We start from the raw sequence: 48,793 nt of genomic DNA, 5'->3' as shown, positions 1-48,793 counted from the left end.
CCGCTCAACTGCCCGATGATCGAGAACATCGGCAGGAACATGCCGGCCACTATGAAGCCGACGATGATCCCGAGGAACACGATGAGCATGGGCTCGAGGGCGGCCGTGAGGCTGTCGACGGCCTCGTCGACCTCGCGTTCGTAGAACCCGGCCACCTTCTCGAGCATGTGATCCACGGCGCCCGTCTCCTCGCCGATGGAGATCATGGACGAGACCATGGGCGGGAACACCGCCGGGTACTTGATGAGGGTGGTGCTGATCTGCTCGCCGCGCTGGACGTTGTCCTTCGTCTCGTCGAGGATGTCCTCGATGATGGCGTTGCCGGCCGTGCCCTTGGTGATCTCGATCGACTCGATGATGTTGACGCCGGAGCGCAGCAGCAACCCGAACGTGTTGGAGAAGCTGGCGATGGCGCTCTTCTGCACGAGCGTGCCCACGATGGGCATGCGCAGCGTGAAGCCGTCCATCACTCGCCTGCCGTTCTTGGTCCGGTAGAAGAGCCCGAGGCCGACTACGATGGCGACGATCAGGCCGATCATCACGTACCACTGGTAGCGGAGGAAGTCGGAGACGGCGATCAGCGCCTTGGTGATGACGGGCAGGTCGCCGCCGAGTTGGTCGAGGATCTGTGCGAACTGCGGGACGATGCCGGTGAGCAGGAACCACGTCACGGCCAGAGCTATGACGAGGACGACGGTCGGGTAGGTGAGCGCCGTCTTGATCTTGCCCCTGAGCGCGGCCTGCTTCTCCATGTACGCGGCGATGCGGTCGAGGATCCCGTCGAGGTTGCCCGACACCTCGCCGGCGCGCACCAGGTAGATGTAGAGCTTGTTGAATAGGCGCGGGTGCTTGGCGAGGGCGTCGGAGAGCTGCTGGCCCGTCTCGACGTCCTCGCGCACCTGCTTCAGCGCGTCCTTGAGGCCCTGCTTGGGCGCCTGCCGTTGCAGGATGGCGAGGCTCTGCACGACGGGGAGGCCGGCGTTGATGACGGTGGCGAACTGGCGCGAGAAGATGGTGATGTCGCGCACGGTGGGGATGCTGCCGAAGTCGAGCCACTTCGGGAGCTTGATGTCGGCCGACAGGCCCGACTTGGGGGCCTTGATCTCGGTGACGAAGTAGCCCTTCTGTCTGAGCGCCGACGCCACGTCGCGCTCGGAGATCGCCTCCGTGGTGCCAGCGATCACCTTGCCGCTCCGGTCACGGACCTTGTACTCGAAAACCGGCATCCTGCCTCCCAGCTCGCGCGGATCGCGCCCCGTCTGCACTTCAGGACGCTACCCGGGCCGCGCCCAGCCTACCCGAGCGCGGGCGCGTAGAGCTGGTGGATAGGTCACTTAGCCCCGGGCCCAGCGGCACACTGTCGCAAGCGGTAGCATGCGCCACATGGCCGCCTCACGCCGGGAGTCGCTCAGCGCGCGCCGCGCCCGGGCGCAGAGGGTGCTGAGCGAGCTCAAGCGGCGATACCCCGACGCGCGGACGGAGCTCGAGTTCGGCTCGTCGTTCCAGCTCCTCATCGCCACGCTGCTCTCCGCCCAGGCGACCGACGTGAGCGTCAACCTGGCGACGCCGGCCCTGTTCGCCGCCTACCCCGACGCGGCTGCGCTCGCGACCGCCACCCCCGAAGAGGTCGAGCCCTACATCCAGACCATCGGGCTATTCAGGACGAAGGCCAAGAACGCGGTCGCGACGGCCAGGCTGCTCGTGGAGCGGCACGGCGGGGAGGTGCCTGGCACCATGGCGGAGCTGATCGCGCTGCCGGGCGTGGGGCGCAAGACGGCGAACGTGGTGCTGGCCAACGCCTTCGGCGTGCCGACCATCGCCGTCGACACGCACGTCGGCCGCGTGGCGCGTCGCCTCGGCTTCACCACGGAGACGGACCCTGACAAGGTGGAACTCGACCTCACCAAGACGTTCCCGCGCGACGAGTGGATCTTCGTTCACCACGCCCTGATCCTCCACGGTCGGCGCGTGTGCACGGCGCGCCGACCCGACTGCGAGCACTGCCCCCTCTGCGCCGACTGCCCCTCGTGCGGGAAAGTGTGAGGCGCGGCGGGCAGAGCCCGAGCCCGGGGCCCTCGGTGAGCCGCGTCGGCGCCCAGCACGCCTAGGCACGGGTACGGGTAGCGCTCGCCCGGGCGCGGCGCGGCTGGTAGGTTGACCACATGATCGACCTCGCGATCGTCGGCGCGGGCCCCATCGGCATCGAGGCCGCCATCCTCGCCAAGCGAGCAGGCCTGACCTGCCGGCTCTTCGACAAGGGCGCCGTCGTCGACGCCATCAGGCGCTACCCGACCAACATGCTCTTCTTCACCACGTCGGAGCGGCTCGAGGTGGGCGGCCACCCGCTCGTCACCGCCACCGACAAGCCTACGCGCAAGGAGGCCATCGACTACTACCGCAAGGTCGTGGCCAACGAGGAGCTCGACGTGGCCACCTTCACGGAGGTGGTCGGCATCGCCGCGCCGCGCCCAGGCGGTCGCGGCGGTTTCACGCTCCGCAGCCGGCCCGCCGAGGCGTGGCGCCGCCGGGCGGGCGAGCCGCTCGAGGAGACCACCGCCCGCTACGTGGCGGTCGCCACCGGCTACTTCGACACCCCGAAGCTGCTGGGCGTGCCGGGCGAGGACCTCCCACACGTGTCGCACTACTACGACGAGGGCCACGCCCACTTCGGGCGTCGCGTCGTCATCGTCGGTGCTGGCTCGAGCGCCGCGGACGCCGCCCTCGACCTCCACCGCGCCGGGGCTCTCGTGACCATCGTCCACCGCGGCCACGACTTCAGGCGCAGTCTCAAGTACTGGATCCGCCCGAACCTCGAGAACCGCGTGAAGGAGGGCTCCATCGCGGCCCACTTCGGGACCGTCGTCAAGACCATCACGCCCCACGATGTGGTCGTCGACCAGGGCGGGGCGGAGCTGCGCCTCCCGGCCGACCGCGTCTTCCTCCTGACGGGTTACTACGCCCCACCCGAACTCCTGAGGGGCGCCGGCGTGCGGGTAGACGAGGGCACGCTCGCGGCCGCGCTCGACCCCGCCACGTTCGAGAGCAACGTCCCCGGGCTGTTCGTGATCGGCTCGGCCGGCTGCGGCACGCGCACGTCGGACGTGTTCATCGAGAACGGCCTGATCCACGCCCGCATGGCCCTGGCCACCATCAGCGGTCGCCTGGCGGGCCCCCGCAAGGACCGGCCGGCGGCGGCCGGGCGGCGCGACGCCCCGCTCAGGAGCTGAGCCTCCCGCCGCGCCGGCGGGGCGCCGCGGGTCGTCACTCCGCGCGCCCCGCCGGGGCGCTAGACTCGTCACGGGAGGTCGACGTCATGAAGCAGCGCGACCTGTTGATCGGCATCGGACTCATCGTGCTCGGCGTGCTGTTCCTGCTGGGCCCGGCTCTCAACCTGGCGCAGGTCGGATGGCCGTTCTTCATCATCGTCCCCGGCGCCGTCCTCATCTTCCTGGCGTTCACCATGCCCGCCACCAACGCCGCTCTCGCCGTCCCCGGCACCATCCTCGCCACGATCGGCCTCATGCTGCTCGTCTTCACGCTGATCTCCCACTGGCAGGGCTGGGCCTACGCCTGGACCCTCATCCTCGCCGCCACCGGTGTGGGCACGTACCTGCAAGGCGTCCTCACCGACAACCCGCACCAACGCAGCGCGGGCACCCGCACCGCCGTGTGGGGCTTGATCGGTTTCATCGTTCTCGCGCTCTTCTTCGAACTTCTCATCTTCGGGAGCCGCGGCGGCTTCCTGCGGTGGCTCGTCCCGATAGGCCTCATCGTGGCCGGCGCCATCATGCTCTACCTCAACAACTCCCGCCGCCCACCCGACGGCCGCACCGCACCGCAGCCGTCGCCACCGCCGCCGCCCCAGGCCGGCACGGCGGTCACGCCGCCACGAGGGCGGAACCAGGAGCACGGCTGACGCGTGACGGCTGAAGGCAGGCGCCCGCGCCGGGGCCGACCGAACCCCGACTTCGGCGGCGGCCGATGCGGCTGATAGTCACCCACGAGCAGCCCGACTTCGACGCCCTGGCCAGCCTGGCGCTCGCGAAGCTCCTCTACCCCGGCTCCACCGCGACCATCCAGGGCGCGCTCAGCCGGCAGATCGGCGCCTTCCTGCGCCTCTACCGCGACGAGCTCGACCTCACCCCCGCGGATCAGGTGGACCAGGGCGCCGTCGAGGAGCTCATCGTCGTCGACACGAACGACCCCAAGCGCATCCGCCCGTTCGACGCCCTGCTCGGGCGCGTGCCGGTCACGCTCTACGACCACCACCCGCAGGGGCCCGGGAGCATCGCCGCGGCGCGCGGCATCAGCGAGCGCATCGGCGCCACCGCCAGCCTCCTCACCCGCGAGCTGATGGCGACCGCCATCGTCATCCCCCCGCCCGTCGCCACCCTCGCCCTCCTGGCCATCCACGAGGACACCGGCAACCTGACCTTCGACCAGACCCGCGCCGACGACTACCGCGCCGCTGCCCACCTCCTCGCCGCCGGCGCGAACTTGCAGGTGGTGCGCCGCTTCGCACACACCAGCCTTGACGCCGCCCAGAGCGCCTTCCGCGACGCGCTCCTCGCGAACGCGCGGCTCGAGCGGGTGGCGCGGCGCCCCGTGGCGGTGGCAGCCTTCACGCACCCTTACGTCGGTGGCGTGAGCGCGACCGTCAACGACCTCCTCGACCTCTACGGCGCGGACGCCGCCGTGGCCGCGGTGCGCATGGACGCCCGGACGCTCGTGTTCGCGCGCAGCAACGAGCGCTTCGACTGCGCTGCCGCCCTCGAGGAGGCGATAGGCGGGGCGGGCCACCCCGGCGCCGCCTTCGGCAAGACCGACGAACCGCCCGAGGCGGCCCTGCAGCGGGTGACGGCCGCGCTCGCACATCACGCCACCCCCGCCCTCACGGCGCGCGAGCTCATGACGACGCCCGTGCGCACCGTCACGCAGCACACCACCGTGGCGGAGGCGAGCAGCAAGCTGCTGACGTTCGGGCACAACGGGATGCCCGTCCTCGACGACTCGGGCCAGGTACTCGGCGTCGTGTCGCGCCGCGACCTCGACCGCGCCGTCCGCCTCGGCCTGGCCGACTCGCAGGTCAGCGGGTTCATGACCCGCGAGGTCGTCAGCGCGCCGCCCGGCGCCACCCTCCCGGAGCTGGAGGCGCTCGTCCTCGCCCACAACATCGGGCGCATACCCGTCGTCGATGACGGCCGCCTCGTCGGCATCGTCACGCGCACGGACCTGATCGGCGCGCGGCACCGGTCGGACACGACCGACGACCTCGCCGCCCGGCTGCTGCCGCGCCTGCCGAACAGCGTGAAGCGGGTGCTCGACGAGGCGGCGGCCACCGCCGGCGCCATGCCGCTCTACCTGGTGGGCGGCACCGTCCGCGACCTCCTCCTCGGCGCGGGCGTCAAGGACGTCGACCTCGTCGTCGAGGGCGAGAGCGCCGAGAGCTTCGGCATGCGGCTTCAGGCGCGGCTGGGCGGCACGCTGTCTTGCCACGTCGACTTCGGCACCTGCACGCTCGCCCTCGACGGCGGCGTCATGCTCGACCTCGCCACGGCCCGCGAGGAGACCTACGCCAGACCGGGCGTGCTCCCCGCCGTCACCCCGAGTTCGCTGCGCAAGGACCTGGCGCGCCGCGACTTCAGCGTGAACGCCCTGGCGCTGAGGCTCCAGCCCCTCCCCCACCAACTGATCGACCCGTTCGGGGGCGCCGCCGACCTGGAGGCGCGCCAGTTGCGCGTGCTGCACCCGCTCTCGTTCGTCGAGGACCCCACCCGCATCCTGCGCGGCGCCCGGCTCGCCGGCAGGTTGGGCTTCCGCTTCGAGCGCGGCACGCTCGCGCAGGCGAACGCCGCCCTCGACCCGCGCTTCCTCGGCAACGTGAGTCGCTCCCGGCTACGGGCCGAACTGGAGCTGACCCTCGACGAGCCGCGGGTCGCGCCGGCGCTGACCGTCCTGACGGAGCTGCACGCCCTCGAGGCGATGTTCGGGCTGCCGCGCGCCACGGGCCTGCTCGACCCGCTCGCACTGGCCACGGCCCTCGACGCCCTGCGCGAGGCCGGACCGGTTCCGAGCGAGGCGTACCTCCTCGGCCTCATGGTCGGCGTCGACGAGGCGGAGCTGCAGGCGCACGTGGACGAGTTCAACTGGCCCAGGCGCCACCTCGTGAGCGTGGAGCGGGTACTGCGCGTGCTTCGGCCTGCCCTCCGCCCCACGCACCAGGGCAGGCCGGAGGCGCTGCGCGACGAGGAACTCGAGGCCCTCGACCCGGCCGCCCGCTGGCTGCTGCGCGCCATCGACCCGGAGCTGGCTCTGCGCCTCGAACGGCTCGAGACCGCCCCGCCCCGCCGGAAGCTGCGTGGAAGCGATGTGGTAGCCTTGGGCCTGCGGCCGGGACCCCGCATCGGGCACGTGCTGGACGAAGTCGCCCGCGCCCGCGCCGAGCACCGGGTTTCGACCTTCGAAGAGGAACTCGACCTTGCGAGGCGTTTGGTGAGCGCCGAACGCCACGCCGGCGGTCTGGAGTGACGCGATGTTCTTGAGGCTCATCAGCCAACCCAGCATCCTGGTCATCGCAGCCATCGTCATGCTGATGGCGCTGATCTTCCACAACATCGTGCAGGCGCTCGTGGCCGAGCGGTTGGGCGACCGCAGCCCGCGCCTGGCCGGCTTCGCCGCCTTCGAGCCGCAACGCCAGCTCGACCCGTTCGGGGTCCTGTTCCTGCTGCTGCTCGGCTTCGGGTGGCCCAGGTCGGTTCCCGTCAACTCCCGCAACTACCGCGGCCGCGGCAGGGCGGAGGCGTGGGTGTGGCTCGCCGGCATCGGCGCCTACCTTGTCGTCGCCTTCGTGAGCCTCCTCCTCGCCGCCCTCTTCCGCTCGCTCAACAGCCCAGTGCTCGACCTCGCCTTCGAGGTGGCCGCCAGCTACTCGCTCCTGCACGCGGTGGTGAACCTCTTCCCGCTACTGCCGCTCGACATGGGGCGGGCCGCCCTGGCGTGGGGTCACCCCGACGTGCGCCGCGTCATCATGCAGGTGGCGCAGTTCGGCGTGCTCGGCTTCATGGTCTTCTTCTTCGTGCTGAGCGCCACCGGCGTCATCCCGCGACTCATGCGGTTCTTCGAGCTGCTGTTCTCCCGCATCATCGGCCTGATCCCCGGGCTCTGACGCGCCCGGCCGCCGGCGGCGGCGGCCCCCGTGACCGCGTCCTAGTCCGTCAACTCGCCGTGTCGACGAGCGGCGCGCTGCGTTCCCTCACGTCGACCATCATCTGCACGAGCGGGGCGTACGTCTCGAAGGTCTCGAGCAGCCGACCCGCCGGATCGAACTTCCTGATGAGGTGACCGCCGCGGCGCCCCGCGTACAGGTAACCCGAGTCGTCGACGCCCAGGTCGACGAGCGTGTCCGTGACCTCGCCCTGGCGTGCGTCGAGGGCGAACGAGACGCCCACGCGGCCGTCGGCCGTGACCTTGCGGACCTTGCTGGCGCCCGCGTCGGAGATGTACACGTTGCAATCGGCGTCGACCGCCATGCCGTCTAGCAGGCGCAGGCCGGGTTGCTCGGCCGACACCTTGAACGCCCAGCGCGTCTGGTACTCACCGTCTTCGCCCAAGCGCTGCACCTGACGGTTGCCGTAATCCAGCACGTATACGTTCCCCTTCAGGTCGACGGCCAGGTCGCGCGGGTCGTTGAACGTCCCGTGCCCCTTGCCCGGCCCCCCGAAGCTGGCGAGGTAACGCCCGTCGTTGGTGAAGCGCGACACCAGGTGAGTCTCGCTGTCGAGGACGTACACCGTGTCGTCGGGCGCCACCGCCAGCGCCACCGGGTAGAGGAACTCGCCCGGTTGCATGCCGTAGGCGCCGAAGGAAAGCTTCACGCTGCCGTCCGGCGCCAGCTTGTGGATCATCTTGTGGCTCTGCTGGCCCACCCGGTACTCGAAGATCGCCGCGAACAGGTCGCCGCCCGAGTCCACGCCCACCGACAGTGGCGCCGCCGAGAAGTTCCCCTCGCCCACCCCGATGTCGCCCACGGAGCTGTGCAGGTTGCCCTCGGGATCGAGGATCCGCAACACGCCCTGGCGCGCCGAGACCGTCACGACGAGGCGCGTGGGCAGGCTGCCCGACTCGTCGACCTCCAGGTCGACGCTCTGCAGCGTGTCGTACACCTCGTCGAGGGTGGGCCGGTCGTCGGGGTCCTTGGCGATCATCCGCATCACCAGCTGATCGAGGGCCTTGGGCACCCGCAACTCCACCTGCCTCGGCGGCGGCGGGGTCTGGAAGATCTGCTGGTGGACGATGGCCTCGTACCCGCCCTTGAAGGCGGTCTGGCCGGTGAGCATCTCGTAGAACACCAGCCCGAGGGAGTAGATGTCCGAGCGGTGGTCGATCTTGAGTCCGCGCGCCTGCTCCGGCGACATGTAGACGGGGGTGCCGACGCGCGCGCCCGTCATGGTGAGGCGCGACAGCACCTTGCCGCCAGCGATGCCGAAGTCCATGAGCTTGACCGCGTCGGGCCTGAGGCGGCTGCCGTCCTTGCCGTCCGCTGGCCTGATGCCGCCGCGGGTGATCATCACGTTGGCAGGCTTGATGTCGCGGTGGATGATCCCGGCGGAGTGGATGTGCTGCAGCGCGCGCACGACGAGCTGCATGATCTCCACCGACAGCGGGATGTCGAGCTCGTGCGCCTCGATGTACCCCTCGAGCGAGCGCCCGTCGACGAACTCCATGACCATGTAGTGCTGCACGCCCACGGCGCCGTGCTCGAAGGTGCTCACGATGTTCTTGTGGTTCAGGCGCTGCGCCACCTCCGCCTCCCGGTGGAAGCGCCTGATGAACTTGGCGTCGGCGACGTACTGCTCCATGGGGATCTTGAGCGCCACCACCTGACCGTCCGACAGGCGCTTGGCGCGGTACACGCTGGCCATGCCGCCCGAACCGACCTTCTCTAGCAGCGTGTAGCCGGGCACGTCGGCCGCGTCGAACTGCGGCGAGGACCCGCTCGTGGCGGCGCGCGCCTCGCCGACCTGCCGGCGCCTGCGGCTGGCCGGTGCGACCCGGCTGCTCTTGGCGACCTGCACGGTCGCCGGCACGAGGAGGCCGAGCGCCAGCGCTGAGAGGATCAGCGGCGCCATGGCGCGCTCCGCCCCGCCCAGCCACAGCACGGCCACGGTGAGGAGGACGGCGAGCGACAGGAGCGCCCCGAGCAGCCAGGCGGGGGCGCGCAGCAGCAGGGCGAGCAGGAGCGCCCCGACGACCCACAAGACGATCATGGCTCCACCCCGAACACGACTGTCGTGATGTTATCCGGCCCGCCACGCTCGTTGGCAAGGGCGATGAGCATCTCCACGTTCAACTGCCGGTCGGAGTTCGACCTGATCTCGGCGAGTATCTCCTCCGGCTTGACCAGGCCGTGCAGCCCGTCGGTGGAGAGCACGAGCACGTCGCCAGGCTCGATGGCCAGCTCGATCACGTCGGGCGCCACCTGCGGCCGCGTGCCGAGCACGCGCGTGATCAGGTTGCGCCACTCGTGGCTCTCGGCCTCCTCCTCGTTCAGGAGGCCCTTCTCGAGCTGCTCCTCCACCCACGAGTGGTCCTTGGTCAACTGGTAGATCTTGCTGCCGCGCACCAGGAAGGCGCGCGAATCGCCCACGTGACCCAGGTAGGCGCGCCCCTTCAGGATGGCCACGCACGTGAGCGTGCTACCCATTCCGCGCCGGTTCGGTTGCTTGATGGCCGCGGCGTACACGCGCCGGTTGGCGAGCCGCATGGCCTTGTCGATGAGGCTGCCGACCCCCACCACGGGCCGGTGGGCCCGCAGCTCCTCGACGTAGCGGGAGAACGACTCGTCGAGCACCTCGGTGGCGAGCTTGCTCGCGACCTCGCCGGCCGCCGCGCCGCCCATGCCGTCCGCGACCGCCAGCAACGTGAGATCACCGCCGTCGAGCGGGAAGCTCCAGACACGGTGGAAGTCCTCGTTGAATGGCCGCACACGACCCACGTCCGAGCCGTGGCCCACGTTGTGACCGAGCCGCACACCCCGAGTCTACATTGTGGCGGCGCGCCTTGGCCGCGCTAGCCGCTGCTCAGTTGCCCTTGGCGCGTGGCCGCCTCACCGTCTGCAGGTACGGGTAGCGCTCGAGCATGCGCCTGACGTCGGTGAATAGCCCCACCGCCTCCTCCACCCCGCTCGGGACCTGCTGCAGCCGCAGGTAGGCCGTCTGCCCGCCAGGGAACACGAGGGTGGGGGTGCCGAACACGTCCTGCGCGGCCGCTCTCATGTGCTCCACGGCCAGTGCGGTGCGGCCCTCCGGGTTCGCCAGCTCGTGCTCGAAGCGCGCCAGGTCGAGGCCCACCTGGCGCGCGACGCCGGTGACGGTCGCGAAGTCGAACGGTTGGTAACGCAGGTGGTTGGCGCGCTGCAACGCCAGACGGTAGGCGTCGTGCGCCTCGGGCCCCTGCTTGCGGGCCGCCAGTGACGCGAGGAACGGCAGCAGGCCCTTGCAGCCGCTCTTGTCGGCGCGGTCCAGCGGCTCGTTCCAGAGCTGCCAGGCGCCACCGTTCTCCCCCGCGACGCGCGCGTGTTCGCTCTGGAACAGCGAGAAGTGCTCCCAGGCGACCTCCAGCCCAAGTGGCTTCTCTATCAGGGCGATGAGCTCCGCGGCGCGCCACGAGAACGGGCAGACGTAGTCGAAGTAGACGGTGACGCGTTCGCGCATGGCGTCACTACATCATCGGCTCCGGCGCCGCCGGGTAGTGGAAGACACAGGCGCGTCAGTTGGAGTCGGTTCCGCCGTCGTCGCCGGGCGCCCGCGCCGCGGCGTCGTCGCGTTGGGGCGGCTCGGGTATGGGGCCGAACCTCGCCTCGTAGCGGGCCAAGTTGTCCTCGAGGCTCCGCAGCAGCGCCTTGGCGTGACGCGGGCTGGTGACGAGCCGGGACGTCACGACCGGCTGCTGGCCGGGCACCACCAACACGAAGTCGAGCAGGAACTCGTCGGGCGTGTGCGCGATGACGGCACCGTTCGTGGGCCGGCCCCGCGCCGTCTCCTTGTCGATCTCGAACTTGAGTGGGTTCATGCCCCAGGCTACCCGCCGAGCGCGGGGCGACGCCCAGCGGGCGAACGCCGCTCAGGCGCGCGCGGCGCCCGCCGTCAGTTCCTCGAACCGCCGCAGGCGACCCTTGACCGCCAGGCGCGCCCTGCCCAGGTCCGCGTCGTCGCGCACCGCCACGACGACCACCCGGTCGCTGCCACTTAGCGGGACGAAGAGCAGGGGCCCCGTGTCGAGGTTCACCATCACCTGCTTGGGCCGCGGCCCACCGCCGTCGTCCGGCAGGAGTCCGCCCAGCGCCGTGGCGGCGGCCAGCGCGCTCGTCAACAGGGCGGAGGCGCGTTCCAGGGCGTCATCGTCGTGGGCGCGGCTGGCGAGCAGGTCCCCCGCACCGTCGACCAGGGCGGCCACGGTGGCGCCGCGCACGGCCAGGAGCTCGTCGAGCAGCTCCTGCACCGGGTCCGGTTGCGCCGTCACGCGAAGGCGCCCGCCAGGCGGCCGCACACGTCGGCCGCCTCGCGTCTCACGGAGCCGAGGTCGGCGGACGCGCCCACGATCACGAACAGGAAGAGTTCCGGGTCTATGCGCCGCGCGAGGTAACCCCCGCTGGCGCCGAGCGCGACGAGCTCGTCCACGGCCGCCCCGAGCTGCCGGCTCATCTCGCCGCCCACCAGGGTAAGGACCGTGGTGAGGTCGGCCGCGACGTGCTCGAGCGCCGCCTCGTCGGGCGCGGAACCGAGTTCCGCCGCCTGAGCGTCGCTCGGGTGGCGTTCGACCAGGAGGCCGTCCATGCCGGCCACGGCCACCACCTTGCACCCGGGCAGTTGTGCCCACAGGCTCGCGAGGATGTCCTCGAGGTCGGTCATCGGCGGCACTCTAGCACCCGGGCGCGGTGGGCGGCGTGCGGCGGTTCATACGCCCCGCTTGGTATCCTGGCGCCGATGACACAGCTCCACGTGCGCGCGCCAGAGGGCGCCATCGCCCCCATCGTCCTCCTACCCGGCGATCCAGACCGCGCCACGTTGGTGGCCGACACCTTCCTCGAGGGGGCCGAGCGTTACAACTCCTACCGCCACCTCTACGGCTACACGGGCACCTACCGCGGCACCCGCGTGAGCGTGCAGGCCACCGGCATGGGTTGTCCCAGCCTGGCCATCGTCGTGGAGGAACTCGTGCGCCTCGGCGCGAAGACGCTCGTGCGCATCGGCACGAGCGGGGTGGTCGACGCGGCCATCGAGCCGGGCGACCTGATCGTCGCAAGCGGCAGCGTCGCCAACGACGGCACCACGCGTCAGTACCTCGGCGCAGACCCGTACAGCGCCGTGCCCGACTTCGAGGTGACGGCGGCGCTGGCCGCCGCCGCCAGGCGCCTACGCCCCGCCACGCACGTGGGGCTCATCCAGACTGAGGACGCCTTCTACGCCACCTCGCCCGGCTCCGTGCCCGCCCTCGCCGCCAAGGGCGTGCTGGCGCTCGAGATGGAGGCCTCGGCGCTCTTCCTGCTCGGCAAGCTGCGTGGCGTCAGCACCGGCTGCATGCTGGTGGCCAGCAACCGCATCGGGGACGCCACCTTCGTGGCTCCCGAGGTGTTGGACGCCGCCATCTTGGACATGATCAGGGCGTCGCTCGACGCCACCACCGACCTCGCCGCCGCCAAGGCGCGAGGCGAAGGGAGCCGCGCATGAACGTTGCCGTCATCGGGGCCGGCACCATGGGTTCGGGCATCGCGCAGACGTGCGCGCTGGCCGGCCACGACGTCGTGCTCCTCGACACGAGCCACGAGGCGCTCCAGCGCGCCGACGCCGCCATCAGGAGCAGCCTCGCGCGCATGGTCAAGAAGGAGTCGATAGGCGAGGACGCCGCTGTCGAGACGGTCACGCGCGTCGAGTTCCGGCACGGGATCAGCGGGCTCGAGAGCGCCGGGGTGGTCATCGAGGCGGTGTTCGAGTCGCTCGAGGTCAAGCGCGAGGTGTGGGGCCAGCTCGCGGCCGTCACCTCCGACGGCGCCCTCCTCGCCACCAACACCTCGAGCCTCTCCGTCACGGCCATCGCCGAGTTCAGCGGTCGGCCGGAACGTTTCTGCGGCATGCACTTCTTCAACCCGGTTCCCATGATGGCGCTGGTGGAGGTCGTGCGCGGCCTCAGGTCGCGGGAGGAGACGGTGGAGCAGGCCCGCGCCTTCGCCGAGGGCATAGGCAAGACGCCCATCGTGTGCGAGGACAAGCCCGGCTTCATCGTCAACCGGCTGCTCGTCCCCTACATCAACGACGCCGCCCACGCCCTCGCGGAGGGGGTCGCCAGCGCCGAGGACATCGACAAGGCCATGAAGCTGGGCGCCAACATGCCCATCGGACCGCTCGCGCTCGCCGACCTGGTCGGGCTCGACGTCTGCCTCGCCGCCACGGAATCGCTCCTCAGCGAGTTCGGCGACCCCAAGTTCCGCGTCGCGCCCGTCCTGCGGCAGCTCGTGAGGGCCGGCCGCCTCGGCCGCAAGAGCGGCGAAGGTTTCTACAACTACTGAGCGCGCGCCCCGGCCGCGCCCAGCTGACAGGAGTAGGGAACATGAGTGACGACCGCCACGCAACGCCCGAAGACAACGAGGAGTTCGCGTTCGAGCACATCCGCTACGCGCTCGACGGCGAGGTCGCCGTCGTGACGGTTGACCGCCAGGCCGCCCTGAACGCCCTGAATCAAGAGGTGCTCGTCGAGCTAGGAACGGCCTTCGACCTGGCGGGCTCCGACGGCGCCGTGCGCGCCCTCGTCATCACGGGAGCCGGTCGCGCCTTCGTCGCCGGCGCCGACATCGGCGCGCTGCGCGACCTCGGCGACGCCTTCGCCGGCCGCGACACCTCGCTTAGCGGCCAGGACGTCACCGACTCCCTCGCCGCGCTCCCCTTCCCGACCGTCGCCGCCATCAACGGGTTCGCGCTCGGCGGCGGGCTCGAGCTGGCGCTGGCGGCCGACCTACGGGTGGCGGCGCCAGGCGCGCGCTTGGGGCTGCCCGAGGTCGGGCTCGGCCTCATCCCGGGCTTCGGCGGCACGCAGCGCCTCCCTCGCCTCATCGGCCTCGGCAGGGCGCTCGACCTCATCCTCACGGGTCGCCACGTGTCGGCGGAGGAGGCCCTGCAGCTGGGGCTCGTCAACCGCGTGGCGGACGACGCCCTCGCCGCCGCGCTCGAGCTCGCGCGTCAGGCGGCGAGGAACGCCCCCATCGCCCTGGGGCTCGCCAAGGAGGCCGTCGTGCGCGGCCTGGACGTCACCCTCGAACAGGGTCTCGAGATAGAGGCCGACCTGTTCGGACTCGTCGCCACCACTGCCGACATGCGGGAGGGCACGAGCGCCTTCCTCGAGAAGCGCGCCCCGGACTGGTCCGACAGCTGAGCGCGTCGGCGGCAGCGCGCCGGCCCGCCCCGGCCGCGGCACCCGCGTAGAGTGGGTGCCATGCCGTTCCGCATCAAGGTCTCGCTCGCCATCATCCTGCTGCTCGTGGTGAGCGTCGTGGTGGTGCCGCTCGTGGTGCCCATCTCCCCGCCCCCGGACACCGTCCCGCTCCCCGCCGCCGTGGCGCGCGCCGCCCGGCCGAACGGACGGCTCGTGCGGGCCGAGGGCGTCGACCTCTACACCCTCGACACCCCGTACGCCGGGGCCGGCGAGGCGCCCCTCACGTTCGTGCTACTGCACGGCTACGCCTCGAACGCGTTCTCGTTCGACGCCGTCACCGCCGGACTTGCGCAGCTCGGCGCCGTGATGGCCTTCGACCGACCCGGCTTCGGCCTCGCCGGGAGGCCCCTGCCGGCGGACTTCGCGCCGGGGACCAACCCGTACTCGCAGGACGCGCAGGTCGCCCAGACGGTGGCGCTGCTCGAGCGCCTGCCCCCGGGTCGGGTCGTGGTGGTGGGGGTCAACTCGGGCGGCGTGCTGGCGCTGGAACTGGCGTCGAGGCACCCCGAGCTGGTGTCCGGCCTCGTGCTCGTTGGCACCCCCGCCTACCTCCTCGGCCAGGGGCGGGGCGCGCCCGGCTGGCTGCTCGCCACGCCGCAGATGCGCCGGATCGGCCCCGCGCTCATGCGCCAGGTCGCGGGCCCACCTGGCACGCAGATGTACGAGGGCGCCTGGTTCGACCCGACGGCCATCACGCCCGCGCAGCGCGCCGCGCGCGCCGTCGGCACCACGGTGGACGGCTGGGACGAGGCGCTGTGGCAGGTCTCGCGCGTGGGGGCGCCGGCGAGCCTGGCCGGCAGGGTCGCGGACGTCACGACGCCCACGTTGGTCCTCGCCGGCGCCGCGCCCGGCAGCGTCCCGCTCGCGGAATCGGAGCGGCTGGCCGCGGAGCTCCCGCACGCGACGCTGGTGCAGCTTCAGGAGTGCGGCGACCTGCCGCAGGAGGAGTGCCCGCAGCAGTTCGTCGACGTGACCACCGCGTGGCTGCGCTCCGGCGCGCTACCAGCACGGTAGACTCGCCGGCATGGATCTGCTTAGACGACTGTCGGAGGCGCCGGGGGTCCCCGGGCGCGAGGAACAGGTGCGCGCCATCGTCCGCGCCGAGCTGGCCGGGCTGGTCGACGAGCTGTCGGTCGACGCCATGGGGAACCTGACGGCCGTCAAGCGGAGTGGCAGGGAAGGCGCCCGGAAGGTCATGGTCGCGGCGCACATGGACGAGATCGGTTTCCTCGTGCGCCACGTCGACGACAAGGGGTTCGTCAGGGTCCAGCAGCTCGGCGGCTTCGACCCCCGCAACCTCTTCGCGCGCCAGGTGCACGTGCACGCCTCCATCTCCGGCGAGACGCTACTGGGCGTCATGAACCCGGCGGGCAAGCCGATCCACATCAGCACGCCCGAGGAGCGCACCAAGGTCCCCACCCTCGATCAGTTCTACGTCGACCTCGGCCTGAGCGGCGAGCAGGTCAAGGCCAAGGTGCGCGTGGGCGACATGATCACGCTGCGGCAGCAGTTCGAGGACCTGGGCGACGTGGTCACCGGCAAGGCCCTCGACGACCGCACCGGCTGCTGGATCCTGATCGAGACCATCAAGCGCCTGCAAGGCTCCGACATGAACTCGGACCTCTACGCCGTGTTCACCACGCAGGAGGAGGTGGGCCTCCGCGGCGCCCAGACGGGCGCCTACGCGGTGGAACCCGATTTCGGCATCGCCCTCGACACGACCCTTGCGGTCGACACGCCCGAGATCGGCGAGCACCTGCGCGTCACCCAGCTCGGCGCGGGCACGGCGCTCAAGGTCATGGACTCGAGCATCATCAGCACCCGCTGGCTCCTCGACCACTTCATCGACCTGGCCGAGCGCCACGGCGTCCGCTACCAGCTCGAGGTGCTGCCGCTCGGCGGCAACGACGCGGCCGCACTGCAGCGCGGGCGTGCGGGCGCCCCGGCCTTCACGATCTCGACCCCGTCGCGCTACGTCCACACCGTCACCGAGATGGTCTCCAAGTCCGACCTGGACGGCGCCGTCACGCTGCTGACCGCGTTCGTCCGCGAGGGCGGACCGAACCCGAACGGCGGTCACGACCGACCATGACCGCCCCGTCGCGCGGGCGCCTCGGCGAGGTGACGCGGTGAACATCGGACTCATCTCCGACGTCCACGCGAACGTCATCGCCTTGGAGGCCGTCCTGGCGGCGCTCAAGGACCGGGGGGTCGACATGGTCCTCTGCCTCGGTGACCTGGTGGGGTACGGTCCCGCGCCGAACGAGACCATCGCCCTCATCCGCTCGGAGGGCGTCGCCTGCACGTTGGGCGCGTCGGACGAGCGCCTAGCCTACGACTTCGTGGCCACCGGCAAGCGCCGGCGCGGCGTGGCCGACGAGATCCTCAGCTGGACGAAGGGGGTGCTGGAACCCGACCACCTGGCGTTCCTGCAGAGCCTGCCCGTCCAGAGGCGCGTGAACACCCCGGCCGGTTGGCTCCGCTTCTTCCACGGCACCGTCGACAGCTCGGGCGGCCGCCTCAACCTCAACCAGGACCCGCACTCCCTGACGCGCCTGCTGGAGCAGCACCGCTGCTCCATCCTCGCCTCCGGCGCGACGCACGTCCCGTTCTTCAGGCGCGTCGGCCCGAGCGGGCTGGTCGTCAACCCCGGCTCGGTGGGCCTGTCGCTCAACGGCGAGCCGGGCGCCGACTACGCCCTCCTCACGCTCGACGAGGGCAGCATCGAGATCGAGATGGACAAGGTCGAGTACGACTACGCGGCGGTCGCCTTCGACATCGTGGCCTGGGGCATCTCGCCCATGGTGGCCGAGGCCGTCCAGATGGGCCGCATGCCCGACAAGCTCGCCGTGGGCGACGACGACCACGACTGACGGACGGACGTCAGGCCAGCTCGAGCCCCAAGGCCAGCCCCTCGCCGCCGCCTATGCAGATGCTGGCGACGCCCCGCCTCTTCCCCTTGAGCCGCAAGGCGTTGATGAGCGTGACGAGGATGCGCGCGCCCGATGCCCCGATCGGGTGACCGAGCGCGACCGCGCCGCCATGCACGTTGACCACGTCGGCGCCGAGGCCGAACTCGCGCATGACGGCCATGGGGACCACGCTGAACGCCTCGTTCACCTCGTAGAGGTCGACGCTGGCCGGGCTCCAACCCAGCCGGTCGAACAGGCGCGTCGTGGCCTCGACCGGGGCGACCGTGAACCACTCCGGCGCGAGCGCCGCGCCCGCCCAGCCGTGGATGCGGGCCACCACCGGCATGCCGCGCGCCGCCGCCACCTCCTCGGACGTCACCACGAGCGCGGCGGCGCCATCGTTGAGCGTGCTGGCGTTCGCGGCCGTGACCGTCCCGTCGGCCTCGAAGGCGGGCCTGAGCCGCGGCATCTTGTCGAAGTCGACCTGGTCGGGCCCCTCGTCCTTCTCGACGATCACGCTGCCGCGCCTGCCCCGCACCTCGACCGGCACGATCTCGGCCGCGAAGGTGCCGTCCTCGGCCGCCGCTTGCGCCCGCCGGTACGAGCGCTCGGCGTACTCGTCCTGCGCCTCGCGCCCGAAGGCGTACTTGTTCGCGCACAGCTCGGCGCACGACCCCATGTGCTTGTCGCCGTAGGCGTCCCACAGGCCGTCCTTGATCATCGAGTCGATGAGCTTGGCGTCGCCGAGGCGCAGGCCCGACCGCGCGCCGGGCACCAGGTAGGGCGCGTTGGTCATGGACTCCATGCCGCCCGCCACCACGACCTGAGCGTCACCCGCGAGGATGGCGCGGCCCGCCTGGATGACCGCCTCCAGCCCGGAACCGCACATCTTGTTGAGGGTGACGGCCGGGGTGGACTCGGCGAGGCCGGCCTTGATGACCGCCTGCCGCCCCGGGGCCTGGCCCTGGCCCGCCTGCAGCACGTTGCCGATGAGCGCCAGGTCGACGCCGTCGGGCGCCACGCCCGCTCGCCTCACGGCCTCCGCGACGGCGGCGGCCCCCAGCTCGGCGGCAGTCACGCTGCTGAAGGCGCCCTGGAAGGCGCCGATAGGAGTGCGCACGGCACTCGAGATGACCAACCTCATCTAGTGACCTCCGGCGGCGGGTCCGGTGGCCGTGCCACGCCCGCCCAGCTCGACTCCACGTTACAGGGCGCCGCGCCGCCCTCAGCGCCTGAAGGCGACCTCGGCGGACACTCCGGCCCACTCCACCCCCAGTGGGCGGTAGAGGTCGAACGCCGCCGGCAGCAGCACCACCCCGGCCACGGGCGCCGCCGGACCGACCAGCTCGGGATCGCCCTGCTGGAGCAGCAGGCGGTAGGGGTGGCGCACCTCCAGCTCCCGACCCGACTGCACGAACCTGAGCGTAGCGTCCCACGGCTTCTCGTCGAGCGCCACGACCTGCAGGAGCAGCACGTTGTCTGCGCCCGCTCCCGAGCGCCAGGCGGCGGCGAGGGCGGAGTCCACCTGCGCCGTGAGTTCTGGCAGTGCCAGGGGCAGTAGCGTCAGGTCGAGGAGGCTGAGCTCCACCCCCTCGTCGTAGAGGCGCAACACGGTGACGCCGGGCCCGAGTTCCGTCGCCTCCCACGCGGCGACGTCGGGCGCGACCGCCTCCAGGGGACGACCCGGGAACGGCCCGATGGCGAGAGCCGCGACGCTACCGTCGGCCAACCTCAGGGCGGTCGCCCCGTCGAGCGGTTGCGCTCCGAGGTACTCGAGGGCGTCGAGGGGCGCCCACCAATCCCGCCCGTCGACCACGAGCGGCGCCGAGACCGCGGTCTCCGTCGGGCCGGCGTCGCCCGGCAGCTGCTGCAGGAGGGTGCTCGAGCCGGCGAAGAACGTCACGACGCCATTCGGGCCGCGGTACGTGAGCGTGGTGCCCGCGTCGGTGGCGACGACGCCGGCGGCGCGCGCCAGGTCGAGCAGCTCCACCCAGACGCCGCCCAGGTCGCGAGCGCCACGCACCGTCTTGTGGTTCTGCGCCGCCGCGACCCCAACGGACAGCGCGGCCGCGAGGAGGGCCGGCCAGAGCAGCGCTGCGCGTAGTCGCCGCATCGCGCAGAGCCTAGCATGCCCCCGGCGGTGGCTAGAATGCGGCCAGCGCCCGCCGCCGGCAGAGGGCGGCGCGTCACCGGAGGGAGTCGTCACATCGAGAAGGTGCACGGCCGCACTGGCGGTCTCAAGAGCAACCAGCTGAAGCGCCTGAGCAACCTCTACCGGCGGCGCGTGCCGCCCCAGGCGGCCGCGACCACCGAGCTGGCGCGCGCCATGGCGGACCTGACCACCGAGTTCGGGCGCGGCGTGTGCCTACTTCTCGACCGCCGCGGCCGCGTCGTCACGGTGGCCGTCGGCGACGCCGCCGACACGCCCCTCCCTCCCACCACCGGCGAGGCGCGCTCGCGCCTCAGCGGGCTGCGGCTGGTGCACACCCACCTGAGGCCGACCGGCCTGTCGGGCACCGACCTCACGACCCTGTTCATGAACCGGCTCGACGCCATGGTCGCCATCGAGGTGAGCGCCCCGCACGGCGGCAACCAGGGCGCCGCCGTGGGGCCGGCGCACCTCGCCTTCGTGGCGCCCGGCGCCAGCGACGCCGAGGACTGGTTGGTCGAGGGGCCGATGAGCGTGCGCGAGCTCGAGGACATGGATCTCCTAGAGCGGCTGCGCGCCCTCGAGGAGGAACTCGCCCGCGACGCGAGCGGCCGCGAGGTGCGCCTTAGCAGCACGGAGCGCGCCGTCCTCGTCGGCCTGGTCGGCCGCGAGGGCGCGGTCGAGTCCGACTCGCGCATGGCGGAACTCGCCGAGCTCGTCAGGAGCGCGGGCGCCTACACGGCGGCCTCGACCGTGCAGCACCGCGACCGCCCCGACCCCCGTACGCTCGTGGGCGAGGGGAAGCTGCAGGAGGTGGTCGCGCTGGCGTTCCACGAGGACGCCGACCTCCTCGTGTTCGACCGCGAGCTCTCCCCCGCCCAGGCGCGGGAGATCGAGGCGTTCACGAAGCTGAAGGTGCTCGACCGCACGCAGGTGATCCTCGACATCTTCGCGCAGAACGCGCGCGGACTAGAGGCGCAGGTGCAGGTGGAGTTGGCGCAGCTCCATTACCAGTTGCCCCGCCTCGCCGGCCGCGGGCTGGCGATGAGCCGCCTGGGCGGCGGCATCGGCACGCGCGGACCGGGCGAGACCAAGCTCGAGGTCGACCGCCGCAAGATCCGTGACCGCATCGCGAACCTGGAAGACGCCGTCGACGCCATCAGCCGGCGCCGCAGCGAGACGCGCAAGCAGCGCCGGCGCGGCACGACCCCGACCGTGGCGCTCGTCGGTTACACCAACGCCGGCAAGTCGACCCTGTTCAACGCGCTAGCCAAGGCCGACGTCGTGGCCCGCGACGAGCTCTTCGCGACGCTGCGGCCGACCACGCGCGAAGGGTGGCTGCCCGAGCTTGGCGAGTACGGCGGCAAGGTCGTCTACACGGACACGGTGGGCTTCATCCGCGACCTGCCCGACGAGCTCGTCAACGCGTTCCGCGCCACGCTCGAGGAGCTGCACGACGCGGACCTGCTGCTTCACGTCGTCGACGCCGCCACGCCGGGCGCGCCCGATCGGGTCGCCGCGGTGCAGCGCGTGCTCGCCGACCTCGAGCTGGAGGTGCCGGGGCAGGTGGTGCTCAACAAGCTCGACGCCGCCGACCCGCAGGTGGCCGCCGAGCTCGCGCTGCGCTACGGCGCGCTGGCCGTGTCGGCCGTCACGGGCGAGGGCCTGCCGGCGCTCAAGGCGGACCTCGCCGCCAAGCTGGGCGGCCGGCCGGCGAGCGCCGCCACGGACCTGACGCCGGCGACCTCAACCCGACGGCCCGCGCCGGCGCTGCCCGAATAGCGCCGCCGGTACGAAGAGCGCCGCCTGCGTGAGCACGATGGTGGCGCCGCTCGGCACGTCGAGGTAGAAGGAGAGCGCCAGGCCGACGAGGGTGCTCGCCACCCCGAGCAGCACGCTCAAGCCGGTCATCTGCGCGAGGGTCCGGGCCAGCAGCCGGGCGGCGGCCGCGGGTATGACCAGGTATGCCGCCATGAGGACGATGCCCACCACGCTCGCACTGACCGCGATCACGATCGACGCCAGCAGGAAGAGCCCGAGCTCCAGCGCGTCCGTCGGCACGCCGTCGCTGCGCGCCAGCTCCTCGTCGAAGGTCGCGTAACCCAGCCTGCCCCACGCCGCGAACGAAGCCACGACGCTGATGACGGCCACGACCGCGATGACGACGAGGTCCCCCTGCCGCACTCCCAGGATGGAACCGAACAGCAGGTCCATGACCGACACGCCGAGGTTCACGTCGGGCGGTATGAGCGAGAAGAACGTGACCCCCAGGGCGACGCTCACGGCGAACGCGACCCCGATGGCCGTGTCGGAGCTGAGGCGCGTCCGCTTGCGCAGCGCGGCTATCACTAGCGCCGCCAGGAGGGTGAACGGCAGCGCCACCCACAGCGGGTGCCTCAGTAGCGCGCTGCCGCCCCCGATCAACCCGCTCGTGACGATGACGTACGCGCCGATGCCCATGCCGCCGAAGGCGGCGTGCGCCAGGCCGTCGCCCAGGAACGCCAGGCGCCTCTGCACCACGAACACGCCGAGCAGGCCCGCCATGACGGAGATGGCGAGGCCCGCCAGCACGGCCCGCTGGAAGAACGGCAGGGAGAGCGCATCCAGGATGGTCACGGCGACGCGGCGATCATAGGGCGGCCGCGTGACGGTGACGCTTGTGCCCGAACGCGGCCTGCAGGGTCTCGTCCGTCATGACGGCGGCCGGCGCGCCGAAGCCGCACACCCGCCGGTTCAGGACGAGCACGTGATCGGCGTGGTAGCGCGCGGCCGCGAGGTCGTGCGTGATCATCACCACCGTCGCGCCGCTGCCGGCCTGGTACTCCTCCATGAGGTCGTTGATGTCGCGCTCGGCCAGGAAATCGACGCCGGTGGCGGGCTCGTCCAGCACGACCAGCGCCGGCTCCCTCACGAAGGCGCGCGCCAGGTAGGCGCGCTGGAGCTCGCCGCCGGAGAGGCGCGCCAACGGCCGGTCGGCCAGCTGCGCGGCGCCCACCCGCCTCAGCGCCGCCAGCGCGCGTTCCCGCTCGGCCGGCACGATCCTGCCGGGCCAAGAGCGGCGCAGCCCCGTGGTCACGAGTTCCAGCGCCGTGGCGGGGAACGTGCGGTCGAACGTCTTGAGCTGCGGCACGTAACCGATGCGCGCGGGCGTGGCGCCGGGCCTCTGCCCGAGCACCTCCACGCGGCCGGCAAGGGGCACCGTGAGGCCGAGCATCACCCTCACCAGCGTCGACTTGCCCGCCCCGTTCGGTCCGACGACGGAAAGGGACGCCCCGGCGGGTACCTCGAACGACACGTCGTCGAGGGCAACGAAGTCGTTGAACCGCACCGTGACGCCCTCGAGGCGCAACGAAGCGGCGCCGCCCACGGGGAGCGGCGCCGAGCCCGTCACGACCTTCGGCCTTCTCAGGCCGGCTTGTTCGGGTTGACGAACATGGTGGGGTCGAGCTGGCGGATGGCCTTGGCGCTCAACCAGACGCGCATGGGCCGCCCGTCGACCCACACCGTGCGCTTCTGCAGGTTGGGCTTCAGGGTGCGCTTGTGAACGCCGACCTGCTTGAGGCCGACCCCGCCCTTGCGCTTGGCGGAACCCTTGCGGATGCTGGTGGTGGTGCTACGGGTGCGCTTCCCGGTCACGGCACAGACGCGCGGCATTCTCTCCTCCGTTGCTACGGGGCCGCGTGCTCGTGCCCCGGCTGAATGACTCGTCTTCGGCGGGCGGTGACGCCTCGCCACTGAAGCGCTTGATGTTAGCACAAGGGACCGGAAGGCTGCCACGCCCGTCCCGGTGGCCGCTTGGGGTTACCATCGACGCCATGACCCGCGACGACCTCGCCCGCGCGATCGTCTCCCGCTCGCTCCTCAGCGGCGAGTTCCTGCTGCGTTCGGGCGCCACCAGCAAGGAGTACTTCGACAAGTACATGTTCGAGTCCGACCCGCGCCTGCTGCGCGGGATCGCCGAGGCCATGGCGCCGCTGGTGCCCGCGGGCGTCGACGCCCTGGCGGGCCTCGAGCTGGGCGGCGTGCCGCTGGCGGTGACGTTGTCGCAGGTGACGGGCCTGCCGACCCTGTTCGTCAGGAAGAGGGCGAAGGAGTACGGCACGCGGCGCTTCGCGGAGGGTGGCGAGTTGGCGGGGCGGCGGCTGCTCGTGGTGGAGGACGTGGTCACGTCCGGCGGGCAGGTGGTGCTGTCGACGCGCGACCTGCGGGGCGCCGGCGCCACCGTGACGGACGCGGTGTGCGTGATAGACCGGGAGGCCGGCGGGCCCGGGGCCCTGGCCGCCGAGGGGGTGGCCTTGCGGGCGCTCTTCACGATGTCGGAGCTGAAGGCGGCGTGAGCGTGGCCCGGCCGGGCGCCGACCCCGAGGCGCCTTAGACTGTGGCATGAGCCAAGAGACAGAGAAGCCGGCCGGGGCGCCGCACGACACGCTCTTCGCCAAGATCGTCCGCCGGGAGATCCCGGCCGACATCGTCTACCAGGACGAGCTGGTGACGGCGTTCCGCGACATCCACCCGCAGGCGCCCGTGCACGTCCTCATAGTGACGAACGAGATCATCCCGACGGCCGACGACGTCGAGCCGCGCCACGAGGCCGCGTTGGGCCGCCTGTTCACGGTCGCCCGCCGGGTGGCGGCGCAGGAGGGCCTCGGGAGCGGCTACCGCCTCATCGTGAACTGCAAGGAGCACGCGCACCAGGAGGTGTTCCACCTCCACATGCACCTGCTGGGCGGCCGCCCCCTCGGCCCGCTCCTCGTCCGCCCGGCCTGACGGCGCCTAGCCGCGGTACTCGCCCCACGCCTCCCTGAGCACGCCGCACACCTCGCCGAGCGTGGCGCGGCGCGCGAGGGCGGCCTGCACGACCGGGAACAGCGGCGCGGCACCGTCCGTGCCGCCGCTCTCCGCCGCGCGGCGCAGGTCCCGGAGCGCGCTAGACAGCGCGGCGCCGTCGCGGCCCTCGCGGAAGGCGGCGAGGTCGGCGGCGCGGCTCCTCTCCAGCTCGGGGTCGATGGCCTGGATGGGCACCTCGGCGGCGCTCTCCTCCGCGAAGCGGTTGACGCCGACGACCACGCGCTCGCCCGACTCGATCTCCCGTTGGAAGCGGTAGGCGGACTCCTCGATCTCGCGCTGCACGAAGCCCGCTTCGATGGCTTGCACCGCGCCGCCCAGGTCTTCGACCTGCGCCATGATCCGTAGCGCGTCCGCCTCGAGCTCGTCGCAGAGGTTCTCGAGGTAGTAGCTGCCGGCCAGCGGGTCGATGGCGGCGGGCACTCCCGTCTCGTAGGCGAGGATCTGCTGGGTCCGCAGCGCGAGCTTGGCGCTCGCCGGCGTCGGGAGGCCGAGCGCCTCGTCGAGGGCGTTGGTGTGCAGGCTCTGGGTGCCGCCCAGCACCGCGGCCAGCGCCTGGTAGGCGGTTCGGACCACGTTGTTGTCCGGCTGCTGCGCCGTGAGGGTGCTGCCGCCGGTCTGCGTGTGGAAGCGCAACATCCACGACCTGGGGTCGGCGGCCGCGAACTCGTCGCGCATCATGCGGGCCCACAGGCGCCGCGCCACGCGGAACTTGGCCACCTCCTCGAGGAGGTGGCTATGGCAGGCGAAGAAGAACGAGAGGCGCGGCGCGAAGTCGTCGATCGCGAGCCCGGCGCCCAACGCGGCCGTCACGTAGGCGCGCGCGTTCGCCAGCGTGAACGCCAGCTCCTGCGCGGCGGTCGCGCCGGCCTCGCGGATGTGGTAGCCGGAGATGCTGATGGTGTTGAAGTTCGGGAGCTCGCGCGCGCAGTGGGCGAACAGGTCGGTCACCAGTCGCATGCTGGGGCCGGTCGGGAAGATGTAGGTGCCGCGCGCCACGTACTCCTTGAGGATGTCGTTCTGGACGGTGCCGCCGAGCCGAGCCGCCGGCACGCCCTGCTCCTCGCCGACGAGGACGTAGAGCGCCAGCAGCATCATGGCGGGCGCGTTTATCGTCATGGAGGTGGTTACGCTGCCCAGGGGTATGTCCTGGAACAGCCGACGCATGTCGTCAAGGGTGGCGATGCTGACCCCCACCCGCCCCACCTCGCCCTGCGCCAGCGGGTCGTCGGGGTCGAGGCCCAGCTGGGTGGGGAGGTCGAACGCCACCGACAGGCCGGAGACCCCCTGCCCGAGCAGGTAGCGGTAGCGGGCGTTCGATTCGGCCGCCGACCCGAAGCCGGCGTACTGGCGCATGGTCCAGAGGCGGCCCTCCGAGTACATCTTGGGGTAGACGCCGCGCGTGTAGGGGTACTCGCCCGGCCGCCCCAGGCGTTCAGCCAGGCCGTCCGGCGGCCCGTCGTAGATGGGCTCCATGCGCCAATCATACGGGCGGGTCGCGCCGCCGCGAGCCCACGCCCGGCTGGGGTAGCCTGAGGCATGGCTACCACGAAGATGACGTACCGGCGGGTGGGCAACAGCGGCCTCAAGGTCAGCAGCGTCGCGCTGGGCGGCTGGACCACCTTCGGACAGACGGTCGAGGAGCAGGAGACGGTGCGCCGCATCATCGAGCGCGCGGTGGAGTTGGGCATCAACTACTTCGACGCGGCCGACGTCTACGCCAAGGGCAAGTGCGAGGAGATGATGGGCTCCGCCCTCGCCGAGCTCGGGCCGCGCCACCATCACGTGGTGAGCAGCAAGCTCTACTGGCCGATGTCGGAGAACGTGAACGACCGGGGCCTGAGTCGCAAGCACGTGCTGGAGTCGATCGACCGGTCGCTCGACCGACTCGGCTTCGACTACCTCGACATCTACTTCGCCCACCGCTACGACCTCGACACGCCGCTCGAGGAGACGGTGGAGGCGTTCTCCGACGTGGTGCGCTCCGGCCGCGCCCACTACTGGGGCACGAGCATGTGGAGCGGAGCGCAGATCGCCGAGGCGGTCACCTTCGCCAAGTCGAACGGCCTCGTCGCGCCCATCGCGGAGCAGCCCGAGTACTCGATGTTGCGGAGCACCCGCGTGGAGGGCGAGATCCTGCCCGTCGCCGCGGCCAAGGGGGTCGGCCTTGTCGCTTTCAGCCCGCTGGCGCAAGGGATGCTCACCGGCAAGTACGACGCTGGCGTGCCGGCGGACTCCCGCTTCGCTAACTTCGAGACATTCAAGGAGCGCTTCCTGACCGACGAGAACGCGGCGCGCGTGAGGCGCCTCGCGGAGGTGGCCGACGACCTGGGCGTCACGCGCAGCCAGCTGGCGCTCGCGTGGGTGTTGCGTCAGAGGGAGGTTGCGTCCGTCATCACGGGCGCCACGCGGGTGGCGCAACTCGAGGAGAACGTCGGCGCCGCCGGGCTCGCGCTCGACGACGACGCGCTGGCGCGGATCGAGCGGGCGCTGGCGTAGGGTCGGCCGGCGCCGGAAGGGTCGGTGGGGCTTGAGGCTTTACCGCGCCGAGGAGATGCGCAGGGCGGACGCCCTCGCCGCCGCGCGCGGCGAGGGGTCGTGGCCCCTCATGGCGGCCGCCGGTGCGGCCGTGGCGCGCGAGGTGCTGAGGCGTTACCCGGGGAGCGCGGCGGCGACCGTGCTGTGCGGCAAGGGCAACAACGGCGGCGACGGTTACGTGTGCGCCGCCCGCCTCTTCGAGCGGGGCGTCGCGGTCACCGTCCTGGAGGTGGCTCCCGTGCCCGGCACGGCCGACGCGCGGCGCGCCCGCGCCGAGCTGGTCGCGGCGGGCGTCGCCCCGGGGCCGTTGGAGGGAGCGCGCCCCGCCTCGCTCGGCGCGGCGGACGTGATCGTCGACGCCCTCCTCGGTAGCGGCCTCACGCGGCCCGTCGCCGGACCGCTCGGCGAGCTGCTCGCCGGGTTGCACCTGCACGGCGCGCCCGTGGTGGCCGTCGACGTCCCGAGCGGGGTGGGCACCGACGCCCCGCGCTTCGTCGGACCGCACGTGACGGCGAGCGTGACGGTCGAGCTCGCCGGCAGGAAGCCGGCCGGCGCCTTCCACCCCACCAGGGGCGCGTACGGCGAGCGGGTGTTGGCCGACATCGGGATGCCGGCGGACGTGCTGGCCGCGTGCGGCGAGATCGTCCTGCTGGGCGCCGCCGACGCCGCCGCGTGGCTACCGCGCCGCGCGCCCGACGCCAACAAGTACTCGGTCGGCACGGTGACGGTCGTGGGTGGGTCGGCGGCCTACGCGGGCGCCGCCGAGCTCGCCTGTCGCGGAGGGTGGCGCGCCGGCGCCGGCCTCGTCACCCTGGTGGGTCCGGCGCGCCACCCGGCCGCCTGGCCCGAGACGATCTTCGTGGAACTTGCCCCGCTCGGCGGGACGGCGGCCCTGACGCCGGGCCAGACGGCGACCATGGTCACGGATCTCGCGGCCGCCTGGGTGGCCAAGCGCGCGGCGGCCACCGTGATCGGCCCCGGGCTCGACGAGCGGCTGCTCCCCCTCCTGCCCGAGCTGTTGCGCTTGGCGCCCGGCCCCGTCGTGCTCGACGCCTCCGCCTTGCGTCCGGCCGCCTGGCCCGAGCCGGCGCGCGCGGCGCTGCGTGAGCGCGGCCGGGCCGTGATGACCCCTCACGCGGGCGAGGCGGCCGCGCTGCTCGATCGGCCCGTGAGCGAGGTGGTTGGCGACCCGCTCGCCGCGGCCGGACGCCTGGCGGAGGCGTTCGGGGCGACGGTCGTGCTGAAGGGCCCGACGACCGTGGTGCGCGCTCCCGGCGGCGCGGTGGCGGTCTCGGAGCGGGGCCACCCGGCCATGGCCACCGGCGGCACGGGCGACGTCCTGGCCGGCGTGGTGGGCGCCCTCGTGGCGGCGCCCGGCGGCGACGACGACCCGTTCTCGCGTACGTGCGCGGCCGTGTGGCTGCACGGCGTGGCGGGCGAGCTGGCCGCCGCCACGAGCGGCGCGGGCCTGACCGCCGGCGACCTGGCTGAGGCCCTGCCGCGCGCCGCCGCCCTCGCTGGGGTGGCGGAGACGAACTGATGCGCCGGCGCCCGACCCGGTGGTACGGTGCCGCTCATGTTCCGCGCGCGCGTCCCGGCCAGTAGCGCCAACCTCGGGCCGGGTTTCGACACCCTGGGCCTCGCGCTCGACCTGCACCTGCAGGTCACGGCAGTCCCCGCCGCCGAGGACGCGTTCACCTACGGCGGTCGCGGCCACGTCGCGCCCACGCCCCACAACCTCGTGCACCGCGGCTTCAAGGCCGCCTACGCCCACCTTGGCCTGAAGGCGCCGGGCGTCAGCCTCGACGTCGTCAACCCCATACCCTTGGCGCGCGGCCTCGGCTCGTCGTCGGCCGCACTGGTGGCCGGCGCGGCCCTCGCCGACGCCATGCTCGACGGGCGGTTGGGGCGGCGCGGCGTGTTCGCCGTCACTGCGGCCCTGGAGGGGCACCCCGACAACGTCGGCCCCTGCGTGTACGGCGGCTTCACGGTCGCTGCGCGCGACGCGGCGGGCGAGTTCCAGGGCGCCGCCCTGCCGGTGCCGCCGTCGTGGCGCTTCCTGTTCGGGGTGCCGGCCTTCGAGCTCGCCACGGACGGCGCCCGCGCCGCGCTGCCTGCAACCTATCCGCGTCAGGACGTCGTCCTCACGGCGTCGCGCGCCGCTTTGTGGGTGGCGGCTGTGGCGCTCGACCGCCCGGAGCTCCTCGCCGCGGCCGCGCTCGACGTGATGCACCAGCCGTACAGGGAGCACCTCGTGCCGGGCTTCGGCGCCGCCATGAGCGCCCTGGCCGCGGCGGGGGCGCACGCTGCCTTCCTGTCCGGCGCCGGGCCGACGGTGGGGGCCGTGGCCTCCGCCGCGACCGCGGCGGCTTGCCGCGCCGCCCTCGAGCGCTTCGTCGGGCCGGCCGGCGAGGTGCTCGAGCTCAGGCCGGCGACGGGTTACGCCGTCGAGCGGTGCTAACGTCCGGCGTGATGCCGCGACGGACCCCGCCCGGACCCGCCGACGCCGCCCCCCTGGTGCTGGGCATCGACACGTCGTGCGACGACACGGGCGTCGGCCTGGCGAGGGGCGGGCGGGTGCTGGCCAACGTCGTCAGGTCGCAGACGGCGCTTCACGCCCGCTACGGCGGGGTGATGCCGGAGCTCGCCAGCCGTGAGCACCTAGAGGTCATCGACGAGGTGCTCGAGCAGGCGCTGGGGCAGGCCGGCGTGGCTCTCGCCGAGGTGGACGCGGTGGCGGCCACCCGCGGTCCTGGCCTCGTCGGGGCGCTCCTCGTCGGTCTCAACTACGGCAAGGCCCTAGCCTGGGGCATGGGAGTGCCGTTCGTGCCCGTCCACCATCTCGAGGGCCACCTGGCGGCGGCGGGCGCGGTCGAGCCGCCGTTCGTGGCGCTCCTCGCCTCCGGCGGCCACACGGCCCTGTTCGCGGTCCGCGCCCCCGGCGAGGTCGAGGAGCTGGGCCGCAGCCGCGACGACGCGGCCGGCGAGGCGTTCGACAAGGTCGCGCGGCTCCTGGGCCTGGGCTACCCGGGTGGCGCGCTCCTGGCCGACCTCGCGGCGAGCGGCGACGACCGCGCCGTCACGCTCCCCGTGCCGATGCAGGCCGACACGAGCCTCGACTTCTCCTTCAGCGGCATCAAGACGGCGGTCGCGCTCCTCCTGGAGCGCCACCCCGACGTGGACCGCGCCGACGTCGCGGCGTCGTTCGAGCGGGTGGTCGTCGACTCGCTCGTGCGCGTCACCACGCGCGCCCTCCACCGCACGGGCCTGCGCCGCCTCGTCGTGGCGGGCGGCGTGGCGGCCAACGCGCGCCTGCGGCGCGAGCTCTCGGCCGCGGGCATCGACGCGAGCTTCCCGCCCCCGGCACTGGCCACCGACAACGGGGCGATGATCGCGCTCGCGGCCGCGGCGCGCCTCGCCACCGGCCGCGTGTCGCCGAACCCCCTGGCGGCAGACGCCGAGCCCTACCTGCCCCTGGTGGGCGCCTGAACCCGCCTCAGCGCACGCTGCCCCACAGGCCGGCCAGGTACATCTCCTGCGTGACTATCCCTCTCACCTCGGCGCCCTCGAGCACCACCACCAGCTGCTCGTGCGCCAGCAGTCGCCTCAGGTCGGTGACGGCCATGTCGGCCTCGACCTTGACGAGCTCCTCCCACGAGGTGATGCGGTCGTGGTGCAGGCCCGTGACGCCGACGGGCACGCCGGCGTCCTGCACGATCACGATCCGGTTCGCCATCATCGTCTGCGCCACCTGCGCGGCGTCGACCACGGGCACCTTCGCCGCCGACCGCCCCGTGGTGGGCGGGGCGAGCAGCCCGAAGCTCAAGAGGGTGGGGCTCGGCAGGCGCAGCGCGCTGCGGACGTAGATCAAGGCTCCCGAGTACGCCAGCACGAACAGGGCGCCCTCGAGGATGCCAGGGGCGTTGAAGCCTGCGAAGCCGAGGCGCCCGGCGCGCCCGAGGGCGAGGAACGCCAGGAGGGCGATCAGCAGCGCGAACGCCACGGCGGCCGAGGCTCCGAGCAGCGCGGCGACGCGCAGTTGGTTGGGTCGTCTCACGGGTCCCTCCTGAGGGTCGGGCCGGCGGGGGCCGCCGGCGGGTCGCGCCAATCGGCGGGGGTGGCCGGCGGGCCGCCCCTGCCTGCGAGGGTAGCCGGCGGGGCGTGCTTGTCTGCGAGGTGGCGCGGGTCGTCGACGTCGGCGGCGAGGCAGGCGTCGCGCGTCGGGAGGGCGCGCGCCGCCGCCCCGAGCAGGGCGCTCACGCGCGCCTCGAGCTGCGCGACGCGCGCCCGCCCGAGGAGGAAGCGCGCCAAGGTGCCCGGGCCGACGATGCCGGCGAGCGCGAGCGGGTTCTTGCGGTTCGAGAAGACGCGGTCGATGAGGGGTAGGAGGGCCGGCACCACGCCGCGCGTCACGAGCACGAGGTTGCCGCCCGTGAAGTGACCGTCCTCGAGGCCGGCGTACGTGCGGCGCTGCCCCGGGAACTGCGCCTCCGCGTCCGCGCGCTCGACCACCGGGTAGACGAGCTGCGCCCGTCCACCGTCGGCGCCCTCCATGGCTCGCGCGGCCACCACGAAGCGCTTCACGGCCTCCGGGGTCAACCACGGCACGTCGGCCGTCACGAGCAGCACGTCGTCGGCGGCGGGGACCTGCGCGAGCGCGGCGCCGAGGCCCAACGCGAGCGAGTCGACCAGGCGCGCGCCCGAGGGGACGTTCACGTCGTACAGGCCAGCGAACCGGCCGTGCGTCTCCCCAACCAGCACCGTGCGGTCGACCACGCCCGAACCGCGCAGGGCGGCGAGGACGTACTCGCCGAGGGGCCTCGCGCCGTACGGCACGAGCGCCTTGCTGGGCGCCCCGACGGCGCGCGCCAGGCGGTCGCCGGGGCCGCCGCCGGCGAGCACGACAGCGACGAGTGGGCCCCTGCCTTCCAGCATGGGCGGATTGTAACGCGGCCACTCGCGGAGCCCGTCCGGCGGCCCCGACGCGAGCAGCCCAGCGCGCTGGGCGCCGGGCTGCTCGCGTCGGTTCAGCGGCCTCGGTGGCCCCAAGTGGTCGGGTTCAGAAGCGCGACTGCCGGACGTTCAGCTCGACGTCGCGACCGGCGCCGACGTCGAACGTGGTGACGTAGGTGGCGTAACCGGGGGCCATCACCACGAGCTCGTGCCGGCCGGGCGCGACGTCGCTGATGCGCAGCCGCCCGCTGCCGTTGGGAAGCGTGCCGACCTGGCGGCCGTCGAGGAAGACCATGGCGCCGCCAATGTTCCCCTGCACCGTCACGGTGGCGCTCTGAGCCCTCAGCTGCGCGTTGACGGTGCGGTCCTGGTTGTTGCGGACGTCGAAGCTCACGGTGGTGGTGTCGTAGCCGGCCAGTTCGAAGCGGGCGGTGTAGTTGCCGACCTCGAAGCGCACCTGCCCCGTTGGGGTGGTCCCCACGTAGCGGCCGTCGACGTACACGTCGGCGCCGCTCGGGGAGCTCGTGAACGAGGCCGTGCCGGCTCGGCGCTGCTGGTTGAGGCGCGCGTCGACCGACGCGGTGCGCCCCGCCCGCACGTCGACGGTGGTGGCGTAGGTATCGTAACCGTCGCTCTCGACGGTGACGTCGTGGCGGCCGACGGTGGCGCCGTAGGTGAGCGGCGTGTAGCCGATGAAGGTGCCGTCGAGGTAGACGGAAGCGCGCGCCGGGGTGGAGCGGACGTCGATGGTCCCGTACTGCGGCTCGGGCTGCGAGGAACCCTGCCCACCCACGCGGTAGAGCACAGTGTCGGAGACCCACTCCGCTTGCGGCACCGGGCGGACGACGATGGCGAAGCTCTGGATGAAGCCCTGCTCGCCGATGCTGGACTGCGCGAACAGGTCGCTCTCGCGCTGGAAACGCGCCAACGTCGAGGTGTCGAGGCGGGTCTTACTGGCGATGGCGATGACCTTCGAGAGGCCCGTTGGCGGCGCGATGTTGAAGACGTAGCGCGCGCCGGAGGGCGGGAAGGTGCGCGTCTCGCCGCCGTTGACGTAGTTGGAGCTGTCGTAGCGGTTCGGGAAGATCTGGGTGACGTCGCCGTTCGGGCGGACGTCGAAGACGTAGACCCAGGACGACTCGTCGGGGCGGACGCTGATCCTGACTTCCTCGCCCAACTGGTAGGTGGGCGTCCCGTTGCCCGACGTGTCGCGGTCCAACCAGACCTGCACGCCGAAGCTGGGTGCGGGGTTGACGACGATGGCCTGTGGGCTGACCACGAATCCTTGAGCGAGCACGGTCGAAGCTACTGCGAGCAGCAGGATGGTCGAGAGCGTTCTCTTCATGACCTGCCCCCTTTCTGGTGGAAGCCTAGCACCGCGTTCCTGACCGGCATGATGGGGGCCTTAAAGCCTTCTTCATGGTCCGCGGGGCCCGGCCGGATAACATCGCTGCATGCATCACGCTCCCGAAGCCCCCGCCCGCCGCCGCGGCCAGCGTCGGCGCGCCCACCTGGCCGCCCTCGCCCTCGCGCTCGCGCTGCCCCTCGCGACGGCTCAGGAACTCGACGTGACCACGGTCCTCGACAACGTGACGGCCGCGGCACGCGCGCTGGACGATGCCTCGTTCCTGCTGACGGGCAAGCTCGTCGACACCGACGGAACCACCATCACCCTGGAGATCGAGATCGAGGTCGTGCCCCCCGAGAGCCTGGCGCGCGCCTACATCGTGCAACCCGACGCGCTGGCCGACAACGAGATCGTGCTGGACGGCGCGGCCGTCTACAACTACACCTTCCTGACCAACCAGGTCATGATCTTCGACGCCGACGACCCCGACGCCCTGGGCGGACTCCTACCCAAGGGCGAGGACGGCGCCAGCGCCGAGATCTCCTTCGACCTGGGCGCCATCTTCGCCGGGTACGACGCCAAGCTGGTCGACGTCGAGGCGGGCGAAGCCGGCGACGTCTACGTCGTCAACTTCACGAACAAGGACCAGACCGCCCAGATCCTCGACGTCAGGGCGCGCATCGCGGCCTCTGACTGGCTGCCGCGGCAACTGGTGTTCATCCAGAAGGACGGTCACGTCCTGGCGGAACTGAACGCCGAGAACCTCATGCTCGACCAGGGCCTCGACCCCGCCGAGGTCCGGCACCTGCCCGACGACGCCGAGGTGATCGACAACCGGCACTGAGGCGAGCGGCGCGCCCTTCGCGGTGGCCAGGGCCCCTGGGAAGGGCGCGCCCTCAGCCGACCATCTCCTCGGGCACGACGGCCGCGTCGAACTCGTCGGCGCTGAGGTAGCCGAGGGCGAGCGCGGCGGCCTTCAACGTCGTGCCCTCGCGGTGCGCCTTCTGCGCGATCTCGGCCGCCTTGTAGTAGCCGATCTTGGTGTTCAGGGCCGTGACGAGCATGAGCGAATCGTCCAGGTGCTGCCTGATGCGGCGCTCGTCGGCCTCGATGCCGTCAACGCAGTGCACGCGGAAGCTGTTGGCGGCGTCGGCCAGCAGGTTGGCGGACTGCAGCAGGTTGTAGATCATGACGGGCTTGAAGACGTTCAGCTGGAACTGCCCCTGGGTGCCCGCCAGGCTGACGGCGGCGTCGTTGCCGATGACCTGGGCGCACACCATGGTCAGCGCCTCCGCCTGGGTCGGGTTCACCTTGCCCGGCATGATGCTCGAGCCGGGCTCGTTCTCCGGCAGGCGCAACTCCCCGATGCCGCAGCGCGGCCCTGAGCCGAGCAGCCGGATGTTGTTGGCCACGGCGAACAACGCCACGGCAGCGCGCTTGAGGGCGCCGGAAGCCTCGACCACGGCGTCGTGGGCCGAGAGCGCCTCGAACTTGTCGTCGGCCGTGCGGAACGGCAGCCCGGTCAGGTCGGCGATGACCTCGGCGACCCGCCCCGCGAAGCCCGGCGGGGTGTTCAGGCCCGTGCCCACGGCGGTGCCGCCCAGCGCCAGCTCGGCGAGGTGGGCGAGCGTGGCCTCGATGGCCTCGACGCTCTTGCGGACCTGGGTGGCGTACCCACCGAACTCCTGACCCAACGTGAGCGGTGTGGCGTCCATCAGGTGGGTCCGGCCGATCTTGACGATGCGGCCGAACTCGTCGGCCTTGGCGGCCAACGCGGCCTGCAGGGCGCGCAGCTCGGGCAGCGTCCGCTCCGCCAACACGCGGTAGGCGGCGATGTGCATGGCGGTGGGGAACGTGTCGTTCGACGACTGGCTCTTGTTCACGTCGTCGTTGGGGTTGAGGGGCCGCTTGCTGCCGCGCGGCTCGCCCATGAGCTCGCTGGCGCGGTTCGCGACGACCTCGTTGACGTTCATGTTCGACTGCGTCCCCGACCCCGTCTGCCACACGACGAGCGGGAACTCGTCGTCGAGCTCGCCGGCGGCGATCTCGTCGCACACCCTGGCGATGAGGTCGACCTTGGCGCGCGGGAAGTCCGTCAGTTCGGCGTTGGTGATGGCCGCCGCCTTCTTGAGGACGGCGAACGCCCTGATCACCTCGATCGGCATCCGCTGCCCACCGATCTTGAAGTTCTCGAGCGAGCGTTGCGTCTGCGCGCCCCAGTAGCGTTCCTCGGGCACCTGCACCTCGCCCAGGGTGTCCTTCTCTACGCGGTAAGCCATCTGGTCCTGCCTCCGTTGGGTCGCCCCTGCCGGTCGCGGCGGGGCGCGCTCCCCATGCTACCCAGCCGCGTGCCGTTGGGCGGCCCGCGCCGCGGCGGGGCGGCCGCTCACGGCTCGAGCGCGAACCGCAGCGCCGCCGCCATGCCGTTGCGCCAGTTGGTCCAGTTGTGGCCGGCGTGGCGCTCCACGTAGCCCGTCGCGACGCCGCGTGACCGTAGTGCCGACGCCGCGCGCCGGTTCACGTCGGTGAGCCACTCGATGGTGCCTACCTCGAGGTACCAGCGGGGCGGCAGGCGCGTGGCCGGGTCGGCCAGCCTCGCCAGCAGCCACGAGTCTCGGGTCGCGTAGAACTCCCTGTGGACGGGCTCGCCCAGGAAGGCTCCCGACAGGGTGACGACGGCCGCGGTCATCTCGGGGCGCCGCAACGCGGCACCGGCCGACACGAGCCCGCCGAGGCTGGCGCCCAGCCAGACGTGGCGGCCGGTGCTGGGCCCAACCCGCTCGAGCGCCGGCGGGAGCTCCTCCAGCAGGAAGTCGAGGTAGGCGTCGGAGAAGCCGTACTCGGCGCGCCTGTCCACCGGCTCGACGAACGCGAACCGCGCCGCGCGCGCCTCCCCCGTCCGCGCCAACGCCTCGCCCACCACGTGCAGCCCGGCCAGGCGCTGGAAGGCGACGCCGTCCTGCACGACCACCAACGGCAGCTCCGCGCCGTCATGGCCGTGGGGGGTGTAGACGGCCACGCGCCTGAGCTGCCCCTCGAGGGCGTCGCTGGTGAGCCGCAGGCGGCTGAGCCGGCCGCGTTCGAAGCTCCTGTCGGGCGTGGCGAGCGGGTCGGGTGCGTAGGCGGGCCCGGTGAGTGCGCTGGCGTCCGGGTACCACGGGTTGTCGGCGCGGACCGGGTTGGCGGGGTCGGCGCGGATCTTCCCCTGGGCGTCGATGAAGCCGTACTCGAAGTAGGCGTCCTCCGGGAACTCGAACTCGACCCGGCGAGGCGCCCGCTGCGGCAGGCTCGTGGGGGCGCGCCACATGTCGGTCGCGTCCGACGCCAGCTGCTCGGCCCAGTCGGGCACCATCACCGTGCGCTTCACGCGCACCCCAGCCCGCTCGTCCCGGAGTGTGCACCCATGCCGAGGTCTCCCTCCCGCTTCGTCACGCCGAGAGTGTAGCCCGTGGCGCCCGGTGGGCCGGGGTTAGACTCTGCTCCATGACGCACCACCCTTACGACGACGTCTCGTTGGCCGCCCTGCGGGAGCGGCCAGGAGCGAAGTGGACGCTGTTCCCCGCCGACGTGCTGCCCCTGTGGGTCGCCGAGATGGACTACCCGTTGGCGGGCGCCGTCAAGGACGCGATCCGCGCGAACCTCGACGCCAACGACCTGGGTTACCCGGCGTTCAGCGGCGCGCCCGGGCTTCGCGAGGCGGTCGCCGAGCGCCTCAGCCGCAGGCACGGCCTGAGCGTCCTTCCCGAGGAGGTCGAACCTCTGCCGACCACCGGCGCCGGGCTGGGCCTGGCCGCACGGGCGTTCGCGGGACCGGGAGACGAGGTCCTGCTCCTCACGCCGCTCTACCCGCCGTTCAAGAAGGCGGTGGAGGGGGCCGGGCGCGTGCCCGTCGAGGTGGAGTTGCGGCGCGAGGCCGAAGGCTACGCCATCGACTTCGCTGCCTTGGAGGCGGCCGTGACGCCGGCCACGCGCCTCCTGATGCTGTGTAGCCCTCACAACCCCATCGGCAAGGTGTTCAGCCGCGCCGAGGTTGAGGCGTTGGCGGCTTTCGCGCTCCGCCACAACCTGTGGGTCGTGAGCGACGACCTGCACGCCGACCTCCTGCTCGACGGCAAGCACCTGCCGCTCGCCGCCGTCTCGCCGGAGATCGCCGCGCGCACCCTCACGCTTTACGGACCCACCAAGGCGTTCAACATCCCGGGCCTCAAGATCTCGTTCGCGGTCTCCAAGAACCCGGCCATGCTCGCGCGCCTCACGGCCGCCGGCGGCGGGTTGGTGCCCGCGCCCAACGTGCTGGCGCAGGTGGCCACCATCGCGGCCTACCGGCACGGGAACGACTGGTTGGAGAGCACTCTCGGCTACCTGCGCGGCAACCGCGACCGCGTGGTGAGTTTCGTGCGGGAGCGCCTGCCGTCGGTGGGGGTGCATTCGCCGGCCGCCACCTACCTCGCGTGGCTCGACCTCCGGGCCACCGGGCTGGGCGACGCGCCCGCCAAGGCGCTGGCCGAGCGCGCGAAGGTGGGCCTCAACGAGGGCTCGGATTTCGGGAAGGGCGGCGCCGGTTTCGTCCGCCTCAACTTCGCCACGTCCCGCACGATCCTCGACACCGCGCTGGAGCGACTGGCGTCGGTGCTCTAGCGGCGAGGCCGGCGGGCGGCACCGGGTCCGGCCCGGGGCGGACGGGGCGGGTGGAAAGTGGCTCACGGTAGCGGGGTGCCCACGTTGCGCCTGGCGCCCGGCCTGGAGGCGGCGCTCAGGTCGGGCCATCCCTGGGTCTACCGCAACCACCTGCCGGAGCACCGGTTGCGGGGCGGCGACTGGGTGCGCGTCGAGGCGGGGCGCGCCGCCGCCTACGGTCTGTTCGACGCCAACGGCGCCATCGGCGTGCGCCTGTTCGGCGGCGAGCGACCCACCGCGAGCGCGCTCGCGGCTCGCGTCGCCGACGCCCTCGAGTTGCGCTCGGGGCTTGCCGTGGACGGGACCGACGCCTACCGGCTCCTGAACGGCGAGGGCGACTACCTGCCTGGGGTCGTCTGCGACCGCTACGGCCGCTACGCGGTCATGAAGCGCTACGCCGCCTCCGTCGATCAGCTGCTGCCTGGCCTTGCCAAGGAGGTGGGTTCCCGCCTCAAGTTGAAGGGCGTGGCCCTGCGCGGCGAGCTCGACGACGACCCGGAGGCGGCGGGAGTCGGCAGGCAGGCGGGCCTCAGCGCCCTGTGGGGCGAGCTGCCGCCACCCAAGCTGACGGCCAGCGAGAACGGGTTGCGGTTCGTCGCCGACCCGTGGCTGGGCCAGAAGACGGGGATGTTCCTCGACCAGCGGGACAACCGGCAACTGGTGCGGCGCCTGGCGGCGGGACGACGCGTCCTCAACCTGTTCGCGTACCACGGCGGCTTCAGCGTGTACGCCTTGGCGGGAGGCGCGCGCTCCGTCGTAAGCGTCGACGTGTCGCGCGGCGCCCTCGAGGCGGCGGAGGAGAACGTGCGCCTCAACGGGCCGTTCCAGGGCGAACACAGCGCACTGGCGGCCGACATCTTCGCGTCGCTGCCCGTGTGGGCCGAGGCTGGGTCGCGTTACGACCTGGTCATCCTCGACCCGCCGGCGCTGGCGAACGCGGCCTCGCAGCGGCGCCGCGCTCACCGCGCCTACCTGAAGCTCAACCGCGACGCCTTCCGCCTCGTCACCCCGGGGGGGCTGCTTGCCACCGCGTCGTGCACGGCGCAGGTGTCGCCCGAGGCGTTCAGGGAGGTGGTTGCCGAGGCGGCGCTCGCGGCCGGCGTGCGCGCCCAGGTCGTGGCCGAGCACGGCCACGCCGTCGACCATCCCGTGCCGCTGTCGTTCCCGGAGGGGCGTTACCTCAAGTTCGTGGTGTTGCGCGTGTTGGCCTGAAGCCACTCGACCATCAGGCGCTTGAAGCGCTGCGGCGTGCCGGTGCCCGGGTCGTCGTGGTGCAGCTCGTGGTAGCCGCCCGGCAGCTCCTCGAGCCGCACGAGGGGGTTGGCGGCCGCCAGGCGCCGGGCGCCTTCCGGGTCGGCGATGCCGTCGGCGGTGCCGACCACCACCAGGGTCGGGACCGTGAGGGCGTCGGCGTGCGCCAGCAGGTCCCTGCCCTCCTCGAGCATGGTGTGACCCGCGTTGGCGCGCACGCCGCCGTGGTAGACGAGCGGGTCGTTGCGGTAGCGCGCCACCTCATCGGGGTCGCGCGATATGAGGCGCGCGTCCAGGGCGGCGACGGGGAGGTTGGGCAGGAGGCGCGCGATGACGCCGGCGAGCGCGCCCAGGAGGGCCGGGCGCTTGACGGCGTCCTGCAGGAACGGCGAGGAGAGCGCCAAGGCGGTGACCTCGGCTGGGTGGCGCGTGGCGAAGCGCAGGGCGATGGCGCCTCCCATCGAGTGCCCGAAGAGGAGCACGGGCAGCTGGGGGTCGGTGGCGCGCACGAGCCGGAACAGCTCCTCCAGGTCGGCGAGGGTGCGTCCGAAACCGGGCACGCCGCCGGGCACGCCGGGGCTCTCGCCGTGGCCGCGCTGATCGAACGCGACCGCGTCCCAGCCCGCCTCCTGGGCGCTGCGGGCGAGGTCGGCGTGGCGGGTGGCGTGCTCCCCGTAGCCGTGCACGATCACGAGCGCCCCGACGGGCCGCTCGGGCCGCCAGCGGTACAGTGCCAGCTTGGCGCCGTCCGGCCCCGTCAGGGTCGACCGCGCGGGCATGAGCGGCGCTTTCAGCGCTCCTCCCCTCCGGGCTCAGCGCCGGCGAGGGAGACGCTCACGTCCTCCATCACCGGGTTCGCCAGCAGGTCGGTGGCCAGCTCCTCGACCTGCTCGAGCACGGCGCCATACTCGCCGGTGGCGTCGAGCAGTATGCGCTTGCCCACCCGCACGTTGGCGACGTTGTCGTGGCCCAACCGCCGCAGCGTGGCCTCCACGGCCCGCCCTTGCGGGTCGAGGATGGAGCGTCGCAGCATCACGTCGACCTCGGCGCGCCACGAGGCCCCATGCGCCGGCGCGTGCGCGTGGGCGTGCCCGCCGTCCGCCTCGTCGTCGAGGCCGCCGCGGCGGAGGATGGCGTCGTCCTCGGCCGTCCCCTCCGCCACGCGGCGCGCCACCTCCTGGTACGCCTCCTCGACGCCGCCGAGGTCGCGCCGGAACCTGTCCTTGTCTAGCTTCTCACCCGTCGCGAGGTCCCAGAGCCGGCAGGTGTCGGGGCTGATCTCGTCGGCCAGGAGCACCTCGCCGTCGGCGCTCGTCCCGAACTCGAGCTTGAAGTCGACGAGGTCGAGGCCGCGGGCGGCGAAGTACGGCACGAGGAGGTCGTTCACCTGCGTGGTCAGCTCGAACATCTCCTCGAGCACCTCGGGCGTGACCACGCCGAGCGCGACGGCGGCGGCGTCGTTGATGGGCGGGTCGCCGAGGGCGTCGTCCTTCAGGCACCACTCGACCACCACCGGCTCGAGCACTCCCCCCTCCGGCACGCCGTAGCGCTGCGCGAACGACCCGGCCGCGCGGTTGCGGACCACCACCTCGAGCGGCACGATGGTGACCGCCTCGACGAGCTGCTCGCGGGGCGAGAGCAACGCCTCGAAGTGCGTGGGCACGCCGGCGCGCTCGAGGAACTCGAAGATGCGCGCCGACACGCCGGCGTTCACGACGCCCTTGCCCTCGACCGTCCCGCGCTTGCGGGCGTTGAAGGCGGTGGCGTCGTCCTTGAACTCGACGACGTACCGGCCCGGGTCGGTGGTGGCGTAGACCTTCTTGGCCTTACCCTCGTAGCGCAGTTCCGTGCGTTGCGGCTTCACTCCAGGATGATAGCAGGCGCTCAGAGACCGTTGCGGGCGAACACGTCGTCGACGAAGCGCAGGTACCAGTCGGGGCTGAAGGCCGCCTCCAGCTGCTCCGAGGCGAGCGGCACCTCGGGTTCGGCGGCGAGGATGTCCTTGAGGCGTTCGCCCGTCTCCCAGCAGCGCAGGCTCGCGCGCTGCACGAGGGCGTAGGCGGCCTCGCGGCTCATGCCGGCCTCGATGAGCAGGTGCAGCGCGCGCTGCGAGTAGACGAGGCCGCCCAAGGCGTCGAGGTTCTCGGCCATGCGCGCCTCGTCGACGACGAGGCCGTCGAGCACGCTCGCCAGGCGCCTGAGGGCGTAGACGGCCAACGACGTCGTGTCGGGCAGGATGACGCGCTCCGCGGCGGAGTGGCTGATGTCGCGCTCGTGCCAGAGCGCGACGTTCTCGAGGGCCGCTTGCAGGTTGGCGCGCATGAGGCGCGCCACGCCGGTCAGGTTCTCGCTGGCGATCGGGTTCTTCTTATGCGGCATGGAGGAGGAGCCGGTCTGCCCCTTCGCGAAGCCCTCCTGCGCCTCCCGCACCTCCGTGCGTTGCAGGTGCCGTATCTCCAGGGCCACGCGCTCGATGCTCGTGCCCACGATGGCGAGAGAGGCCATCACCTCGGCGTGACGGTCGCGCGCCACCGTCTGGTTGGTGATGGGGTCGGGCGTCAGCCCCAGGCTTGCCGCCACCGCCGCCTCGATCCCCGGCGGGACGTGCGCGTAGGTGCCCACCGAGCCCGACAGCATGGCCACGGAGATGGCCTCGCGCGCCCGCTCGAGGCGCGCCTCGTCGCGGCCGAAGGCGGCGGCGAAGTTCAGGAACTTGAGCCCGAAGGTCATCGGCTCGGCGTGGATTCCGTGGGTGCGGCCGACGCAGGGCGTGTGGCGGTGGCGTTGCGCCAGCGCGAGGAGCCGCTCGCGCACGGCGCGAACCTCGGCCAGGACGAGAGCGAGCGCGCGACGCAGGATGAGGTTCTGGGCGGTGTCGACCACGTCCGTGCTCGTCAGGCCGTAGTGGACGTAGCGCGCGCCCGGGCCGAGGCGCTCGCTGAGCGCCCGCGTGAACGCCACGATGTCGTGGCGGGTCTCGGCCTCGAGCGCGGCCACGCGCTCCGCGAAGGCGTCGTCGAGGGGGGCGTGGGCGGCGGCGGCGCGCAGGCCCGCGGTCGTGCCCGCCGGCACCTCGCCCACGGCCTCCCACGCCTCGGTGGCGGCGAGTTCCACCTCGAGCCAGGTGCGGTAGCGCTCCGCCTCGCTCCACAGGCGCCGCATGTCGTGCGTGGTGTAGCGGTCTATCATCTGGCGGCAAGCTACCACGGGCCCGGTCCGGCTCCGCGCCACCCCGTCGTCCCCGCGGGGCCCGGGGCGGGCTCGCCGGCGGCCTGGCCGTCGCGGGGTCGGGCCCGCGAGCAGCGGGGCAAGTGGTAGAATCGCGTGTCAGGCCGCCTACTGCGCGCGCGGCACCCGGCAACCACTCACCGCACCCCTGCTGGCCCCGTTAGGCCCGGGCCGGTTCCGGCGTGGTGCCTCGCCGAGCGGCCGGTAGGCTTCGGAGGTCACGTTGAACGAAGGACAGGTCGTCCCGGTCCAGATCACGGACGAGATCAAGACGAGCTTCATCAACTACGCCATGTCGGTGATCGTGGAACGCGCGCTTCCCGACGTGCGTGACGGGCTCAAGCCCGTGCAGCGGCGCATCCTGTTCGCCATGCACCAGATGGGGCTCGCGTCGAACCGCAAGCACTCCAAGAGCGCCGGCGTGGTGGGCGAGGTCATCGGCAAGTACCACCCGCACGGCGACGCGGCCATCTACGAGGCCATGGTGCGCCTGGCGCAGGATTGGAACCTGCGTTACCGGCTCGTGGACGGTCAGGGGAACTTCGGCTCCATCGACGGCGACCCGGCGGCGGCCTACCGCTACACCGAGGCGCGCCTCACCACCGTGGCCGAGGCGATGTTGCAGGACATCGACAAGGAGACCATCGATTTCCGCGACAACTTCGACGGCACCCTGCAGGAGCCGACGGTGCTACCCGCCTCCGTCCCGAACCTGCTGGTGAACGGCGCCGCCGGCATCGCGGTGGGCATGGCCACCAACATGGCGCCCCACAACCTCGGCGAGGTCGTCGACGGCCTGCTGGCGATGATCGAGGACCCGGCAATAGAGACCACCGAGCTCATGCGCCACGTGCACGGCCCCGACTTCCCCACCGGCGGCATCATCGGGCGCGAGGGCATCAGGCAGGCGTTCGAGACCGGGCGCGGCTCCATCCGCGTGCGCGGCCGCGCCCGCATCGAGGACCACAACCAGAAGACGGCCATCGTGGTCACCGAGATCCCCTACCAGGTGAACAAGACGTCGCTCATCCAGAACGTGGCACAACTGGTGCGCGGCAAGAAGATCGAGGACATCAGCAACATCCGCGACGAATCGGACCGGCACGGCATGCGCATCGTGTTCGAGCTCAAGCGCGGCAGCATCCCCGAGTTGGTATTGAACCAGCTCTACAAGTTCACGCAGTTGCAGACCACGTTCGCCGTCAACAACGTGGTGATCGTCGACAACGCCCCCCGCGTCCTCTCCCTCAAGGAGATGCTCAGGCATTACCTCGATCACCGCGTGGTGATCGTGAGGCGCCGCTCGGATTTCGAGCTGCGCAAGGCGCGTGAGCGGGCCCACATCCTCGAGGGCTACCTCATCGCCCTCGACAACCTCGACGCCGTCATCGCCCTCATCCGCGCCTCGAAGGACGGGCCCGAGGCCAAGGCGGCGCTCATGCGCGAGTTCGGGCTCTCCGACCCGCAGGCGCAGGCCGTCCTCGACATGCGCCTCCAGCGCCTCACGGGCCTCGAGCGCGAGAAGATCGACGAGGAGTACCGCGGCCTCCTGGAGGAGATCGCGCGCCTCACGCTCATCCTCGAGGACGCCGCCGAGCTGTGGCGCGTGATCCGGCGCGAGCTGCTCGACGTCAAGAAGCAGTTCGCCGACCCGCGCCGCACGCTGATCACCGACCTCACCGACGACATCGACAAGGAGGACCTGATCGCCGAGGAGACGGTGGCGGTCACCCTCACGCGCGGCGGCTACATCAAGCGCACGGCCATCAGCGCCTACCGCCAGCAGGCGCGCGGCGGGCGGGGCGCCACCGCCGCCAAGGCGAAGGAGGACGACGTCAACTCGATCCTCCTAGTGGGCAGCACGCACGACTTCCTCCTCTTCTTCACCGACCGCGGGCGGGTGTACCGCGAGAAGATCTACGATGTGCCCGAGTTCGAGCGCGCCGCCCGCGGTGGCCACATCCGCAACCTGCTCCCGCTGACGGACGGCGAGAACGTGCAGACCGTGTTGTCGCTCAAGGACCTCGACCAGGACGGCTACTTCGTGTTCGCCACGCGTGGCGGCCTTGTGAAGCGCACGCTGATCCGCGAGTACGGCAACATCAACGCGGCGGGCCTCGTCGCCATCAACCTGCTGGACGGCGACCAGTTGGTGGCGGTGCGCATCACGGACGGCAACGCGGACGTGATCCTCGGCACGCAGGACGGCCAGGCCATCCGCTTCGCCGAGGAGGGCGCCCGCGAGACGGGTCGCGCCACGCAGGGCGTCATCGGCATCCGCCTCCGCAAGGGCGACGCGGTGGTCAGCCTCGCCGCCATCCCCGCCGCGCAGAGCGAGGGGGCCGAGCTCCTGAGCGTCACGGAGCAGGGCCTCGGCAAGCGCACCCCGCTCGCCGAGTTCCCCGTGCAGGGCCGCGGTGGGCAGGGGGTCATCGGGCACCGCCTGTCGGATCGCACCGGCGCCATGGTCACGCTGGAGCCGGTCACGGGCACCGAGGAGCTGTTCGTCCTGTCGGAGAACGGCATCCTCATCCGCACCGCCGTCAAGGAGGTCAGCTCCTACGGGCGCGCCACGCAGGGCGTGAACATCATGCGCCTCGGCGAGGGCGACCGCGTGGTGGCCGCCGGCGTCATGCCGAGCGAGGAGGAGCTGGCGCCGCTCGGTTGAGCCACCCGGGGAGGACGCCTTGGTACTATGCCGGCGTGCTCCCCATCTGGCTCGATTGCGACCCCGGGCACGACGACGCCATCGCCATCTTCCTCGCGGCGCAGCGCTCCGAACTCGTCGGCATAAGCGTGGTCAGCGGCAACGCGCCGCTGACCCTCACCCAACGCAACGGGCTCGTCGCCTGCCAGGTGGCAGACGTCCGCGCGCCGCTCCACGTCGGCGCCGCCAAGCCGCTCGTCCGCGCCGCAGAACACGCCGAGTACATCCACGGCAAGTCGGGCCTCGACGGCCCGGAGCTCCCGGCGCTCACGCGTGGCGCCGCCGAGCTGCCGGCCGTGACGGCCATACTCCAAGCCGCGGAGGCGCGCGACGACCTGTGGCTGGTGGCGGTCGGACCGCTCACCAACGTCGCCCTCGCCCTCCTGCTGGAGCCCGGACTGGCGCAGCGCCTGGCGGGCATCAGCGTCATGGGTGGAGCCTACGGTCCCGGCAACGTGACCGCCGCCGCCGAGTTCAACATCTGGGCCGACCCCGAGGCGGCCCAACTCGTGTTCGAGTCCGGCGCCAACATCGTCCTCGCCGGCCTGGACCTCACCCACCAGTTCATGATGGAGCGCAAGCGCATCGCCCAGATCCGCGCGCTCGGCACTCGCACCGCCACCTTCACCGCCGACCTGCTCGAGCACTTCGTCGCGGCCTACGCCGCGTCCTACGGCGCCCCGCTCGGGCCGCTCCACGACCCCTGCTCCGTGCTGGCGGTCACCGACCCGCACCTGTTCGAGTCGGAACGCCGCCATGTGGTCGTGGAGTGCGAGGGCACCGTCACGCGCGGCATGACCGTCGTGGACCGCCGCACCGGCAAGCGCACCGCGGCGCCGAACGCCACGGTGCTCACCAAGCTGGACGACGCCGGCGCGTTCCAGGTCCTGATGGACGCGTTGGGGGCGTCCAGGTGAGAGCGGCGCCGCGCGGCGCTCGCGGCGCAGAGCCGCATAGCACCGCCATGGTCGAGTTCCGTCACGTCACCAAGACGTACCCGCGCACGCACACCCACGCCCTCAAGGACGTCGACTTCCAGATCGCCAAGGGCGAGTTCGTGTACGTGACGGGCCACTCGGGGGCGGGCAAGTCGACGCTCCTGTCGCTCATGCTCAGGCGCGTGGTGGCCAGCGAGGGCACCGTCAGCGTCGGCGGGCAGGACGTGGCCCGCCTGGCCGAGTCGAGGCTACCGCTGCTGCGGCGCAGCATCGGCATGATCTTCCAGGACCACCGCCTCCTCGGGCACCTGTCCGCGCTCGACAACCTCATGTTCGCGCTGCGCGCCACGCAGGCGCGCGGGAACCACGAGCAACGCGCCATGACGGTGTTGCGGCAGGTGGGCCTCGTCCACAAGCGCAAGGCCTACCCCATCGAGCTCAGCCTCGGCGAGCAGCAACGGGTGGCCATCGCGCGCGCGATGGTCACGGACGCGCCGCTCCTCCTGGCAGACGAGCCGACCGGCAACCTTGACCCCGACACGGCCCTGGAGATCATGGAACTCCTCGACGACATCAACCTGCGCGGCACCACCATCCTGGTGGCCACGCACGCCCGCGACCTCGTCGACAGCTACAAGCGGCGCACCCTGGTCCTGCGCAACGGCGAACTCGTGCGCGACGACGCGCGCGGCGGCTACTCGCTCTGACCCGTCAGAGTTGCATCACGCTGAGCTCGAGCCGCTCGTCGTCGAGGAGGAGCTCGAGGAACTGCAGCTTGCCGAGGGCGTCGATCATCGCGAAGCCGTTGTCGCGGTCGACGTAGACGCCGTCCTTCATCACGGTGTGGCCGTACACGCCGAAGCGGTGGCCCGCCTGCTTGACGAGTTCGGGCTTGTTGTACCACCAGGTCTTCGTGTCGGGGTCGTGGTAGAAGAAGTCGTCGAAGACCTGCATGCCGGGCAGCGGTCCGGCGTGCGCGAACTGCACCCCGTGGTGGACGACCTCGCGCGGCATGCTGCCGAACCAGTCGTTCAGGTCCGCGGGCAGCTCCACCCCGCCCTTGGCGGGGTCGAACTCCACGTGACGCATCCCGCCCCTCGTCGACAGCTCGTAGCGATGGTCGCGCGCCGCCTCGTCGTGGTTACCCAGGATGACGGTCACGTTCCCGGCTGCCTGGTCGACGTAACGCTTGAAGCGGTATAGCTCCCTGATCTGCGCCTTGGCGGCGCGCCGCAGGTGATCCGCGTCGTCCGGGTCGTACGGCTCCACCCCGACCGCGTTGGCGTAGTCGCGGGCCTCCTTGTAATGCACCAGGTCGCCCACACACACCACCCGGTAGCGGCCCTCGATCACCGCCTGGGTGGGCTCGAGCGTGGCGGTTGCGGCCGCCGACGCCTTGAGGACGCGCCACAACTCGGGCCACTGGCCGTGCACGTCACCGATGGCGATAACCTTTATCACGCGGCCGCCCAGCGGTCGGTCATGGGGCCCCGACCCCCGGCAACATCGCCCTCAACCGCCCGTAGAGTTCGCGCGACTCCTCGGGCGTGCGGCCGTAACCCTGGTACCTGATCACGAGCCGCGCCGCCTCCTTGCCGAGCCCGAGCTCCTTGAGCCGCTCGACCAGCCTCTCGATCACCTGATGCCCCGCACCCGCACCGGCGTTGCCGTTGCGCGCCTCGAGCCGCTGCTCGAACGCCAGGGTGCCACCGTCGCCGGCGGCCGGCTCCAGCGCCGGACCTCCGGCTCGGCCCTCGACCGCGCCGACACCCTCGCCTGCCCGTGGACCGGAGGGCACGACTCCCCTCCCCGCAACGACGGGCTCGGGCAGGTAGAGGGGCTCGTTCGACTCCGGGTCGAAGTCGACCCAGTAGCTCTCGTGCTCGGTGACGAACGGCAGGCCCAGCCCGAACGAGCGGGCGCAGGCCGCGAGGGCCAGGTCGCCGCTGCTCGCCACGCCGACGGCCAAGGCCGGCACGACGACGGCCCGGGTCACCCCCTGCAGGGTGAGGTTGGCGACGAGCGCGGAGGCGCCGAGCGGCGCCAGCGTGAACGACCAGCCGAGGGGGCCGCACTCGGCGTCGAGGCGAGCCGTCACGGCCTCGCGAGCGGCGTACAGCAAGAGTCGGGCGCGCGCGCCCCCCGGCGCGCCCTCCGGCGCGCCCTCCGGCGCCACCTCCGCCACTCCCCACGTCGCGGCGTCGGGCGGCAGCGGGAGCGCGAGTCTGGCAGCGACTTCGGCCTGCACGAAGGCACTATAGCAGCGTCCCAGTCGGACGCGACGCGAAGGAAGCCACGTGGGATGACCGCCCGCGAGGCGGGTCATGGCGTGCGGTAATGTGAGCGCATGTCCACTTCCCGCGCCGCCCCGAAGCCGGCGAGCGTGCTCCCGAAGCTGATGGGGCCGCCCGCAGCCGCCCTGCTGAGGTCGAGGCTCGTCGCCGCCATCCTGCTGGCGCTGCTCGGCGGTCGGGCGTTGGCGCAGGCCGCCCCGACGGTCGGCCTGGACGCCTACCAGTACGAGGTGGGCCAGGTCCTGCACCTGAGCGGCGCCGCGCTGGCGCCCGACGCCGCCTACCGCGTCACCGTCACGCCGGCGGGCGAACCGTCTCGCGCCACCGAGGTGCGCACCGACAGGTCCGGCGTGCTGCGCTTCAGCACGCCCCTCGAGAAGCCCGGCGACCACACCGTCAGCGTGCGGGGCCCCGGCCTGAACGCCAGCTTCACCGTGACGGTCACCGCACCCCCGGGAACCGCCGGTGG

General features: G+C 72.2%; 48 protein-coding genes. 25 read left to right on the top strand and 23 right to left on the bottom strand.

Features of this window, described 5'->3' with window-relative positions; translation table 11 throughout:
* A partial coding sequence (locus H3C53_03495) for a type II secretion system F family protein (protein MBW7915740.1) occupies positions 1 to 1,226 on the bottom strand: 1,226 nt, incomplete at its 3' end.
* A gap of 157 nt (positions 1,227 to 1,383) precedes the next feature.
* On the opposite strand from H3C53_03495, the gene nth reads away from it, so the two are divergent.
* From nth to H3C53_03470, 5 genes are all read left to right on the top strand, one after another.
* On the top strand, positions 1,384 to 2,043 hold the full coding sequence (nth, locus tag H3C53_03490; GenBank protein MBW7915739.1) for an endonuclease III: 660 nt from the start codon (positions 1,384 to 1,386) through the stop codon (positions 2,041 to 2,043).
* 119 nt (positions 2,044 to 2,162) lie between these two features.
* A complete protein-coding gene (ypdA, locus tag H3C53_03485) occupies positions 2,163 to 3,227 on the top strand; it encodes a YpdA family putative bacillithiol disulfide reductase (GenBank protein MBW7915738.1) in 1,065 nt (354 codons plus the stop codon).
* A gap of 86 nt (positions 3,228 to 3,313) precedes the next feature.
* A complete protein-coding gene (locus tag H3C53_03480) occupies positions 3,314 to 3,916 on the top strand; it encodes a hypothetical protein (protein MBW7915737.1) in 603 nt (200 codons plus the stop codon).
* Positions 3,917 to 3,981: 65 nt separating this feature from the next.
* Positions 3,982 to 6,528: a CBS domain-containing protein gene (locus H3C53_03475; protein MBW7915736.1), complete on the top strand. Its 2,547-nt coding sequence runs from the start codon at positions 3,982 to 3,984 to the stop codon at positions 6,526 to 6,528.
* Positions 6,529 to 6,532: 4 nt separating this feature from the next.
* Positions 6,533 to 7,165: a site-2 protease family protein gene (locus H3C53_03470; protein MBW7915735.1), complete on the top strand. Its 633-nt coding sequence runs from the start codon at positions 6,533 to 6,535 to the stop codon at positions 7,163 to 7,165.
* Between the two features lie 49 nt (positions 7,166 to 7,214).
* On the opposite strand, the gene H3C53_03465 is transcribed toward H3C53_03470, so the two are convergent.
* Genes H3C53_03465 through H3C53_03440 form a run of 6 tightly spaced genes read right to left on the bottom strand, consistent with a single transcriptional unit; the run spans position 7,215 to position 11,909 of the window.
* Positions 7,215 to 9,266 carry a protein kinase gene (locus H3C53_03465; GenBank protein ID MBW7915734.1) on the bottom strand — a complete coding sequence of 684 codons (2,052 nt, stop codon included), beginning with the start codon at positions 9,264 to 9,266 and terminating at the stop codon, positions 7,215 to 7,217.
* Entirely contained in the window at positions 9,263 to 10,030 is a 768-nt protein-coding gene (locus H3C53_03460; GenBank protein MBW7915733.1) for a serine/threonine-protein phosphatase, read from the bottom strand. The genes H3C53_03465 and H3C53_03460 overlap by 4 nt, the downstream gene beginning before the upstream one ends.
* Before the next feature lie 49 nt (positions 10,031 to 10,079).
* Positions 10,080 to 10,712 (bottom strand): DsbA family protein, encoded by a 633-nt coding sequence (locus tag H3C53_03455; protein ID MBW7915732.1) that lies wholly within the window; start codon positions 10,710 to 10,712, stop codon positions 10,080 to 10,082.
* 55 nt (positions 10,713 to 10,767) lie between these two features.
* Positions 10,768 to 11,070 carry a DUF3467 domain-containing protein gene (locus H3C53_03450; protein ID MBW7915731.1) on the bottom strand — a complete coding sequence of 101 codons (303 nt, stop codon included), beginning with the start codon at positions 11,068 to 11,070 and terminating at the stop codon, positions 10,768 to 10,770.
* Positions 11,071 to 11,121: 51 nt separating this feature from the next.
* Entirely contained in the window at positions 11,122 to 11,520 is a 399-nt protein-coding gene (locus tag H3C53_03445; GenBank protein MBW7915730.1) for a roadblock/LC7 domain-containing protein, read from the bottom strand.
* The gene (locus H3C53_03440) at positions 11,517 to 11,909 is read right to left on the bottom strand and encodes a hypothetical protein (protein MBW7915729.1); all 393 of its coding nucleotides are present in this window, start codon (positions 11,907 to 11,909) and stop codon (positions 11,517 to 11,519) included. Before H3C53_03440 ends, H3C53_03445 begins: the two co-directional genes overlap by 4 nt.
* Positions 11,910 to 11,984: 75 nt before the next feature.
* Between H3C53_03440 and H3C53_03435 the strand changes: the two genes are divergently transcribed.
* The 6 genes from H3C53_03435 to H3C53_03410 are packed head-to-tail and all read left to right on the top strand — an operon-like array spanning position 11,985 to position 17,357.
* Entirely contained in the window at positions 11,985 to 12,728 is a 744-nt protein-coding gene (locus H3C53_03435; GenBank protein ID MBW7915728.1) for a purine-nucleoside phosphorylase, read from the top strand.
* Positions 12,725 to 13,564 (top strand): 3-hydroxybutyryl-CoA dehydrogenase, encoded by an 840-nt coding sequence (locus H3C53_03430; protein ID MBW7915727.1) that lies wholly within the window; start codon positions 12,725 to 12,727, stop codon positions 13,562 to 13,564. The genes H3C53_03435 and H3C53_03430 overlap by 4 nt, the downstream gene beginning before the upstream one ends.
* A 41-nt stretch (positions 13,565 to 13,605) precedes the next feature.
* Positions 13,606 to 14,424: an enoyl-CoA hydratase/isomerase family protein gene (locus H3C53_03425; GenBank protein MBW7915726.1), complete on the top strand. Its 819-nt coding sequence runs from the start codon at positions 13,606 to 13,608 to the stop codon at positions 14,422 to 14,424.
* A gap of 60 nt (positions 14,425 to 14,484) precedes the next feature.
* Positions 14,485 to 15,498 carry an alpha/beta hydrolase gene (locus H3C53_03420; protein ID MBW7915725.1) on the top strand — a complete coding sequence of 338 codons (1,014 nt, stop codon included), beginning with the start codon at positions 14,485 to 14,487 and terminating at the stop codon, positions 15,496 to 15,498.
* Positions 15,499 to 15,508: 10 nt separating this feature from the next.
* Positions 15,509 to 16,576: a M42 family metallopeptidase gene (locus tag H3C53_03415; protein ID MBW7915724.1), complete on the top strand. Its 1,068-nt coding sequence runs from the start codon at positions 15,509 to 15,511 to the stop codon at positions 16,574 to 16,576.
* Positions 16,577 to 16,613: 37 nt separating this feature from the next.
* Entirely contained in the window at positions 16,614 to 17,357 is a 744-nt protein-coding gene (locus H3C53_03410) for a metallophosphoesterase family protein (GenBank protein MBW7915723.1), read from the top strand.
* Between the two features lie 10 nt (positions 17,358 to 17,367).
* Here the strand turns inward: H3C53_03410 and H3C53_03405 are convergent, their stop codons facing one another.
* Positions 17,368 to 18,540 (bottom strand): thiolase family protein, encoded by a 1,173-nt coding sequence (locus H3C53_03405; protein ID MBW7915722.1) that lies wholly within the window; start codon positions 18,538 to 18,540, stop codon positions 17,368 to 17,370.
* 81 nt (positions 18,541 to 18,621) lie between these two features.
* Entirely contained in the window at positions 18,622 to 19,509 is an 888-nt protein-coding gene (locus H3C53_03400) for a hypothetical protein (GenBank protein MBW7915721.1), read from the bottom strand.
* Positions 19,510 to 19,602: 93 nt separating this feature from the next.
* On the opposite strand from H3C53_03400, the gene hflX reads away from it, so the two are divergent.
* Positions 19,603 to 21,327 carry a GTPase HflX gene (hflX, locus tag H3C53_03395; GenBank protein ID MBW7915720.1) on the top strand — a complete coding sequence of 575 codons (1,725 nt, stop codon included), beginning with the start codon at positions 19,603 to 19,605 and terminating at the stop codon, positions 21,325 to 21,327.
* On the opposite strand, the gene H3C53_03390 is transcribed toward hflX, so the two are convergent.
* The 3 genes from H3C53_03390 to H3C53_03380 are packed head-to-tail and all read right to left on the bottom strand — an operon-like array spanning position 21,292 to position 23,199.
* Entirely contained in the window at positions 21,292 to 22,155 is an 864-nt protein-coding gene (locus tag H3C53_03390) for a metal ABC transporter permease (protein ID MBW7915719.1), read from the bottom strand. The genes hflX and H3C53_03390 overlap by 36 nt on opposite strands.
* Positions 22,156 to 22,174: 19 nt before the next feature.
* On the bottom strand, positions 22,175 to 22,912 hold the full coding sequence (locus H3C53_03385) for a metal ABC transporter ATP-binding protein (protein MBW7915718.1): 738 nt from the start codon (positions 22,910 to 22,912) through the stop codon (positions 22,175 to 22,177).
* A 38-nt stretch (positions 22,913 to 22,950) separates the two neighbouring features.
* Positions 22,951 to 23,199 (bottom strand): 50S ribosomal protein L28, encoded by a 249-nt coding sequence (locus H3C53_03380; protein ID MBW7915717.1) that lies wholly within the window; start codon positions 23,197 to 23,199, stop codon positions 22,951 to 22,953.
* Positions 23,200 to 23,360: 161 nt separating this feature from the next.
* Here H3C53_03380 and pyrE point away from each other — a divergent pair, with 161 nt between their 5' ends.
* Complete coding sequence (gene pyrE, locus H3C53_03375) at positions 23,361 to 23,882, top strand: orotate phosphoribosyltransferase (GenBank protein ID MBW7915716.1); 522 nt, start codon at positions 23,361 to 23,363, stop codon at positions 23,880 to 23,882.
* A 46-nt stretch (positions 23,883 to 23,928) separates the two neighbouring features.
* Positions 23,929 to 24,312 carry an HIT domain-containing protein gene (locus tag H3C53_03370; protein ID MBW7915715.1) on the top strand — a complete coding sequence of 128 codons (384 nt, stop codon included), beginning with the start codon at positions 23,929 to 23,931 and terminating at the stop codon, positions 24,310 to 24,312.
* Positions 24,313 to 24,318: 6 nt separating this feature from the next.
* On the opposite strand, the gene H3C53_03365 is transcribed toward H3C53_03370, so the two are convergent.
* The gene (locus H3C53_03365; protein ID MBW7915714.1) at positions 24,319 to 25,866 is read right to left on the bottom strand and encodes a methylmalonyl-CoA mutase; all 1,548 of its coding nucleotides are present in this window, start codon (positions 25,864 to 25,866) and stop codon (positions 24,319 to 24,321) included.
* 78 nt (positions 25,867 to 25,944) lie between these two features.
* Here H3C53_03365 and H3C53_03360 point away from each other — a divergent pair, with 78 nt between their 5' ends.
* Genes H3C53_03360 through tsaD form a run of 4 tightly spaced genes read left to right on the top strand, consistent with a single transcriptional unit; the run spans position 25,945 to position 30,417 of the window.
* Positions 25,945 to 26,889, top strand: coding sequence for an aldo/keto reductase family protein (locus tag H3C53_03360; GenBank protein MBW7915713.1), 945 nt, complete (start codon positions 25,945 to 25,947; stop codon positions 26,887 to 26,889).
* A gap of 55 nt (positions 26,890 to 26,944) precedes the next feature.
* Positions 26,945 to 28,468: an NAD(P)H-hydrate dehydratase gene (locus H3C53_03355; protein MBW7915712.1), complete on the top strand. Its 1,524-nt coding sequence runs from the start codon at positions 26,945 to 26,947 to the stop codon at positions 28,466 to 28,468.
* 36 nt (positions 28,469 to 28,504) lie between these two features.
* Complete coding sequence (gene thrB / locus H3C53_03350; GenBank protein MBW7915711.1) at positions 28,505 to 29,389, top strand: homoserine kinase; 885 nt, start codon at positions 28,505 to 28,507, stop codon at positions 29,387 to 29,389.
* An 11-nt stretch (positions 29,390 to 29,400) separates the two neighbouring features.
* Complete coding sequence (gene tsaD / locus H3C53_03345; GenBank protein ID MBW7915710.1) at positions 29,401 to 30,417, top strand: tRNA (adenosine(37)-N6)-threonylcarbamoyltransferase complex transferase subunit TsaD; 1,017 nt, start codon at positions 29,401 to 29,403, stop codon at positions 30,415 to 30,417.
* Between the two features lie 7 nt (positions 30,418 to 30,424).
* Here the strand turns inward: tsaD and H3C53_03340 are convergent, their stop codons facing one another.
* The 3 genes from H3C53_03340 to H3C53_03330 all read right to left on the bottom strand — a co-directional run bounded on the left by H3C53_03340 (position 30,425) and on the right by H3C53_03330 (position 33,226).
* Positions 30,425 to 30,985, bottom strand: coding sequence for a hypothetical protein (locus H3C53_03340; GenBank protein ID MBW7915709.1), 561 nt, complete (start codon positions 30,983 to 30,985; stop codon positions 30,425 to 30,427).
* Entirely contained in the window at positions 30,982 to 31,863 is an 882-nt protein-coding gene (locus H3C53_03335) for an NTP transferase domain-containing protein (GenBank protein ID MBW7915708.1), read from the bottom strand. The genes H3C53_03340 and H3C53_03335 overlap by 4 nt, the downstream gene beginning before the upstream one ends.
* Positions 31,864 to 31,987: 124 nt before the next feature.
* On the bottom strand, positions 31,988 to 33,226 hold the full coding sequence (locus tag H3C53_03330) for a PEGA domain-containing protein (GenBank protein MBW7915707.1): 1,239 nt from the start codon (positions 33,224 to 33,226) through the stop codon (positions 31,988 to 31,990).
* A gap of 109 nt (positions 33,227 to 33,335) precedes the next feature.
* Between H3C53_03330 and H3C53_03325 the strand changes: the two genes are divergently transcribed.
* Positions 33,336 to 34,073 (top strand): outer membrane lipoprotein carrier protein LolA, encoded by a 738-nt coding sequence (locus H3C53_03325; GenBank protein MBW7915706.1) that lies wholly within the window; start codon positions 33,336 to 33,338, stop codon positions 34,071 to 34,073.
* Between the two features lie 52 nt (positions 34,074 to 34,125).
* Here H3C53_03325 and fumC read toward each other — a convergent pair whose 3' ends face one another.
* Both fumC and H3C53_03315 read right to left on the bottom strand, forming a co-directional pair.
* On the bottom strand, positions 34,126 to 35,508 hold the full coding sequence (gene fumC, locus H3C53_03320; GenBank protein ID MBW7915705.1) for a class II fumarate hydratase: 1,383 nt from the start codon (positions 35,506 to 35,508) through the stop codon (positions 34,126 to 34,128).
* A 107-nt stretch (positions 35,509 to 35,615) separates the two neighbouring features.
* On the bottom strand, positions 35,616 to 36,602 hold the full coding sequence (locus tag H3C53_03315) for an esterase family protein (protein MBW7915704.1): 987 nt from the start codon (positions 36,600 to 36,602) through the stop codon (positions 35,616 to 35,618).
* Between the two features lie 110 nt (positions 36,603 to 36,712).
* Here H3C53_03315 and H3C53_03310 point away from each other — a divergent pair, with 110 nt between their 5' ends.
* Together H3C53_03310 and H3C53_03305 are read left to right on the top strand one after the other, a co-directional pair.
* Positions 36,713 to 37,867 (top strand): putative C-S lyase, encoded by a 1,155-nt coding sequence (locus H3C53_03310; GenBank protein MBW7915703.1) that lies wholly within the window; start codon positions 36,713 to 36,715, stop codon positions 37,865 to 37,867.
* 75 nt (positions 37,868 to 37,942) lie between these two features.
* Positions 37,943 to 39,118 (top strand): class I SAM-dependent rRNA methyltransferase, encoded by a 1,176-nt coding sequence (locus H3C53_03305; protein ID MBW7915702.1) that lies wholly within the window; start codon positions 37,943 to 37,945, stop codon positions 39,116 to 39,118.
* Here H3C53_03305 and H3C53_03300 read toward each other — a convergent pair.
* From H3C53_03300 to H3C53_03290, 3 genes are read right to left on the bottom strand one after another with little or no spacing between them, the layout of a single operon-like run.
* Positions 39,082 to 39,936, bottom strand: coding sequence for a lysophospholipase (locus tag H3C53_03300; protein ID MBW7915701.1), 855 nt, complete (start codon positions 39,934 to 39,936; stop codon positions 39,082 to 39,084). The two genes, H3C53_03305 and H3C53_03300, sit on opposite strands and share 37 nt — an antisense overlap.
* A gap of 11 nt (positions 39,937 to 39,947) precedes the next feature.
* Positions 39,948 to 41,021, bottom strand: a complete 1,074-nt coding sequence (locus tag H3C53_03295) for a phosphoribosylaminoimidazolesuccinocarboxamide synthase (protein ID MBW7915700.1) — start codon at positions 41,019 to 41,021, stop codon at positions 39,948 to 39,950.
* Positions 41,022 to 41,041: 20 nt separating this feature from the next.
* The gene (locus tag H3C53_03290) at positions 41,042 to 42,346 is read right to left on the bottom strand and encodes an adenylosuccinate lyase (protein ID MBW7915699.1); all 1,305 of its coding nucleotides are present in this window, start codon (positions 42,344 to 42,346) and stop codon (positions 41,042 to 41,044) included.
* Positions 42,347 to 42,608: 262 nt separating this feature from the next.
* On the opposite strand from H3C53_03290, the gene gyrA reads away from it, so the two are divergent.
* Genes gyrA through H3C53_03275 form a run of 3 tightly spaced genes read left to right on the top strand, consistent with a single transcriptional unit; the run spans position 42,609 to position 46,737 of the window.
* Entirely contained in the window at positions 42,609 to 45,053 is a 2,445-nt protein-coding gene (gene gyrA, locus H3C53_03285; protein MBW7915698.1) for a DNA gyrase subunit A, read from the top strand.
* Between the two features lie 35 nt (positions 45,054 to 45,088).
* Positions 45,089 to 46,009 (top strand): nucleoside hydrolase, encoded by a 921-nt coding sequence (locus tag H3C53_03280; protein MBW7915697.1) that lies wholly within the window; start codon positions 45,089 to 45,091, stop codon positions 46,007 to 46,009.
* 47 nt (positions 46,010 to 46,056) lie between these two features.
* Positions 46,057 to 46,737, top strand: coding sequence for an ATP-binding cassette domain-containing protein (locus H3C53_03275; protein MBW7915696.1), 681 nt, complete (start codon positions 46,057 to 46,059; stop codon positions 46,735 to 46,737).
* 4 nt (positions 46,738 to 46,741) lie between these two features.
* On the opposite strand, the gene H3C53_03270 is transcribed toward H3C53_03275, so the two are convergent.
* A complete protein-coding gene (locus H3C53_03270) occupies positions 46,742 to 47,488 on the bottom strand; it encodes a metallophosphoesterase (protein MBW7915695.1) in 747 nt (248 codons plus the stop codon).
* Between the two features lie 22 nt (positions 47,489 to 47,510).
* On the bottom strand, positions 47,511 to 48,278 hold the full coding sequence (locus H3C53_03265) for a hypothetical protein (protein ID MBW7915694.1): 768 nt from the start codon (positions 48,276 to 48,278) through the stop codon (positions 47,511 to 47,513).
* Positions 48,279 to 48,377: 99 nt separating this feature from the next.
* Between H3C53_03265 and H3C53_03260 the strand changes: the two genes are divergently transcribed.
* Positions 48,378 to 48,793 (top strand): hypothetical protein (locus H3C53_03260; protein MBW7915693.1); only part of this gene is annotated, 416 nt, incomplete at its 3' end.

It is taken from the genome of Trueperaceae bacterium, from assembly GCA_019454765.1.
Classification (GTDB): Bacteria; Deinococcota; Deinococci; order Deinococcales; family Trueperaceae; genus JAAYYF01.
This window is presented reverse-complemented; position numbering and strand designations above follow the sequence as displayed.

What these genes read in the sequence shown, in the direction of transcription:
- nth (MBW7915739.1), top strand. Translation starts at nt 1,384, where the DNA reads ATGGCCGCCTCACGCCGGGAGTCGCTCAGCGCGCGCCGCGCCCGGGCG.
- ypdA (MBW7915738.1), top strand. Translation starts at nt 2,163, where the DNA reads ATGATCGACCTCGCGATCGTCGGCGCGGGCCCCATCGGCATCGAGGCC.
- H3C53_03480 (MBW7915737.1), top strand. Translation starts at nt 3,314, where the DNA reads ATGAAGCAGCGCGACCTGTTGATCGGCATCGGACTCATCGTGCTCGGC.
- H3C53_03475 (MBW7915736.1), top strand. Translation starts at nt 3,982, where the DNA reads ATGCGGCTGATAGTCACCCACGAGCAGCCCGACTTCGACGCCCTGGCC.
- H3C53_03470 (MBW7915735.1), top strand. Translation starts at nt 6,533, where the DNA reads ATGTTCTTGAGGCTCATCAGCCAACCCAGCATCCTGGTCATCGCAGCC.
- H3C53_03465 (MBW7915734.1), bottom strand. Translation starts at nt 9,266, where the DNA reads ATGATCGTCTTGTGGGTCGTCGGGGCGCTCCTGCTCGCCCTGCTGCTG.
- H3C53_03455 (MBW7915732.1), bottom strand. Translation starts at nt 10,712, where the DNA reads ATGCGCGAACGCGTCACCGTCTACTTCGACTACGTCTGCCCGTTCTCG.
- H3C53_03450 (MBW7915731.1), bottom strand. Translation starts at nt 11,070, where the DNA reads ATGAACCCACTCAAGTTCGAGATCGACAAGGAGACGGCGCGGGGCCGG.
- H3C53_03440 (MBW7915729.1), bottom strand. Translation starts at nt 11,909, where the DNA reads ATGACCGACCTCGAGGACATCCTCGCGAGCCTGTGGGCACAACTGCCC.
- H3C53_03435 (MBW7915728.1), top strand. Translation starts at nt 11,985, where the DNA reads ATGACACAGCTCCACGTGCGCGCGCCAGAGGGCGCCATCGCCCCCATC.
- H3C53_03430 (MBW7915727.1), top strand. Translation starts at nt 12,725, where the DNA reads ATGAACGTTGCCGTCATCGGGGCCGGCACCATGGGTTCGGGCATCGCG.
- H3C53_03425 (MBW7915726.1), top strand. Translation starts at nt 13,606, where the DNA reads ATGAGTGACGACCGCCACGCAACGCCCGAAGACAACGAGGAGTTCGCG.
- H3C53_03420 (MBW7915725.1), top strand. Translation starts at nt 14,485, where the DNA reads ATGCCGTTCCGCATCAAGGTCTCGCTCGCCATCATCCTGCTGCTCGTG.
- H3C53_03415 (MBW7915724.1), top strand. Translation starts at nt 15,509, where the DNA reads ATGGATCTGCTTAGACGACTGTCGGAGGCGCCGGGGGTCCCCGGGCGC.
- H3C53_03405 (MBW7915722.1), bottom strand. Translation starts at nt 18,540, where the DNA reads ATGAGGTTGGTCATCTCGAGTGCCGTGCGCACTCCTATCGGCGCCTTC.
- H3C53_03400 (MBW7915721.1), bottom strand. Translation starts at nt 19,509, where the DNA reads ATGCGGCGACTACGCGCAGCGCTGCTCTGGCCGGCCCTCCTCGCGGCC.
- H3C53_03380 (MBW7915717.1), bottom strand. Translation starts at nt 23,199, where the DNA reads ATGCCGCGCGTCTGTGCCGTGACCGGGAAGCGCACCCGTAGCACCACC.
- pyrE (MBW7915716.1), top strand. Translation starts at nt 23,361, where the DNA reads ATGACCCGCGACGACCTCGCCCGCGCGATCGTCTCCCGCTCGCTCCTC.
- H3C53_03370 (MBW7915715.1), top strand. Translation starts at nt 23,929, where the DNA reads ATGAGCCAAGAGACAGAGAAGCCGGCCGGGGCGCCGCACGACACGCTC.
- H3C53_03365 (MBW7915714.1), bottom strand. Translation starts at nt 25,866, where the DNA reads ATGGAGCCCATCTACGACGGGCCGCCGGACGGCCTGGCTGAACGCCTG.
- H3C53_03360 (MBW7915713.1), top strand. Translation starts at nt 25,945, where the DNA reads ATGACGTACCGGCGGGTGGGCAACAGCGGCCTCAAGGTCAGCAGCGTC.
- H3C53_03355 (MBW7915712.1), top strand. Translation starts at nt 26,945, where the DNA reads ATGCGCAGGGCGGACGCCCTCGCCGCCGCGCGCGGCGAGGGGTCGTGG.
- thrB (MBW7915711.1), top strand. Translation starts at nt 28,505, where the DNA reads ATGTTCCGCGCGCGCGTCCCGGCCAGTAGCGCCAACCTCGGGCCGGGT.
- tsaD (MBW7915710.1), top strand. Translation starts at nt 29,401, where the DNA reads ATGCCGCGACGGACCCCGCCCGGACCCGCCGACGCCGCCCCCCTGGTG.
- H3C53_03335 (MBW7915708.1), bottom strand. Translation starts at nt 31,863, where the DNA reads ATGCTGGAAGGCAGGGGCCCACTCGTCGCTGTCGTGCTCGCCGGCGGC.
- H3C53_03330 (MBW7915707.1), bottom strand. Translation starts at nt 33,226, where the DNA reads ATGAAGAGAACGCTCTCGACCATCCTGCTGCTCGCAGTAGCTTCGACC.
- H3C53_03325 (MBW7915706.1), top strand. Translation starts at nt 33,336, where the DNA reads ATGCATCACGCTCCCGAAGCCCCCGCCCGCCGCCGCGGCCAGCGTCGG.
- fumC (MBW7915705.1), bottom strand. Translation starts at nt 35,508, where the DNA reads ATGGCTTACCGCGTAGAGAAGGACACCCTGGGCGAGGTGCAGGTGCCC.
- H3C53_03310 (MBW7915703.1), top strand. Translation starts at nt 36,713, where the DNA reads ATGACGCACCACCCTTACGACGACGTCTCGTTGGCCGCCCTGCGGGAG.
- H3C53_03300 (MBW7915701.1), bottom strand. Translation starts at nt 39,936, where the DNA reads ATGCCCGCGCGGTCGACCCTGACGGGGCCGGACGGCGCCAAGCTGGCA.
- H3C53_03290 (MBW7915699.1), bottom strand. Translation starts at nt 42,346, where the DNA reads ATGATAGACCGCTACACCACGCACGACATGCGGCGCCTGTGGAGCGAG.
- H3C53_03275 (MBW7915696.1), top strand. Translation starts at nt 46,057, where the DNA reads ATGGTCGAGTTCCGTCACGTCACCAAGACGTACCCGCGCACGCACACC.